This window comes from Aminobacterium sp. UBA4987, from assembly GCF_002396985.1.
Lineage (GTDB): Bacteria > Synergistota > Synergistia > Synergistales > Aminobacteriaceae > Aminobacterium > Aminobacterium colombiense.
This window is the reverse complement of sequence record NZ_DGZF01000006.1, coordinates 1-53,381: the sequence shown is the minus strand read 5'-3', so window position 1 is coordinate 53,381 and position 53,381 is coordinate 1. Positions and strand designations below refer to the sequence as shown.

General features: G+C 45.9%; 76 protein-coding genes (1 of these 76 running past the window's edge). 11 read left to right on the top strand and 65 right to left on the bottom strand.

The features are described 5' to 3' along the window. Together B2U56_RS02935 and rpsO are read right to left on the bottom strand one after the other, a co-directional pair. Positions 1-1,999: the 5' portion of a polyribonucleotide nucleotidyltransferase gene (locus B2U56_RS02935; RefSeq protein ID WP_286952188.1), read on the bottom strand. Its footprint begins 248 nt before the window's first position; only the first 1,999 of its 2,247 coding nucleotides appear in the window; the start codon lies at positions 1,997-1,999; its stop codon lies beyond the left edge, outside the window. 133 nt (positions 2,000-2,132) lie between these two features. Further along, positions 2,133-2,399, bottom strand: a complete 267-nt coding sequence (gene rpsO / locus B2U56_RS02930; RefSeq protein ID WP_013048101.1) for a 30S ribosomal protein S15 — start codon at positions 2,397-2,399, stop codon at positions 2,133-2,135. 258 nt (positions 2,400-2,657) lie between these two features. On the opposite strand from rpsO, the gene B2U56_RS02925 reads away from it, so the two are divergent. Continuing rightward, entirely contained in the window at positions 2,658-3,338 is a 681-nt protein-coding gene (locus tag B2U56_RS02925; protein ID WP_286952185.1) for a response regulator transcription factor, read from the top strand. Between the two features lie 219 nt (positions 3,339-3,557). Beyond that, a complete protein-coding gene (locus B2U56_RS02920) occupies positions 3,558-4,472 on the top strand; it encodes a sensor histidine kinase (RefSeq protein ID WP_286952183.1) in 915 nt (304 codons plus the stop codon). Positions 4,473-4,551: 79 nt separating this feature from the next. Here B2U56_RS02920 and B2U56_RS02915 read toward each other — a convergent pair whose 3' ends face one another. From B2U56_RS02915 to B2U56_RS02880, 8 genes are all read right to left on the bottom strand, one after another. Beyond that, positions 4,552-5,946, bottom strand: coding sequence for a Do family serine endopeptidase (locus tag B2U56_RS02915; RefSeq protein ID WP_286952181.1), 1,395 nt, complete (start codon positions 5,944-5,946; stop codon positions 4,552-4,554). Positions 5,947-6,024: 78 nt separating this feature from the next. Then, a complete protein-coding gene (locus B2U56_RS02910; RefSeq protein WP_286952179.1) occupies positions 6,025-6,801 on the bottom strand; it encodes a prolipoprotein diacylglyceryl transferase in 777 nt (258 codons plus the stop codon). Positions 6,802-6,807: 6 nt separating this feature from the next. Then, complete coding sequence (jag, locus tag B2U56_RS02905) at positions 6,808-7,440, bottom strand: RNA-binding cell elongation regulator Jag/EloR (RefSeq protein WP_286952177.1); 633 nt, start codon at positions 7,438-7,440, stop codon at positions 6,808-6,810. Positions 7,441-7,481: 41 nt separating this feature from the next. Continuing rightward, complete coding sequence (locus B2U56_RS02900) at positions 7,482-8,273, bottom strand: YidC/Oxa1 family membrane protein insertase (protein ID WP_013048095.1); 792 nt, start codon at positions 8,271-8,273, stop codon at positions 7,482-7,484. 14 nt (positions 8,274-8,287) lie between these two features. Continuing rightward, a complete protein-coding gene (gene yidD / locus B2U56_RS02895; RefSeq protein WP_013048094.1) occupies positions 8,288-8,548 on the bottom strand; it encodes a membrane protein insertion efficiency factor YidD in 261 nt (86 codons plus the stop codon). A 6-nt stretch (positions 8,549-8,554) separates the two neighbouring features. After that, a complete protein-coding gene (gene rnpA, locus B2U56_RS02890) occupies positions 8,555-8,926 on the bottom strand; it encodes a ribonuclease P protein component (RefSeq protein WP_013048093.1) in 372 nt (123 codons plus the stop codon). Positions 8,927-8,952: 26 nt separating this feature from the next. Continuing rightward, entirely contained in the window at positions 8,953-9,090 is a 138-nt protein-coding gene (rpmH, locus tag B2U56_RS02885; protein WP_041459327.1) for a 50S ribosomal protein L34, read from the bottom strand. 71 nt (positions 9,091-9,161) lie between these two features. Beyond that, positions 9,162-11,138 carry an ATP-dependent DNA helicase gene (locus B2U56_RS02880; RefSeq protein ID WP_286952174.1) on the bottom strand — a complete coding sequence of 659 codons (1,977 nt, stop codon included), beginning with the start codon at positions 11,136-11,138 and terminating at the stop codon, positions 9,162-9,164. Between the two features lie 98 nt (positions 11,139-11,236). On the opposite strand from B2U56_RS02880, the gene rpsT reads away from it, so the two are divergent. After that, positions 11,237-11,527 carry a 30S ribosomal protein S20 gene (gene rpsT, locus B2U56_RS02875; protein ID WP_013048091.1) on the top strand — a complete coding sequence of 97 codons (291 nt, stop codon included), beginning with the start codon at positions 11,237-11,239 and terminating at the stop codon, positions 11,525-11,527. 62 nt (positions 11,528-11,589) lie between these two features. Here rpsT and holA read toward each other — a convergent pair whose 3' ends face one another. The 5 genes from holA to radA all read right to left on the bottom strand — a co-directional run bounded on the left by holA (position 11,590) and on the right by radA (position 18,560). Further along, positions 11,590-12,528, bottom strand: a complete 939-nt coding sequence (gene holA, locus B2U56_RS02870; protein WP_286952171.1) for a DNA polymerase III subunit delta — start codon at positions 12,526-12,528, stop codon at positions 11,590-11,592. Continuing rightward, positions 12,528-15,014, bottom strand: coding sequence for a leucine--tRNA ligase (gene leuS / locus B2U56_RS02865; RefSeq protein ID WP_286952169.1), 2,487 nt, complete (start codon positions 15,012-15,014; stop codon positions 12,528-12,530). The genes holA and leuS overlap by 1 nt, the downstream gene beginning before the upstream one ends. A gap of 80 nt (positions 15,015-15,094) precedes the next feature. Next, entirely contained in the window at positions 15,095-15,886 is a 792-nt protein-coding gene (locus B2U56_RS02860; RefSeq protein ID WP_013048088.1) for a slipin family protein, read from the bottom strand. Positions 15,887-15,888: 2 nt separating this feature from the next. Continuing rightward, positions 15,889-17,223, bottom strand: coding sequence for an NfeD family protein (locus B2U56_RS02855; RefSeq protein ID WP_286952168.1), 1,335 nt, complete (start codon positions 17,221-17,223; stop codon positions 15,889-15,891). Further along, on the bottom strand, positions 17,220-18,560 hold the full coding sequence (radA, locus tag B2U56_RS02850) for a DNA repair protein RadA (RefSeq protein WP_286952167.1): 1,341 nt from the start codon (positions 18,558-18,560) through the stop codon (positions 17,220-17,222). Before radA ends, B2U56_RS02855 begins: the two co-directional genes overlap by 4 nt. 141 nt (positions 18,561-18,701) lie before the next feature. Here radA and hisD point away from each other — a divergent pair, with 141 nt between their 5' ends. Genes hisD through hisIE form a run of 8 tightly spaced genes read left to right on the top strand, consistent with a single transcriptional unit; the run spans position 18,702 to position 25,078 of the window. Further along, positions 18,702-19,961 (top strand): histidinol dehydrogenase, encoded by a 1,260-nt coding sequence (gene hisD, locus B2U56_RS02845; protein ID WP_286952165.1) that lies wholly within the window; start codon positions 18,702-18,704, stop codon positions 19,959-19,961. Further along, entirely contained in the window at positions 19,958-21,163 is a 1,206-nt protein-coding gene (locus B2U56_RS02840) for an ATP phosphoribosyltransferase regulatory subunit (protein ID WP_286952164.1), read from the top strand. The genes hisD and B2U56_RS02840 overlap by 4 nt, the downstream gene beginning before the upstream one ends. Further along, a complete protein-coding gene (gene hisG / locus B2U56_RS02835) occupies positions 21,157-21,807 on the top strand; it encodes an ATP phosphoribosyltransferase (protein WP_013048083.1) in 651 nt (216 codons plus the stop codon). Before B2U56_RS02840 ends, hisG begins: the two co-directional genes overlap by 7 nt. Next, positions 21,797-22,366: an imidazoleglycerol-phosphate dehydratase gene (locus B2U56_RS02830; protein ID WP_286952162.1), complete on the top strand. Its 570-nt coding sequence runs from the start codon at positions 21,797-21,799 to the stop codon at positions 22,364-22,366. The genes hisG and B2U56_RS02830 overlap by 11 nt, the downstream gene beginning before the upstream one ends. Further along, the gene (hisH, locus tag B2U56_RS02825; RefSeq protein ID WP_286952160.1) at positions 22,363-22,977 is read left to right on the top strand and encodes an imidazole glycerol phosphate synthase subunit HisH; all 615 of its coding nucleotides are present in this window, start codon (positions 22,363-22,365) and stop codon (positions 22,975-22,977) included. The genes B2U56_RS02830 and hisH overlap by 4 nt, the downstream gene beginning before the upstream one ends. Continuing rightward, positions 22,977-23,696: a 1-(5-phosphoribosyl)-5-[(5-phosphoribosylamino)methylideneamino] imidazole-4-carboxamide isomerase gene (locus B2U56_RS02820; RefSeq protein ID WP_286952158.1), complete on the top strand. Its 720-nt coding sequence runs from the start codon at positions 22,977-22,979 to the stop codon at positions 23,694-23,696. The genes hisH and B2U56_RS02820 overlap by 1 nt, the downstream gene beginning before the upstream one ends. After that, positions 23,690-24,454, top strand: coding sequence for an imidazole glycerol phosphate synthase subunit HisF (gene hisF / locus B2U56_RS02815; RefSeq protein WP_286952156.1), 765 nt, complete (start codon positions 23,690-23,692; stop codon positions 24,452-24,454). Before B2U56_RS02820 ends, hisF begins: the two co-directional genes overlap by 7 nt. 3 nt (positions 24,455-24,457) lie before the next feature. Further along, the gene (gene hisIE, locus B2U56_RS02810) at positions 24,458-25,078 is read left to right on the top strand and encodes a bifunctional phosphoribosyl-AMP cyclohydrolase/phosphoribosyl-ATP diphosphatase HisIE (RefSeq protein WP_286952154.1); all 621 of its coding nucleotides are present in this window, start codon (positions 24,458-24,460) and stop codon (positions 25,076-25,078) included. On the opposite strand, the gene B2U56_RS02805 is transcribed toward hisIE, so the two are convergent. From B2U56_RS02805 to rpsJ, 50 genes are all read right to left on the bottom strand, one after another. After that, a complete protein-coding gene (locus B2U56_RS02805) occupies positions 25,075-25,869 on the bottom strand; it encodes a PHP domain-containing protein (protein ID WP_286952152.1) in 795 nt (264 codons plus the stop codon). The genes hisIE and B2U56_RS02805 overlap by 4 nt on opposite strands. Continuing rightward, the gene (locus B2U56_RS02800) at positions 25,844-26,182 is read right to left on the bottom strand and encodes a serine kinase (RefSeq protein WP_286952150.1); all 339 of its coding nucleotides are present in this window, start codon (positions 26,180-26,182) and stop codon (positions 25,844-25,846) included. The genes B2U56_RS02805 and B2U56_RS02800 overlap by 26 nt, the downstream gene beginning before the upstream one ends. Positions 26,183-26,204: 22 nt before the next feature. Then, positions 26,205-27,503, bottom strand: coding sequence for a [Fe-Fe] hydrogenase large subunit C-terminal domain-containing protein (locus B2U56_RS02795; RefSeq protein WP_286952149.1), 1,299 nt, complete (start codon positions 27,501-27,503; stop codon positions 26,205-26,207). Between the two features lie 11 nt (positions 27,504-27,514). After that, positions 27,515-27,946 (bottom strand): ATP-binding protein, encoded by a 432-nt coding sequence (locus B2U56_RS02790; RefSeq protein WP_286952147.1) that lies wholly within the window; start codon positions 27,944-27,946, stop codon positions 27,515-27,517. Between the two features lie 3 nt (positions 27,947-27,949). Further along, positions 27,950-28,315 (bottom strand): DRTGG domain-containing protein, encoded by a 366-nt coding sequence (locus B2U56_RS02785; protein WP_286952145.1) that lies wholly within the window; start codon positions 28,313-28,315, stop codon positions 27,950-27,952. Between the two features lie 57 nt (positions 28,316-28,372). Further along, a complete protein-coding gene (locus B2U56_RS02780; protein WP_286952143.1) occupies positions 28,373-28,870 on the bottom strand; it encodes an adenosine-specific kinase in 498 nt (165 codons plus the stop codon). 48 nt (positions 28,871-28,918) lie between these two features. Beyond that, the gene (locus B2U56_RS02775) at positions 28,919-29,749 is read right to left on the bottom strand and encodes an HAD-IIB family hydrolase (RefSeq protein WP_286952141.1); all 831 of its coding nucleotides are present in this window, start codon (positions 29,747-29,749) and stop codon (positions 28,919-28,921) included. 95 nt (positions 29,750-29,844) lie between these two features. Then, positions 29,845-30,288, bottom strand: coding sequence for an OmpH family outer membrane protein (locus tag B2U56_RS02770; RefSeq protein ID WP_013048070.1), 444 nt, complete (start codon positions 30,286-30,288; stop codon positions 29,845-29,847). Positions 30,289-30,436: 148 nt separating this feature from the next. Further along, entirely contained in the window at positions 30,437-30,922 is a 486-nt protein-coding gene (locus B2U56_RS02765; RefSeq protein WP_286952139.1) for a ComF family protein, read from the bottom strand. A gap of 154 nt (positions 30,923-31,076) precedes the next feature. Continuing rightward, positions 31,077-31,502: a GNAT family N-acetyltransferase gene (locus tag B2U56_RS02760; protein ID WP_013048068.1), complete on the bottom strand. Its 426-nt coding sequence runs from the start codon at positions 31,500-31,502 to the stop codon at positions 31,077-31,079. Next, on the bottom strand, positions 31,486-31,707 hold the full coding sequence (locus B2U56_RS02755) for a hypothetical protein (protein ID WP_013048067.1): 222 nt from the start codon (positions 31,705-31,707) through the stop codon (positions 31,486-31,488). The genes B2U56_RS02760 and B2U56_RS02755 overlap by 17 nt, the downstream gene beginning before the upstream one ends. Positions 31,708-31,710: 3 nt before the next feature. Beyond that, the gene (locus B2U56_RS02750) at positions 31,711-32,886 is read right to left on the bottom strand and encodes a DUF3084 domain-containing protein (RefSeq protein WP_286952137.1); all 1,176 of its coding nucleotides are present in this window, start codon (positions 32,884-32,886) and stop codon (positions 31,711-31,713) included. Positions 32,887-33,025: 139 nt separating this feature from the next. Next, entirely contained in the window at positions 33,026-33,460 is a 435-nt protein-coding gene (locus B2U56_RS02745; RefSeq protein ID WP_286952135.1) for a YkgJ family cysteine cluster protein, read from the bottom strand. Between the two features lie 6 nt (positions 33,461-33,466). Beyond that, positions 33,467-34,516, bottom strand: coding sequence for a rod shape-determining protein (locus B2U56_RS02740; RefSeq protein WP_286952133.1), 1,050 nt, complete (start codon positions 34,514-34,516; stop codon positions 33,467-33,469). A gap of 59 nt (positions 34,517-34,575) precedes the next feature. Continuing rightward, positions 34,576-35,391, bottom strand: coding sequence for a tRNA pseudouridine(38-40) synthase TruA (gene truA, locus B2U56_RS02735; protein WP_286952131.1), 816 nt, complete (start codon positions 35,389-35,391; stop codon positions 34,576-34,578). Next, positions 35,391-36,203: an energy-coupling factor transporter transmembrane component T family protein gene (locus B2U56_RS02730; RefSeq protein WP_286952130.1), complete on the bottom strand. Its 813-nt coding sequence runs from the start codon at positions 36,201-36,203 to the stop codon at positions 35,391-35,393. The genes truA and B2U56_RS02730 overlap by 1 nt, the downstream gene beginning before the upstream one ends. Then, positions 36,200-37,045, bottom strand: a complete 846-nt coding sequence (locus B2U56_RS02725; protein ID WP_286952129.1) for an ATP-binding cassette domain-containing protein — start codon at positions 37,043-37,045, stop codon at positions 36,200-36,202. The genes B2U56_RS02730 and B2U56_RS02725 overlap by 4 nt, the downstream gene beginning before the upstream one ends. Further along, on the bottom strand, positions 37,030-37,863 hold the full coding sequence (locus B2U56_RS02720; RefSeq protein ID WP_286952127.1) for an energy-coupling factor transporter ATPase: 834 nt from the start codon (positions 37,861-37,863) through the stop codon (positions 37,030-37,032). Before B2U56_RS02720 ends, B2U56_RS02725 begins: the two co-directional genes overlap by 16 nt. A gap of 2 nt (positions 37,864-37,865) precedes the next feature. Further along, entirely contained in the window at positions 37,866-38,219 is a 354-nt protein-coding gene (rplQ, locus tag B2U56_RS02715; RefSeq protein ID WP_013048058.1) for a 50S ribosomal protein L17, read from the bottom strand. A gap of 4 nt (positions 38,220-38,223) precedes the next feature. Next, a complete protein-coding gene (locus B2U56_RS02710) occupies positions 38,224-39,222 on the bottom strand; it encodes a DNA-directed RNA polymerase subunit alpha (protein WP_286952285.1) in 999 nt (332 codons plus the stop codon). A 33-nt stretch (positions 39,223-39,255) separates the two neighbouring features. Beyond that, positions 39,256-39,885: a 30S ribosomal protein S4 gene (gene rpsD, locus B2U56_RS02705; protein ID WP_286952125.1), complete on the bottom strand. Its 630-nt coding sequence runs from the start codon at positions 39,883-39,885 to the stop codon at positions 39,256-39,258. 32 nt (positions 39,886-39,917) lie between these two features. Beyond that, positions 39,918-40,310, bottom strand: coding sequence for a 30S ribosomal protein S11 (gene rpsK, locus B2U56_RS02700; RefSeq protein WP_013048055.1), 393 nt, complete (start codon positions 40,308-40,310; stop codon positions 39,918-39,920). A gap of 35 nt (positions 40,311-40,345) precedes the next feature. Continuing rightward, the gene (gene rpsM / locus B2U56_RS02695) at positions 40,346-40,723 is read right to left on the bottom strand and encodes a 30S ribosomal protein S13 (RefSeq protein WP_013048054.1); all 378 of its coding nucleotides are present in this window, start codon (positions 40,721-40,723) and stop codon (positions 40,346-40,348) included. Positions 40,724-40,730: 7 nt separating this feature from the next. Then, the gene (rpmJ, locus tag B2U56_RS02690; RefSeq protein ID WP_013048053.1) at positions 40,731-40,856 is read right to left on the bottom strand and encodes a 50S ribosomal protein L36; all 126 of its coding nucleotides are present in this window, start codon (positions 40,854-40,856) and stop codon (positions 40,731-40,733) included. 119 nt (positions 40,857-40,975) lie between these two features. Beyond that, positions 40,976-41,197, bottom strand: coding sequence for a translation initiation factor IF-1 (infA, locus tag B2U56_RS02685; RefSeq protein WP_013048052.1), 222 nt, complete (start codon positions 41,195-41,197; stop codon positions 40,976-40,978). Between the two features lie 35 nt (positions 41,198-41,232). Further along, on the bottom strand, positions 41,233-41,499 hold the full coding sequence (locus B2U56_RS02680) for a KOW domain-containing RNA-binding protein (RefSeq protein ID WP_286952121.1): 267 nt from the start codon (positions 41,497-41,499) through the stop codon (positions 41,233-41,235). A gap of 11 nt (positions 41,500-41,510) precedes the next feature. Continuing rightward, positions 41,511-42,287, bottom strand: coding sequence for a type I methionyl aminopeptidase (gene map, locus B2U56_RS02675; RefSeq protein ID WP_286952119.1), 777 nt, complete (start codon positions 42,285-42,287; stop codon positions 41,511-41,513). Then, positions 42,284-42,940 carry an adenylate kinase gene (locus B2U56_RS02670; protein ID WP_286952117.1) on the bottom strand — a complete coding sequence of 219 codons (657 nt, stop codon included), beginning with the start codon at positions 42,938-42,940 and terminating at the stop codon, positions 42,284-42,286. The genes map and B2U56_RS02670 overlap by 4 nt, the downstream gene beginning before the upstream one ends. 16 nt (positions 42,941-42,956) lie before the next feature. After that, positions 42,957-44,255 carry a preprotein translocase subunit SecY gene (gene secY / locus B2U56_RS02665; RefSeq protein ID WP_286952115.1) on the bottom strand — a complete coding sequence of 433 codons (1,299 nt, stop codon included), beginning with the start codon at positions 44,253-44,255 and terminating at the stop codon, positions 42,957-42,959. Beyond that, a complete protein-coding gene (gene rplO / locus B2U56_RS02660; RefSeq protein WP_286952113.1) occupies positions 44,256-44,702 on the bottom strand; it encodes a 50S ribosomal protein L15 in 447 nt (148 codons plus the stop codon). Positions 44,703-44,714: 12 nt separating this feature from the next. Further along, on the bottom strand, positions 44,715-44,900 hold the full coding sequence (rpmD, locus tag B2U56_RS02655; RefSeq protein ID WP_013048046.1) for a 50S ribosomal protein L30: 186 nt from the start codon (positions 44,898-44,900) through the stop codon (positions 44,715-44,717). Positions 44,901-44,915: 15 nt separating this feature from the next. Beyond that, on the bottom strand, positions 44,916-45,428 hold the full coding sequence (gene rpsE, locus B2U56_RS02650; protein WP_286952111.1) for a 30S ribosomal protein S5: 513 nt from the start codon (positions 45,426-45,428) through the stop codon (positions 44,916-44,918). Positions 45,429-45,443: 15 nt separating this feature from the next. Next, positions 45,444-45,812, bottom strand: a complete 369-nt coding sequence (gene rplR / locus B2U56_RS02645) for a 50S ribosomal protein L18 (RefSeq protein ID WP_013048044.1) — start codon at positions 45,810-45,812, stop codon at positions 45,444-45,446. A 15-nt stretch (positions 45,813-45,827) separates the two neighbouring features. Beyond that, the gene (rplF, locus tag B2U56_RS02640; protein ID WP_286952110.1) at positions 45,828-46,367 is read right to left on the bottom strand and encodes a 50S ribosomal protein L6; all 540 of its coding nucleotides are present in this window, start codon (positions 46,365-46,367) and stop codon (positions 45,828-45,830) included. 18 nt (positions 46,368-46,385) lie between these two features. After that, positions 46,386-46,790 carry a 30S ribosomal protein S8 gene (rpsH, locus tag B2U56_RS02635; RefSeq protein WP_013048042.1) on the bottom strand — a complete coding sequence of 135 codons (405 nt, stop codon included), beginning with the start codon at positions 46,788-46,790 and terminating at the stop codon, positions 46,386-46,388. 29 nt (positions 46,791-46,819) lie between these two features. Beyond that, the gene (locus tag B2U56_RS02630; RefSeq protein ID WP_013048041.1) at positions 46,820-47,005 is read right to left on the bottom strand and encodes a type Z 30S ribosomal protein S14; all 186 of its coding nucleotides are present in this window, start codon (positions 47,003-47,005) and stop codon (positions 46,820-46,822) included. Positions 47,006-47,024: 19 nt separating this feature from the next. Next, the gene (rplE, locus tag B2U56_RS02625; protein WP_286952107.1) at positions 47,025-47,570 is read right to left on the bottom strand and encodes a 50S ribosomal protein L5; all 546 of its coding nucleotides are present in this window, start codon (positions 47,568-47,570) and stop codon (positions 47,025-47,027) included. A 12-nt stretch (positions 47,571-47,582) separates the two neighbouring features. Beyond that, the gene (gene rplX, locus B2U56_RS02620) at positions 47,583-47,909 is read right to left on the bottom strand and encodes a 50S ribosomal protein L24 (protein WP_286952105.1); all 327 of its coding nucleotides are present in this window, start codon (positions 47,907-47,909) and stop codon (positions 47,583-47,585) included. Between the two features lie 15 nt (positions 47,910-47,924). Next, positions 47,925-48,293 carry a 50S ribosomal protein L14 gene (rplN, locus tag B2U56_RS02615; RefSeq protein ID WP_013048038.1) on the bottom strand — a complete coding sequence of 123 codons (369 nt, stop codon included), beginning with the start codon at positions 48,291-48,293 and terminating at the stop codon, positions 47,925-47,927. Positions 48,294-48,296: 3 nt separating this feature from the next. Next, positions 48,297-48,596: a 30S ribosomal protein S17 gene (rpsQ, locus tag B2U56_RS02610; RefSeq protein WP_013048037.1), complete on the bottom strand. Its 300-nt coding sequence runs from the start codon at positions 48,594-48,596 to the stop codon at positions 48,297-48,299. A 6-nt stretch (positions 48,597-48,602) separates the two neighbouring features. Then, on the bottom strand, positions 48,603-48,815 hold the full coding sequence (gene rpmC, locus B2U56_RS02605) for a 50S ribosomal protein L29 (RefSeq protein ID WP_213700902.1): 213 nt from the start codon (positions 48,813-48,815) through the stop codon (positions 48,603-48,605). 2 nt (positions 48,816-48,817) lie between these two features. Beyond that, entirely contained in the window at positions 48,818-49,240 is a 423-nt protein-coding gene (rplP, locus tag B2U56_RS02600) for a 50S ribosomal protein L16 (protein ID WP_286952102.1), read from the bottom strand. 6 nt (positions 49,241-49,246) lie between these two features. Next, positions 49,247-49,912, bottom strand: a complete 666-nt coding sequence (gene rpsC / locus B2U56_RS02595) for a 30S ribosomal protein S3 (RefSeq protein ID WP_286952101.1) — start codon at positions 49,910-49,912, stop codon at positions 49,247-49,249. Between the two features lie 13 nt (positions 49,913-49,925). Continuing rightward, on the bottom strand, positions 49,926-50,258 hold the full coding sequence (gene rplV, locus B2U56_RS02590) for a 50S ribosomal protein L22 (RefSeq protein WP_013048033.1): 333 nt from the start codon (positions 50,256-50,258) through the stop codon (positions 49,926-49,928). 15 nt (positions 50,259-50,273) lie between these two features. After that, positions 50,274-50,555, bottom strand: coding sequence for a 30S ribosomal protein S19 (gene rpsS, locus B2U56_RS02585; RefSeq protein ID WP_286952100.1), 282 nt, complete (start codon positions 50,553-50,555; stop codon positions 50,274-50,276). A 17-nt stretch (positions 50,556-50,572) separates the two neighbouring features. Next, a complete protein-coding gene (gene rplB, locus B2U56_RS02580; protein WP_286952098.1) occupies positions 50,573-51,400 on the bottom strand; it encodes a 50S ribosomal protein L2 in 828 nt (275 codons plus the stop codon). 19 nt (positions 51,401-51,419) lie between these two features. After that, the gene (gene rplW / locus B2U56_RS02575; RefSeq protein WP_013048030.1) at positions 51,420-51,716 is read right to left on the bottom strand and encodes a 50S ribosomal protein L23; all 297 of its coding nucleotides are present in this window, start codon (positions 51,714-51,716) and stop codon (positions 51,420-51,422) included. Beyond that, positions 51,713-52,336 carry a 50S ribosomal protein L4 gene (gene rplD / locus B2U56_RS02570; protein ID WP_286952097.1) on the bottom strand — a complete coding sequence of 208 codons (624 nt, stop codon included), beginning with the start codon at positions 52,334-52,336 and terminating at the stop codon, positions 51,713-51,715. The genes rplW and rplD overlap by 4 nt, the downstream gene beginning before the upstream one ends. Before the next feature lie 29 nt (positions 52,337-52,365). Continuing rightward, complete coding sequence (gene rplC / locus B2U56_RS02565) at positions 52,366-52,992, bottom strand: 50S ribosomal protein L3 (protein WP_286952095.1); 627 nt, start codon at positions 52,990-52,992, stop codon at positions 52,366-52,368. Positions 52,993-53,022: 30 nt separating this feature from the next. Next, positions 53,023-53,331, bottom strand: a complete 309-nt coding sequence (gene rpsJ / locus B2U56_RS02560) for a 30S ribosomal protein S10 (RefSeq protein WP_286952283.1) — start codon at positions 53,329-53,331, stop codon at positions 53,023-53,025. Between the last annotated feature and the right edge of the window lie 50 nt (positions 53,332-53,381).

Here is a 53,381-nt window from a genome sequence, read left to right as displayed (position 1 = left end):
CAACACTAAAAACATCTTCCACTTTACCGACACGGTGAGGGCTGATTTCGCTTATGTGGAGAAGACCTTCTTTACCTGGCAAACACTCTATAAAAGCCCCGAAATTCATAATCCGAGTGACTTTGCCCAGATATATTTCCCCTGGCTCCAGTTCTTTTGTAAGCCCCTTTATTATTGCCAGTGCGCGTTCAACACCCTCACTTGATGTTCCGGCTATATATACTTCTCCATTATCTTCCACATTGATCTTCACTCCTGTTTCCTGGGTAATACCTCGGATGACCTTCCCGCCAGGGCCGATGATATCTCTGATTTTTTCAGGATCTATATGGGTCACATAAATCCTTGGCGCGTAAGGAGAAAGACCGGAAGGCTCTTCTATGGCAGATTCCATTTTCTCGAGTATAAACAATCTTCCTTCTTTTGCCTGATTGAGGGCTTTTTTAAGAATTTCCCTGGTAATGCCCCCTGCCTTGTTATCCATCTGAAGGGCCGTCACACCTTCGCGGGTTCCGGCCACTTTAAAGTCCATATCACCATAGTGGTCTTCGAGACCCTGAATATCACTCAAGATCTCTACTTTTTCCCCTTCCTTTATGAGCCCCATGGCAATGCCGGCGACATGTCTGTTAATGGGAACTCCGGAGTTCATAAGGGCAAGGCTTCCCCCGCAAATAGATGCCTGAGAACTGGATCCGTTCGACTCCAGGATATCTGAAACAAGACGGACCACATACGGGAACTCAACCTCATCGGGAATTATAGGGCGAAGAGCCCGTTCTGCCAAGGCGCCGTGGCCTATTTCACGACGTCCCGGACCACGCATGGGGCGAACTTCTCCAACTGAATAGGGGGGGAAGTTATAGTGAAGGATGAACCTCTTGTTTGGTTCGTCCTGTTTGAGGCCGTCAAGAATCTGGTCATCTACTCCCATCATCCCCAAAGTAGCCACAACGAGGGCCTGAGTTTCGCCCCGGGTAAAAAGAGCTGAACCATGCACACGAGGCAAAACTCCCACTTCACATGTAATCGGGCGAATCTCATCCATTGCCCGACCATCAGCCCGCTCACGCTCATTAAGAATGCGGGACCGCATTGTTTTCTTCACCATCTCGTCAACAGCTGCAGAAATATAAGCTTCCACATCAGGATAATTTTCTGCGAAATGCTCGATTGATGTGGTTTTAACGTAACGAATTTTTTCTGCCCTGAGTTTTTTCTCGTGAATACTGACTGCTTCTAATACATGCTTTTGCATTTCTGCTCCTAGCCATGAATCTATCTCTTCAAAAATTTCTGGTTCAGGGATATCTATCTTTTCCTTGCCAATTTGCTTCCGAATCTCTTCTTGCATGGCGACAATCTTTTTAATTTCAATGTGGGCAAGATCCAGAGCATCTACGAGCAACTCTTCTGATACCTCGTTAGCTCCCGCTTCAACCATTGTAATGCCGTCCTTATGGCCAGATACGAGCAAATCCAATTTGGATTCCAACATTTGCTCTTCAAGGGGGTTGACTACAAGCTGGTCATTAATATAGCCGATGCGCACAGCTCCTATGGGGCCTCCCCACGGAATTTCAGAGATCACAAGAGCTACAGATGCTGCGTTAATGGCGAGTACACTGGGGGGGTTAAGCTGATCTACTGATAGCACAGTAGCAACAACATGTATGTCGTAGCGAAGATTTTCATCGAAAAGTGAACGTATAGAACGGTCAATGACACGTGCACTCAATATGGCGTTTTCAGTTGGTCTTCCTTCCCGTTTGATAAACCCTCCGGGGATTTTACCTGCTGAGTAATATCTTTCTTCAAAGTCAACTAGCAAGGGGAAAAAGTCAATCCCCGTACGAGGTGTGTCAGAAATGCAGGTAGTGGTCAAAACCACTGTATCTCCGCTCCTAGCCACTATGGAACCATTTGCCTGTTTGGCCATACACCCCGTTTCGAAGGTCATTTCATGACCCCCGATCTCAATTGAAAATACTTTTTTCATCCATTGTTCCTCCTCTAATTTTCTACCTCTTCGTATTGTACTTGATAAGAATAACACATCCCACAAAAAAAGTGCGAGAGCGGATATCCGCTCTCGCACAGAAAAACCTTTGAATAAAAATTTATTCTGTTTTTTAGTGTCGAAGACCAAGGCGTTCGATTAAAGTCTGGTATCTGTTGAAGTCTTTCTCCCTCAGATAGCGAAGAAGTTTACGCCGTCTTCCGACCATCTTGAGAAGCCCCCTCCTGGAATGGAAGTCCTTTGTGTGGTTCTTCATATGCTCTGTCAGCTCACGAATCCTCACGGTCAACATGGCAATCTGAACTTCTGGAGATCCTGTGTCCACATTATGGGTGCGGTACTCTTCAATGATCCTCTGTTTCTGATCCTTCTCCAACATAATTGTTCACCTCAATTAATGAAATCCCGAAAACCAAGAAATACAGCTTTGTGTAGATCCTAGTAATGGGTTAAAAAATATTACCACGGATATTTCTATATGGCAATGTTTAGACCGCCTGTGCACATATTCAGAAAAACTACATAAATTTTCAAAAAATCTAATTCTGCACTCGACATGGGTTAAAGTATATGGTTAAATAATAGAGAGTTAACAAAAGCATTTAATCTAAATTGGTGCGGGGGGGAGGTAATAAGCATGTCTCTGCTTATTATTGAAGATAATAAGGATCTTGTTCAGGTTCTCGCCGAGGGTTTTGCAGAAAATGGGTTTTCTGTAGAGCGCGCTTATACAGGAGAAGAAGGGCTGGAAAAAGCGAATAACCCGGAGTGCGAGTGTATAGTTCTGGACCTCATGTTGCCTGGCATAAGCGGAATAGAGGTTCTTGAAAGACTTCGCTCAAACGGTGCCACTCTTCCTATCATCATTCTCACGGCGAAAGACAGTGTAGACGAAAAGGTAGAGGGCCTTAATAAGGGAGCCGATGATTTTCTGGTTAAACCATTTGATTTCAGAGAGCTTCTTGCAAGAGTACGTACCCTTTTAAGGAGAACTTCTGAGTCGCAGCATCATCTTCTTCATTGTGGATCTATGACAATAGATCCAGTAGCCAGGGAATGTAGAGTGGATAACGCTATATTACCACTGCGGAGACGGGAGTTTGATATTCTGGAATTGCTTCTTCGACATGAAAACCAGGTTTTTACCAGAGAAAAGATAATTTCTCAAGTCTGGCAAAAAGAGTATGACGGGACAAGCAATGTAGTTGACGTACATATAAAATATTTGAGAGACAAGCTGCGTGAGCAAGGATTAGATACAGTGGTTGTAACTGTACGAGGAGTTGGGTACAAGGTAACTTGCCCAGACTGTATCTAAACATTAAGTGGAAAGCCAGGGTATCAGGCATTGAACTTGCAGCTTCGCAAACTTCTTAGGTCTTTTAAAATACGTTTAACAAGGGCTTCAGCAAACCAAAGGGGCAATCTGAAACTCCTCAGGTTGTCCCTTTTTTCCATTTCTTTTTTTATAATTATGTCCCTTGCTGTGTTAGTGTCATCCTTCACTGTAACTTCCTTTTTTTCCTATATGGGAGGATTGTTTGCCGGTTGCGCACTATCTTTTTTTATATCCCTCTGGTTTCTTGAACTTCGCATTTACACCCCCTTACGAAAAACGTGTCAGTCCTTACAAAAGAAGAAGAGAAAAAACGACCGCGTAACAATACCCTTTCTTGGGGATCATCCCCAACTTATGGAGCTTCGCGAATCTCTTAATAAGCTGCTCCGCCAGTACGAGGAATCTCTTGCTCAACTTAAGCAATTGTCTGCAGATACAAGCCATGAGCTTAGAACTCCTATTGCTGTCATCAAGGGGAAAATTGAAATAATGCTCATGTCCACTAGAGAACCTAGTTATTACGTGGAACGGCTTCAGCAAATAATGATTCAGATCGAAAATATGCAACAAATTGTAGAGTCTATACTCGAGTTGTCCCGGTTTTCAAAGTTCTCAGGCCCAGAATGGATGGAACCGGTGGATTTACTTATGGCAGCTGATGAAGCCTGTGAAAACATGTTTCCCCTCATTGAAAAAACAAGACGTCAGCATCTGGTGCAAAAACTCTCTTTTGCCCCAGTTTTCGGGAGCATTGAGCTTCTTACAAGAGTTGTTACAAACCTCCTAGACAATGCCAGCAAATATACACCTGAAGGCGGAACTATCGGTGTGGAAACATGGAGTGATATAAAAAAGCAGAAAGCCTATTTGCGTATCTGGGACACCGGCCAGGGAATGGATGAATACGCTATTCAAAAGTGCAGAGACCTCTTTTGGCGTGCGGACACAGCTCGAAGCGGAGGCGGATATGGCCTGGGACTTCCCCTTGTGCAGAGAATATCTGAATTGCACAAAGCTGAAGTGGATATCCAATCTACTTTGGGAAAAGGAAGCTCTTTCACTTTGACTTTTTCCCTTGATACAAACACCCTTTCCGAATATGAGATATCGTGATAATAAAATATTTTTAATCGAAGCAAAGGGGCTGTCCTTTGAAGTACAGCCCCTTTGCTTATAAGCATAAATTTGCGTTTTAAAAACTCATGGAAACAAAGAACGTTCTCCCGCCACGGCCTAAAAGAAGCACTAAAGAATTGTCCTTATTCCCCACGGCTTTATTCAAGTCGCCCACATCAGACACTTTTGTGCCATTTACCTCCAGAACCAGGTCTCCTTCACGAATCCCTGCACGAGCAGCAAATGATCCCTGCTCAACAAAGGTTATAACCACTCCATCCTTTGATTCTAGCCCGTACTGGGAACGAAGTTGTGTGGTGACATTACTTGCTTCAACGCCAACTTTTTTAAAAAGCTCTGAGGTTTTAGGCGATCCTTTTTCCTGGCTTTCTTCTCCTGCAGGAGCAACTTCTGTTAGTTTAACAGAAATGTTTTTCTTTTCTGCTTTACGCACTATCTCAAGATTAACTGTATCTCCTGCCATAAATTGGCGTATTCTAAAAACAAGATCCTGATGATTGTCTATCTTGTTACCATTAACAGCAATAATCACATCGCCACGCTGCAATCCTGCCTTATCCGCTGGCGAATCTGACACCACATCGCTGATAACGGCTCCTTTTTCTTCTTTTAAGCCATAAGCTGTGATAAACTCTTTCGTCACTGGCTGCACATACACCCCAAGCCAACCTCTTTTGACCTTCCCATATTTTACAAGATCATCCATTATCTGCTTCGCCATGTTAACAGGAATAGCGAATCCTATTCCCTGAGCATAAGGGACAATAGCGCTGTTTATTCCCACAACTTCCCCCGAAAGGTTGATCAGGGGACCGCCACTATTCCCAGGATTAATAGCTGCATCAGTTTGCAAAAAACCGTCAAAATTTACATCTCCAGCGTGAATACTCCTGTTTTTTGCAGATATGACACCAACTGTCACAGTGTGCTCCAGGCCGAAAGGGTTACCTATGGCAACAACCCACTCTCCCACGTCTATACGGTCAGAGTCACCAAGTTTGAGCACTGGCAGATTGCGGGCGTCTATCCTGATCACGGCTAAATCAAAAGTAGGGTCAGTCCCTAGGACTTCAGCGGTAAAGGTCCGTCCATCAGAAAGAGTTACTGTAATCTTATCCGCTCCCTCCACAACATGACTATTGGTAAGAATCTGGCCGTTGTCTGTAACAATAAAGCCAGATCCACGCCCTTTCATTGGTATAGTTCTAGAAAAACGCTGAAACTCTTCTCCAAAGAAACGCTTGAATATGGGATCATCCGGGAAAGGAGAAACTGACCGTGTAACTGTAGCCTCTACATCTATGTTGACCACGGCTGGAGAAGCATCCTTCGCTATGACCGCTATAGGGTTCCCAGTAAAAACATCTTGAGCAAAAGAGGGAGTGCTTATCGCACCCAGAACAAAAGCTATTATGGAAAGAAGAGCAATTGTGTTGTACATCCTTTTCATATTATTTCACCTCCGTTTACTTTCCATATCTATTGTATCCGGCTTTTTGAAAAGAACATCGTTTCTTTTACTGATACTTTAATCATAAATTTTACGAATAAGTTTCCAGCAAGAATAAGAAAGCCAGATTCCGCCTACAATTACCATGGAAAAACTACCTCTATGAGATGCTTCTATTCCAGAAAGGTACCAATCAATACGAAGTGGATCCACAAAAATACGCAAGAAACCCCAAAGGATTAAAAATAGGGGCCAGAGAAATGCAGCTTTTACAAAGCGCTCGCCTTCCCCTAAACGAAACTCAATCCATTGCAACGCAAGGAGAATTGCAAGAGCTCCGAAAGAATAATAAAGCTGAGTCGGATGGCGGATTAAAGCTTCCGGATCAATAGCGAAGCGTACTCCCCAAAGGTGAGATGTTGGAATTCCCCCACAACAACCATTCAAAAAGCAGCCCCACCGGCCAATAGCCATTAACGCAGCGGAGGGGAGGGATGCCGATTCTGCAACACGCCATAGAGACAATTTTGTACGGAAGATATAAAAGAAGGCAAAGCAACAGCCGCCTATGAAACTGTAATAAGAAGACATTCCTCCTTTCCAAAAATGAAGTATGCTAAGGGGATCTTGAAATACAGCTTCTCGACCAAGATGAATACCCATGCCAGTACATATACCCGCAATAATTCCCAAAGCAACCATTCCCAACAAGTGCCCCATTTTAGAGGGAGGGATGCCGTAGTACTGAATTCCTCTTTTATACGTCCAGAGAAAAGCCGTCACTAACGCAACGATCCACAGCACGTAATAGCTGTGGATCGTAAAATTCCTTATAGAGAATAGTTCCGGATACATAGTGTGTTAACGGCGTTTGCTTCTTGTAGAATGGGCTGGGCAAACTACTACTTTGCGAGACGGCTCTTCTCCTACAGAGCGTGTCATTACGCTATCTGTATCTTTCAATGCCAAATGGATAATGCGTCGTTCCCAACTGGACATGGGTTCAAGATAGGCAGGTTTGCCCCTTTTTTCCACTTTTCTGGCAGCTGCTAGGGCCAGGCGTTTCAGACTTGCCTCCCGTCTGGCTCTATACCCGTCACTATCTAATTTGATACGGGTCTCTCTGGTCTCGTCACGCATCATAAGATTGAGGAGATACTCCATGGCCTTCAGAGTTTCGCCGTACTTTCCAATAATAATTCCAGCATCATCACCAGAAAGGTTCAAAAAACCATCTTCCTCGTTTACAGAGAGGGAAAGTCCCATACGCTCTATAAGATCCCCCGCCAGTTCTTGCCCCTTTAAGACTGATACTGGCAGCTCAGTCCATACTTCTACCCTTAATTTTCTCCCCAATAGACCAAAAAAACTTTTTTCTTCTTCGATTATCTTAACAAGGAAGTCCTCCGGATTTAATCCCAGCTTGGCCGCGGCCAACGTTTTAGCTTCGTCTATGGAGCTGACTTCCATAATAAACTTGTCTTGCTCGGTCATGTATAATCCCCCTTCGACACTCTACCATGCCCGGGATACCTTTAATTTTCCTCTTTACCTGCGGGTTTAGATTTATGTAAGACTGGTTTCTCCTGCATTTCCTGACTTGTTTTTTTGGTAATCCACCACTGCTGAGCTACTCCCAGGAAAGATGAAACTCCCCAATACAACAAAACTCCTCCAGGCAGGCTAAGGCATATAAAGGTGAGAAAGAGAGGCATAAACCAGCTCATCATCGCCATCTGCGGATTCCCCGTAGAACTCATCTGCTGCTGTGCCCACGTGAGAATACCAACAACAACAAGGAGCATGAGGTTCCCCAGATAAAGGCCTACTTGAGCCAACCCCGCAGGGTTGGCGAGAACACCAGATAGCACAGCCATAACACCTATTTTAGTTGTTTCTGGAAGAGCTACCGCCTGAGCCAGCGTTGAAAGGACAGATCCTTCAAGGCTAATGAAGCCAAGGAAAGGAACACTTCCAAAATTATAGTTCATCAACAAACGGAATAATAGAATAAGAATAGGCAATTGTACAAGAAGAGGCAAACATCCAGCTGCAGGGTTTACTTTGTTTTCTTTATACAAGCTCATAATTTCTCTATTCAGTGTTTCTTTGTCATCCTTATACTTTTCCTGCAACATTTTCATGCGGGGCTGAAGCTTCTGCATCCTTTGCATGCTAACCATTTGTTTATGGGTAAGGGGGTGAAGAAGAATTCTTACCGCCAGTGTCAGCAAAATAATTGCAATTCCCCATGAACCCGTTAAATTATGAAGGGTTTCAAGGATAAGAAGTATAAAATCCCCCGCTGCTTTCCAGAGAGTACCCACACCATTCACCATCCTCAGTCAGAATTGTAGATTTTAGGAGATATTTTTCTTTTAAGTGGAAAATCTGGCACTGGATCATATCCCCCAGGATGCCACGGACCACATTTCATTATACGGATTAATCCAAGCCAACTTCCGATCAAGATACCATGCATTTCTATAGCCTCAAGGGTGTACTGAGAACAGGTCGGATAAAATCGACAATTCTTTCCTAACATTGGAGAAATCCATTTCTGATAAAATCTAATAGCAGTCACGGCAATTTCTGTCAACATTTTAATCTATCCGTCATTTTTATTCTTTTTCTCCCACATATTCCCCGGCCACGACTCATCAAGTAACCCTACACGCCCTAAAAGAGCCACCATATCATCATACACGTCATAGGCATTTGCTTCCAGCCCTGCTGTTCGAAGAGAAAAAACACACCACCATGTTCCTTTTACCCATGGTAGAATACGACGTATGCTCTCTTTCAGAATGCGCCGGCCCCTATTGCGCACACAAGCCGATCCCTGGCGTTTCCCTACGGCCAGCCCTATCCTAGTTCTATCGTCGGGGGCCTCCACAAACAGCAACCGCACCAGCTCGCCTTTGAAGCGACTGCCGGTGCGGAAAACATAATCATATTCCCAACCCTTCTTGAGCCGCACAGAGCGTGAATATCCGAGCTTCAAAGCTACACAGCCAAACGCTTACGCCCCTTGCGTCTCCGGTTGCGAAGAATTCTCAATCCGCTGGGGGAACTGGAACGAGAGAGGTATCCCATTTTTCTCTTTCGCGGTCTATTATGGGGCTGAAAAGTACCTTTATTCACGACTACACCTCCCAGTTACAAAATAAAACATCAATGCAAAAGACCGGAAACCGATCAGCCTTGATACTATATCACACCGTTTTCTCATGAGCAACAGAATTACTCTTGACTGTAAATCGTTGTATTGGAACTAAGGGCAAATCTTTCCGTATCCGCCAATCCTGTCTATCAATAATTCTACCATCAAGAATAACAACTCTGCCCTGATCACTTTTTGATCGGATAAGGCGTCCAAGAGCTTGACGTAGAAACATTTTGGCCTGAGGGAGAATTACTGTTACAAAAGCTTTTCTTCCTTCCAATTCGTTTCTTGACTGTACAACTGGATCTTTCGGGTGAGGAAAGGGGATTCTGTCAATAATAACCTGGGTCAACCCTTCTCCCGGCACATCTACTCCTTCTCTGAAGGAAACACTCCCAATCAGCACGCTTGAAAGATCTGATCTGAAACGTTCAAGAAGTTCTGTTCGGGGTAATTCGTTCTGAACATACACTGTGTAAGGATGTTGGCTTCCCTTAAGCCAATTGCCCACCTTCTTAACAAGTCTCATGGAACTGAGGAGAATCAAAGAACTTCCCCCGTTGTCATTACAAAGACGTTCTACTACACGACAAACCCGCTCGTCATAGCCTTTTTCTATGACTTTCAGACCAAGATCCACCACGAGTATTTTCATTTGTTTTTCAAGATCAAAGGGAGACTCTAGGACATACGTATCTGTAGGGATAATTCCTGTTTCTCTCTTCCAAAAATCAAAAGATCCCTCTACTGTCATCGTAGCAGAGATTGCAAAGATCTTTTCTGCTTTTTGAGAAAGAATCCCCTCTGATACCTTATCCGAGCACAGGGTAGGTTCACTTACGAGGGCATCTCCTTCTCGCCAATACGCCCACTCAGGGAAATGGCCCACTGCTAAACACCACTGAAGAGAGTGGGAAAAAAGCCGAACCTCTTCTACCCATGCAAGGGCGAGAGCCAGAGGGCCGTCATCCACGTCATAAGGTTTCTCATTGCACAGCTCTTCAATAGAACGCAACATTTTTAAGGCCGTCTCTATATGTGAAGAAACCAGCAATCCGCAACGGTAAAGCTCTTCGTTACGAACAGGGATAAGCACTCCGTCGGCTATGGAAACCTCAAGAAGCTCAAAAAGTTTTCTTCCTTCTTCTTGGACTGAAGAAAGTTCGTCCCGCAACACACCTTGTTCTTCCTCTCGAGTTGAGAGGAACGATTCGGCAGTTGCGGCCCCTTTGCTTCTAAGAAGCCGAACCAGTTCTTCCCATGAAACCCTTACAGATGAAATCGACCGAGCTGCATCGACCATTCGGTGGGCCTCATCGCAGATCAACACATCAAAGTCCACAGGGAAGGTTCCCTTCCCGTTCATTACATAGGCAAAATACATATGATAATTTGAGACAATTACATCCCAATTCTGTGCTTTCTTTAAGGCCTTTTGAATAAAGCACCTATCACGATAAGGACAACGATGTCCAAGGCAGCCACGAACTTGCGCGGCAACTCTAGGAAATATTGGGAAATCGGAAGGAAGTTTTAACTCTGAAAGATCACCTGTTTGAGTTTTTTTCAGCCACTCAGAAAGGTATATGGAGGCGGCACCACTGTCTCCAAAAGAAAGAAAACCTTCATGTTCGAGTTCAAGGGCTCTTCTGACGCAAACATAGTTGCCCCTCCCCTTAAGAAGACCAAAGGAAACATCATATCCCAATAGCTCTTTAAGGCGGGGGAGGTCTTTTCGTATTAATTGTTCCTGAAGGGTAATTCCGGCTGTGAGAAAGAGGATCCTTTTCTCCTGAGGCAAGGCCCACTTCAAAGCAGGAGCCAACAGCGCAAAGGTTTTACCTATTCCAGTAGGAGCCTCAGCAACAAACACCGTATCTCTCTGTTCCATAAAGGAATCCCATACTTTTCGAGCTAAAAGAAGCTGGGGCTCTCTATATTCATAATCTTCAAAATTTTTTTCAAAAAGCCCTGAAGGGGCAAAAATTTTATCCATCGGATGCATCGGATGCATATTGCTGTTCATTTTACAACCTCTTCTCTATGGCGAAAGCATTGTTCTATTGCTAATATATCAGAGAGCATGTTAAAATGTGGTGCGTTTTATGGGAGGAGGTGAAGGAAATGCCCAATAAGAAATCCGCTGAAAAGAGAATGAGAACCAGTGAAAAGAATCGTCTCTACAATCGTTACTGGACAAGCCGATGCAAAACGGCTGCCAAGAGGGTTCTCGAAGCTGTTAATAATCAGGATGCCGAACTGGCTGGAAAACGGCTTCAAGTTGCCCAGAGCGTTATTGATAAAGCTGTTGTGAAGGGTGTTATGCACCGTAGCACTGGGGCTCGCCGTAAGTCGCTTCTTACCAACAAGGTAAAGGCCCTAGCGGGGGCAGCTCCTGAGAGCAGCCAGGAATAAAAGGCTTCCACCCATAAAAATTCTGAATTTTTTAGCTGAGCCAGGATAGGGATATCCACGACTCAGCTTTTTTCTTTTTTTATGCTGCCAAGCAAGCGAAGAACTATGGTTTCAAGGCCAGCCCAGCCTGCTCCGACGCCGGTTTTTTCCCCATAAGAAAGGCCAGCCAATTCCACTATGAAGGCAAAAAGGGTTTGTTTATCATAATTTTTTCTTGCTTCCGCAGCCATTTTACCTGCATAACTGCGAACCTTGAGCATCTCCAGTATATCTTTTTCTGAAAGAGATGGAAAAATATATTGATAAATAACTGGTTTTAAACGATTGTAAAGGGCCGTTACTAACATTAAAAACGGGACATCTTGATGAAGATGAGGGAAGAGGATCAAAATTTCTTTTTGATTTCCCTGACACACCCCATCAAGAAAACGAAGCATAGAGCTACGCCCCTCATCAAAAGAAAGTGCCCTAACCATTTCTGAAGTCACAGTCTGACCATCAGAAAAGGCTGCAATCTTTTCAATCTCGCTTCGCAGCTCTTCTCCATCTTCTATCCAGTCTATGAGCAAAGCAGCTGCCTCTTTTTCTAAATTTATGCGCCTGTCCCCACAAAAATTTAGGAGCCAACGCAGCCTGGCCGATGGCCAGAAAGGGATTTCTTCGGCCTTCAAAATTTCTGCTCGCTGGAGGGCCTCTTTAGGAATATATTTAGAGGGACTACCATCATAAACGAGAAGGACAAGGGAGGATTCTTCTACAGAATTGAAAAAGGTAATCATGGATTCCGGCAATACCCCTAGATTTTCTGCATTTTCAACAAGAAGCATTTGCTTCTCGCTAAAAAACACCCGGTTTTTTCCCAGTGATAGGATGTCTTGCCAGGAACCTCCTTCCTTGCGGCCACTAAGGCTATATCCCTGAATCGCATATTTTTGAAGGGTATCAGAAAGAAGACGCCTCTGAGAAACCTCAGAGGCGCTTATAATTACGATTTTGGGCACTACTCCTTCACCACCACATTCACCAGCTTATCAGGTACTACTATAACCTTAACAAGATCTTTCCCCTCTATGCGCTTCTGTATAGTGGGTTCGTTCAAGGTTTTTTGCTGCAACTCTTCTTTAGAGAGCCCCGCTGGCAAGTCTATCTTATGGCGAACTTTTCCATTTACCTGTATAACTACAGTCACAGAATCAAGGACAAGGGCTGATTCGTCTTTAATTGGCCATGCACTCAAAGCCAGCCGATTCTGATTTCCAAGCATCTGCCAAAGCTCTTCTGTTATATGAGGACAGAAAGGATTAAGGCACATAAGAAGAACTTCTACACCCTCACGAAGAAGACCCCAGTCTTTTTCATCCTTTGGTGAACATGAGTATATGCTATTTAACAACTCCATTAAACGAGCAACTGCCGTGTTAAACTGCCTTTCTTCCTGAATATCCCGGGTCACATCCTCAATTGTCTTATGTATCTTTCGTTTAAAATCTCGACGATCTTTATTGACAAGGGAGCCCATTTCAACCCTTTCCATTGAGGCGTTCTTGAGGCCCTCGAAATTTTCTTCAATATAGCGCCACACTCTATTTAAAAACCGATGTACCCCTTCTACTCCCTGTTCAGACCACTCAAGGTCATTTCCTGGAGGTGCGGCAAAAAGGATAAAGAGCCTTGCCGTATCAGCGCCAAACTTCTGAATAATCTCATCGGGATCCACTACATTGCCAAGGGATTTCGACATTTTGGCCCCATCTTTAATCACCATCCCTTGGGTAAGGAGATTAGAAAAGGGCTCCCTGGCATTACAAAGGCCCAGATCTGCAAAGACCTTGGTGAAGAAACGGGAATAGATTAGATGCATGCAAGCATGCTCTATTCCTCCAATATACTGATCTACAGGCATCCAGTAGTTTGCCAGGTCCGTTTCAAAGACTTTCTTGTCGTTACGGGGATCTACATATCTAAACTGGTACCATGATGAACAGATAAAGGTGTCCATGGTATCCACTTCTCGCCTGGCATGCCCTCCACAAACCGGACACGTGGTGTTAACCCAATCATCCGCCTCCGCGAGAGGAGAGCGTCCCCCCTCTTTAACGGTGAGATTTGTAGGCAACAAAACAGGAAGGTCCTTTTCCGGTACTGGAACCATACCGCAATGGGCACAATAAACGATAGGAATAGGAGCCCCCCAGTAACGCTGACGGGAAATAAGCCAGTCGCGAATACGGAAATTCACTTCTCGCGTACAAAAACCTTTTTCCTCACCCCAATCGAGCATTCGGCCAATAGCTTTCTGGGTGGGAAGTCCATTAAATTCTCCTGAATTGAAAGCTATGCCGTTATCCACAAAGGCCTCTGACATCGTATCCCCGTCGAGATGGTCCCCCTCGGCAGGTTGTATGACTGCAACCACAGGGATTTGGTATTTACGAGCAAAATCAAAGTCGCGTTCGTCATGGGCAGGCACACCCATAATTGCCCCGGTTCCATAGTCCATAAGAATATAGTTTGCAATCCATATAGGAACATCTTCGCCTGTAGCTGGGTTTGTGGCGTAAAACCCTGTGAAAACACCGTTCTTTTCCCCACCAACCGCTGTACGGTCTATTTCACTTTGGCTGATACATGTTTTTACAAAAGTTTCCAGTTCTTCTTTATTAGAAGCTTTTTCAAGAATCGTATCTACATGGGGATGCTCAGGAGCAAGGGCCAGGAAGGTCACGCCAAAGATCGTGTCGAAACGTGTGGTAAAGGTTTCAATTTCCTCTCCCAATTCCTTGGCGGTGAAGGTCAAACGAGCTCCTTCAGAACGGCCAATCCAATTTCTTTGCATAATACGCACTCGTTCCGGCCAGCCTGGAAGCTGATCGAGATCGTCAAGAAGTTCCTGAGCATAATCAGTAATACGGAAGAACCATTGCTCAAGTTTTTTCTTTACGACTGGAGAATTACACCGCCAGCATTTCCCTTCGCTATCAACTTGCTCATTAGCAAGAACCGTATTGCAACTTTCACACCAGTTAACAGGAGCTTTTTTACGATAGGCCAGCCCTTTCTTAAAAAACTGCAAAAAGATCCATTGGGTCCAGCGATAATAATCCGGGTTACATGTTTCAACCCGCCGATCCCAGTCGTAACTACAGCCCATTCTCTTGAGCTGGTCTGTCATTTGTTCAATATTTTTATGGGTCCACTCATGAGCTTGCACACCATACTTGAGAGCAGCGTTCTCTGCTGGGAGGCCAAAAGCATCAAACCCCATGGGATGAAGGACGTTGTACCCATTCATCCATAAGAACCGTGCCATCATGTCGCCGATGGAATAGTTCCGAAGATGTCCCATGTGAAGAGCCCCACTAGGATATGGGAACATCTCAAGGCAGTAAAACTTCTTCTTAGACGGATCTGCCTTTACTTTGAAAGTGTTCTCTTCCTCCCACACTTTCTGCCACTTTTGTTCGATAGAAAGAAAATCATAAGCCATACATCTGCCTCCTCGCACCAGATACCTCTGAAGTCATATCAGGGAATTATATCCCTCATATGTTATATGTGCAAAGTATCCTATTCTTTTTCCTCTTTTTCAAAGCGCTTAATAAAGGGCTTGATAATATCCATTGGCAGAGGGAAAAATGTGGTGGAATTCTTTTCACTCGCAATTTCTTTTAATGTTTGTAAATATCGAAGTTGTAATGTAACAGGAGAAACCTCCATTTGTTTTGCCGCATCGCTCAGTGTCTTGGCTGCCTGCAGTTCTCCCTCGGCATTAATTATTTTTGCCCGCCGTTCCCGTTCTGCCTCTGCCTGTTTAGCCATAGCCCGTTTCATCCCTTCAGGAAGTTCAAGCTCTTTAACTTCAACGGCACTGACCTTGATTCCCCATGAATCAGTTCTTTCATCAATAATTTTCTGAAGTTCGCTATTGATCTTTTCTCGTGAAGAGAGAACTTCATCTAATTCTGCTCCTCCGATGACAGAGCGCAGTGTCGTCTGGGAAAGCTGGCTCGTTGCCAACATATAATTTTCTACTTCAATTACTGAATTAGCAGGATCCATGACTCTAAAATAAACTACGGCATTCACTTTGATCGGCACATTATCCTTTGTTATGACCTCCTGGACGGGAACATCAAGGGTTACAATTCGAAGATCCACACGGATAACACGATCAACCACAGGAATAACTATCACAAGACCGGGCCCCTTTGCCCCTATAAGACGACCTAAACGAAATACCACAATTCTCTGATATTCAGGAACGATCTTGATAGCAGACATAAGGATCAAGATCAGAATGATAACAAACCCAAAGGAACTTCCCAAATTAAACAAGAAATACAAAAGCCCATCCAACATAATTATATACTCCCTCCTTCGTTAAGAACTTTTTCCCTATCTTCTTTCTCTACGAAAAGGACCAAACCTTCCACTCGCACAACCCGTACAGGTGTACCCTCAGGTAAGGTTTCTCCAGATTCTGTCCGGGCCTTCCACAGTTCACCATGACACTTGACGAGCCCTTCCGGTTGAAGGGCTTCTAGAACTTCTGCCTTATAGCCAATCAACCCTTCCTGTCCTGAGTAAACCTGTCGTTTCATAGACTTCCATATAAAAACGACGGCTATAATAAAGAAGAGAGAAAAAGCGACAGTCATTCCGATAATAACGCTTTTAGAGACACTCAAAAGCTCACCTCCCGGAGCGCGGAAAAGAATCAGCCCACCAGTGACAAGAGCTGCCATGCCAAAAAGGCTCAGTATACCTATACCACCTACAAGCAGATCGACAATAATAACAACAATGCCAGCTAAAAGCAGTATCAGGCCAGCCCAATTAAAAGGAAGCATTCTGAGTCCATAGGCCCCCATCAAAACCATTACAGCACCAGCTGTACCTAGAATAAATCCTCCAGGAGAAAGGACTTCCAGAACTATTGCAAAAATGCCGGCGGTCAACAAAAGATATGCCACATTAGGATCAGATAAAAGCTGCAGCATTCGTTCCCTTGGCGTCATTTCCACATTGATAATCTGATACGATTTGAGGGAGAGGACTCGTTTATCCCCACGCACATCCACTTTCCACCCCTCGAGATTCTCTAACAGTTCGTCAATATCTGCAGCCAAAAAATCAACGACTTTTTCTTTATGGGCCTCGTAAGCGGTAAGAGATAAACTTTCGGTAACCATTTTTTCAACAACTTCTGCGTTCCGGCCTCGAACCTGGGCAAGAGAACGCATATGGGCCGCTAGATCATTCGTAATCTTACGTTTCATCTCTTCATCGGGCACATCTTTTCCTGACGCGACAACTGGATGGGCAGCCCCAACGTTCGTCCCTGGCGCCATTACGGCCACATGGGCAGCCTGTAATAGAAAAGCCCCTGCTGATGCCGCCCTGGCCCCTTCTGGTGCAACCCACATGACCACTGGAAGAGGGGCATCGAGTAAAAACGATGTCATTGCCCGCATAGATGTAACAAGACCTCCCGGAGTGTCCATCGTAAACACAACAAGACCTGCCTTGTTTTGATAAGCTTCTTCAACAACACGCTTCATATATTCTTCCATGGTAATGCCCACACTCCCCAGCAAGGGGGTAACAATAACATTAGTAGCAGCAAAAGCCGCTTGTGAAAAAAGGGTAAAAACACTTAAACATATTATCAGAACAGATAGGTTTTTAACCTTCATGGCATCACCTCCTGTAGGGCATCTCGAATGTTCACTGCCCGACAGATACGTATCTCTTTCGGGAAATCCCCTTTCTGCTGATGACTTACAATAGCTTTTCTAAATCCCAGGCGCGCTGCTTCTCTAAGACGAGTCCCAATACGCCCTACCGGGCGAATCTCTCCAGCCAATCCAACTTCTCCTAAAAAACAACAGTCTGAAGGCAGAGAACACTCGTGAACAGAAGAAGCAAGCGCAACAGCAAGAGCCAAATCCGCACCAGGGTCTTTTACGACAAGGCCCCCCGCCACATTCAAATAGATATCAAACATGTTACACGTTGTCTTTGCTCTCTTTTCTAGCACAGCAGTGATAAGATGAACCTTATTAACATCAATACCACGAGACGTTCGCTTGGGATAGGGAAAAGTCGTAGCGCTGGCAAGGGCCTGAATTTCAGCCATGAGAGGAATAGATCCTTCCATTACGACTGTTACCGCTACCCCTGGCACACTTACATCCGCCTTATTCCAATAGAGACCACTTGGATCCTCCACAGCAATAAGCCCTTTTTCCGTCATTTCAAAGATACCAAGCTCATCAGTATTGCCATACCGATTCTTAGTTCCCCTGATCATTCTGTACGCTGACGTGTCTTCTCCAGAAAAAAGTAAAACTGCATCGACCATATGTTCTAAAAGCATGGGGCCTGCTATGCGTCCTTCCTTTGTAATATGGCCAACCACTACAAAGGGTATCCCAGTCTTTTTGGCGCTATCAATACATTGCTGAGCCACTGCTCGAACTTGAGACGGCGTGCCCGGCCAGCCATCTTCCAGGGATGACCTCATGGCCTGAACACTATCGAGAACAACAAATCCATGACCTTCCACATGACTTAGTGCCCCGTCGAGGTCTGTGTCACAAAAAAGATCAAGGTTATTATGAAGAGCTGAGAGACGTCTAGCTCTCAAGGCTACCTGAGAAGCCGATTCTTCCCCTGAGATATAAAGTACCCGTTCTCCTCGCGCTGCCATTGCTCCGCATACCTGCAAAAGAAGCGTTGACTTCCCAATACCAGGCTGGCCTCCGAGAAGCACTATCCCGCCAGATACCCAGCCGCCACCAAGAACACGGTCAAGCTCTGGAATCCCAGATGTAAAACGTTGCGGAGGCCTTACATCAATAATATTAACAGCCATCAAATCTGAAGAACGGGGCTTCTCACAGCCTGATTTAGCTATTTCCTCTTTCTCATAGGTTCCCCACATATCACAGGCAGAACAGCGCCCATTCCATGTTAGGCTTATGTTTCCGCAGTTTGAGCATACGTAGCGTACCATGTTCTTTTTAGCCATAGCTCATATTCCTTTCATAATGTGCCTAAATTGTATCCTTATTCTATTTTCATGTCGATACTTTACACTTCTAAAATATCATGATATCATGCCAACTAAATTTGATATCGCTCTAATAATTTATCATAGTAAAGGATGGCAATGATGCAATTCCTAAAAAAAGCATGCTCTTCTCAGAAAAGCATTTCTGATAATGTGAATACAACTGTTTCTCTCATTGTTAATCGTATCCGTGATGGAGGCTGGAAAGCAGTAGAAGAATACGCACTTGCCATCGACAGCTATAAGGGTGCATTTCGAGTCTCTCAGAATGAGATGGATGAGGCACTGCAACAACTTTCGCTAACCACAGTAAAGGCACTCAAAAGAGCTATTTGCAATGTGAGGACATTCCATCAGCGCCAGAAAAAAATGTTTGAACCTTTTTTCTGCTCTATTGAAGAGGGTGTAACCGCTGGACTTCGTTTTTTACCTGTAGAGCGAACTGCTGTTTACGTTCCTGCCGGACGCTACGCATTGCCAAGCACAGCTATTATGGGCGTAGTCCCGGCTCAGGAAGCTGGTGTCTCTGAAATAGTCCTTCTTTCCCCTCCTACTAAAGAAGGAAAGATTGCTTCTGTCATCGCTGCTACGGCTTCTCTTCTTGGGGTTTCAGAAGTATGGACCCTTGGAGGAGCTCATGGTATCGCTGCCATGGCCATGGGCGCCGGCCCCATTAGAAAGGTAGACATGATTGTGGGACCTGGAAATGCGTACGTCACAGAAGCCAAACGCATTCTTTCCGGGGAAGTTGGAATTGACGGGCTTGCTGGCCCAAGTGAAGTTCTTATTATTGCCGATGACAGTGCCAATCCTGCTTGGCTGGCTGCTGATATAGCGGCCCAATCAGAGCATGATCCCATGGCTGCAAGCACACTGCTTTGTACTGATAAAAAAATAGCAGCTCAGACCAGCAATGAGCTGAGTATCCTTTTGGAAACGCTGGAAACTGCTGAAACAATCAGGCAAGCATGGGAAAACAACGGTACTCTGGCAATATGCTCCCTTGAAGAAGCCATAAACGAAAGTAATGTACGCGCGCCAGAACATCTACAACTCTGCGTAAGAGCACCTGAAAAAGTTCTGGATAAATGTATGGCTTATGGCGCCGCATTTATTGGCGGTACAACTCCCGTACCCTTTGGAGACTATATAGGAGGAACAAATCACACCCTGCCTACTAATCGACGGGCACGCTTTGCCGGAGGACTATGGACCGGCACATTCCTTCGCCCCCTTACATCTCTTTGTATCGACAGCAAGGGAGCTGCTTCTCTAGCGGAAGACGGTATAAATCTTGCACAAATGGAAGGACTTAAGGCTCATAGTCTTGCCATGGCCCTTCGGAGGAATCTATCATGAACCGTCTACCCAGAGGATGTATGAATGTAGGGGGATCGTTGGCCACATCTATGGACCGTAGCAGAACACACTTCATGAAACTTTTTTCTTCCTTTGGCTACCATCCTTTCTGGCCATCAGCGTTACAACTCCTAGAGTCAGCATGGCCTCATCTTCCTGAAAATTATAGGCGACGCCTTATAGCGCTTACCACACCTTATGGGGAACCATCCTGCCTCAGAGCTGATATTACCCTGGCCGCAGTAGCTTTTCTTGCGTCTCACTATGCTCCTGAACAAAGACCCCTACGTTTATGTTACGCTGATAGAGTCTTTAAACGGGCTGAAAAGCATGAAAACCGAATAGAAAACTTTCAGGTAGGAGCTGAACTGCTAGGATGGGAAGGGGAGGGAGCAGACACAGAAATACTCTGGCTCTTGCTGCGCTGGCTTGATGAAATAGGCCTTGACAAAAGCATTCTTGTAATTGGAGATGTTACCTTTTTAAATTATGCCATGGCTCATGTTGGATCCGCAGCATCAAAGGGGCTTTCAAGCTGTTTGCTGGAAGGCAATTTATCTGGATACCGCTCCATTTTAGCAACTGCCGATATTCCAGAATATAGCCGCAACATATTAGAGCGCCTTCCCGATCTGAAAGGTGGAATAAAGGTTCTTGACGAAGCGGATATGCTCCTGGGATCTTCAGAACATCTTATGCCTCTTCATAATATTCTAAAGGCCCTTTCTGGCCTTGGCTATGAGAAACGCCTATGTGTAGATCTGAGCCTTGCCCGCGAACTCAATTATTATAGCGGACCAGTCTTTCGCCTTTATTCAAGTCCTCAAGGGCAGGAAATAGGGGGAGGAGGACGATATGATGGTCTGCTGAATAGTTATGGTCTAGAAGGACAAGCTATTGGATTTGCTGTGAATCTGGAAGAGACGTCTGCGCTCTCTATTCCCCCTGCAGAGCCCAGACGTGTTATGATCTGGAGTGCAAGCCTCTCCCCTGATGAAGCACTGAAACGTGCATGGACCATATTGTCTGTTGGCTTTGACGGAGAAATGAGCTGGAATAAGAACAGGGATCAATCCTATGAGTCAGCCCGGATGAGAGGATGCCAATGGTGGGTCGATTTGGAAAAAGAAACAGTAACACACCTGGAAACCGAAAAGATCATGGCTCTTTCCCAATGGATTAGGGAGGAGTATACGTGTTAACTCTTGCCCTCCCCACCGGTCGAGTTATGAAAGAAGCCATAGATCTGTGTGATAACATGGGATTACCTACGGCCGAGCTGCGAAAAGCGGGTCGCAGGCTCGTGGTGCAGGAAAATAATTACCGCTATATTCTTGCAAAGCCAACTGACGTACCCTTATATGTAAGTTATGGCGTTGCGGATCTGGCTCTTGTGGGAAATGACGTTCTTCAGGAAAGTGCCATCGATCTGGTGGAACTTGCAGACACAGAACGTGGGAAGTGCCGAATTGTGGTGGCTGGACCAGAGGAACTCCGCTCCATCTTTACAGGGCACCCATCTGAACTTATGTGGCTAAAAATAGCTACAAAATACCCACGTATCGCTGATATATATTTTTCTTCCCTTGGCGTTCAAGTAGAGATAATCCACCTCCACGGGTCTATAGAGCTGGCTCCTGCCCTAGGAATGGCCCATTGCATCCTCGATATTGTGCAGACAGGAACTACTCTTCAGGCAAACAAGCTTGTAGTACTACAGGAAGTTGCAAAGGTTTCTCTCCGTCTTGTAGCCAGTCGACAAAGCACTTCTCTGAGATGGCCCCAAATGTCAGAGCTTCTTCAAAGGATAGGACGACAGAAAGGTGTGGTAAAAGATGTCCACTGAACTTAGCAGGGAAAGTACTGAAACATCTATCAGTTTACAACTTTCTATTCCAGGGAAAGAACGCCACCTAGATATCCCTTGCGGCTTCCTTTGCCACATGCTTGATCTTTTTTTCTTTCATAGCGGCATTTCGGTGAAGATCACCGCTTCCGGCGATATTGAAGTAGATGCCCACCACCTTACTGAGGATCTTGGGATTCTTATAGGGCGGGCATTATTAAAAGAACTGGAAAGCCGACCCCTTGCCCGTTACGGCTGGTGTGCCATGCCCATGGACGGTTCCCTTGCTCTCGTAGCTGTAGATATAAGTGGTCGAGGACAGTTTGTCTGGGATGGCAGTTTTCTTTCTTCTTCATGCGGTACATTTGACCTGGAATTAATTCCTGAGTTCTGGCGGGCTTTTTGCAGAGAAAGCCATATAACGATTCATGGCCGCCTCCTTGCAGTGGATAACAGCCATCACGGAGCGGAAGCTCTTTTTAAAGGCATTGGGCGAGCCATGAAACAAGCTATTGCTTCAGAAGAAGAACTTCAGTCTACGAAGGGGGTTCTTACATGATCGGCATTATTGATTATGGAGCTGGAAATGTAGGAAATGTCCAACGAGCCCTATCTTTTCATAATGAGCGATCCACAATCCTTCGTTGTCCTGATCAGATCAATAACAGCATAGAACTTTTAATACTCCCGGGAGTAGGCGCCTTCGCTCCTGCCATGAGTGCTCTGGAGAAAGAAGGCTGGCCCTTCTTTCTTTCTCAATGGGTTGAAAAGGGGCATCCTCTGCTCGGAATATGCCTCGGGCTGCATCTCCTCTGTGAAGGAGGGGAAGAAGGTGGATATCTCAAGGGATTAGGCCTTTTAGAAGGGGTTGTCCGGCATCTTGGAACTCAAAAATGTCCCCACATGGGGTGGAACTCTCTAGAATGGATCCGTTCTGCCCAGGGCCTTGAAAAAAGTTGTCATAGTAATGACTACTTTTATTTCGTACATAGCTACGGCCTCCCTCAAACTAATGATACCGTAGCTATTGCAAGAGTAGAAGAACGGGAGGTTTCTGCCATATGTCTTCGTGATTCTGTCGCCGCCTTTCAGTTTCACCCAGAGAGAAGTGGCTCAGCGGGACTCTCCATACTTAAAGGCGCTATTGATCTTTTACGGAGGCATTCATAATGATCCTTTATCCGGCTATCGATCTCTATAAAGGGAAAATCGTCCGTTTAAAACAGGGAGACTTCAATCAGCGTACTGACTACGCTCTTGCTCCCATAACAGCAGCAAAGGCTTTCCTCAGAACTGGCAGTTCATGGGTCCACATTATTGATCTGGAAGGAGCGCAAGCAGGGCATCCGGCCCACCTTCAAGTGATCGAACCCTTAAAGAACCTTGGCCTTATGGTTCAATACGGAGGAGGCTTGCGGTCTCTTCAAAATGTGGAAGAAGGTTTTAGAGCGGGTGCGAATCGTCTATATGTAGGCAGCCTCCTCGCAGAAAATAGAGAAATTGCCCCCGAACTTTTCTCTTTATGGGGAGACAGGATCATTCCAGCTGTTGATATTAAAGATAGCAAAGTAGCTGTCAAAGGGTGGACTTGCACTTCTTCCTCCTCTCCCCTGGCCTATCTTTCTTTTTTATATTCAGCTGGGTACAGGACTGTCCTTGTTACATCTGTAAATAGAGACGGAACAGGGTTGGGACCGGATCTTTCCCTCTACTCCAAACTATCACTGGAATTCCCAGGTTTTTCTATTATTGCAGCGGGGGGCATATCTTCAATAAAAGAACTGGAAGACCTCCGGGCTTTAAACATTGCTGGAGCAGTGCTTGGAAAAGTGTTGTATGAAAAAGATTTTAATCTGTGCGAAGCATTGAAGAGGGTGATGTCATGTTAACAAAAAGAATTATTCCCTGTCTGGATGTAAAAAACGGACGGGTTGTAACTGGAATAAATTTTGTAAATCTTAAAGATACAGGCAACCCCGCAGAAATGGCATTGCGTTACATGGAGGAACAGGCCGACGAGCTTGTCTTTCTTGACATCTCCGCATCTGTAGAAAGACGTTGCACCATGAAAAGCTGGGTAAAAGAGGTGGCTGACCGTATCTTTATTCCTTTCACCGTAGGCGGAGGCATCTCTTCTGCAGAACAGGCTCGGGAAATTATTGCCCTTGGAGCAGACAAGATTGCCCTCAACACCGCCGCAGTTAAAAATCCCGAAATAATCGAAGAATGTGCCGCACTGCTGGGACGACAGGCTATTGTTCTTGCTATTGATGTAAAAGAGGTGAAACCGGGCCGCTGGGAAGTTTATATTGAGGGGGGACAAACACACACTGGGATTGATGCTCTTCAATGGATTCGTCAGGGTGTAGACCTGGGATGTGGGGAAATTCTGCTCACATCCATGGATCGTGACGGTACCAAAATAGGTTACGACATCCCTCTTCTCTCGCAGGTCGCAACTATGGTTCCTGTCCCCATAATAGCGTCGGGAGGAGCGGGTACGAAAGAACATATCCTCGAAGCTTTTAACGTTGGTTGCGATGGAGCTTTGGCCGCATCCATCTTCCATTTTGGAATTATAGCCATACCCGACCTTAAAAAGTGGCTGAAAGAGCAGCATATTGCCATACGTTACCTGGAGGCATAAGCCATGATTGATTACACTAACATCAACTTCGATGAAAAGGGACTCATTCCCGTAGTGGTGCAAGATGGAGAAAGTGGAGAGGTCCTTATGGTAGCCTATGCAAATCGTCAATCCCTTGAGGAAACAGAAAAAAGAAAAGAAATGGTCTTTTGGAGCCGTTCCCGACAGTTACTTTGGCACAAAGGAGAGACAAGTGGCAATACATTGAAAGTCATGGAATTACGTCTAGATTGTGATGGGGATGCTATCCTGGCCGTAGTCGAGCCAGCAGGTCCCGCATGCCATACAGGTGAGGTGTCATGTTTTTTCCGCACACTTACAGAGAAAATGCCCGGGAAGGCAACATTCCCTGGCCAACTTTGGAAATATCTGAAAGAACGTCAGCATCATAACCCCAAAGAAAGCTACACTGCCAGTTTAATTCAATCGGGCCCCAAAAGGGCAGCACAAAAAATAGGGGAAGAGGGAGTGGAAACTGCTCTAGCTATTGCTGTCGGTGAAAGAGATGAAGTGATCTATGAGGCAGCAGATCTAGTGTATCATTTGATGGTCGGCCTTCTCTCATCTGGCGTTTCTCTGCAGGAAATCTGGGCCGAATTAGAAAAACGCCATTCCAGTCATTAGAAATAATTGGGCCAGGGACCAATTACACATCGGCCATCTTCTTTTCTGATAGCTTTTGCAATTTCATCGAAAGTAGGTTCCACCAGAAGAAAGACAGAACAGTTTTCTACACAGAGACTTCTCAGCCAATGGGAGTCCGAGGAACGGATGAATGTCCATTCCGGATATTCCTCTCGCAAAACCTCGACTTCTTCTGAGGAACATCGCCAGGAGATCTCAAGGGCATCGGCAGGAAAGGAGGAAGGGATTGGCCCTAGTACTGCCGTATAGGAAAAAGATGGCCTGTCAATATGGGCGAGGATCACAAGGCCTCCCCTTCCCTTCGCTTCGAGGGCCACTTCATCAACAGAATATCCCACTCCCTGGACAAGTAATATTTCCTCTTCGTCAAGAATGTCGTCCTTCTCGGAAATCACCAATTGATCACCAAACACCTCCGGGCGGTTTCTAAGGCCTGGCATACGCTCCCACAGCCACCGTTGATAATCTGAGGCAACCTGGCAATCTCTGAAAAGGGTGACTATATGTATATCTTCTGCCGTTTGAACTTCAAGACCAGGGATCACTACTGGGCTCCCACCTGCAGCCTTTGTAATAGCAGGCACGTTCAGAGCAGAATTATGATCGGTAATGGCAATGATCTGAATTCCTTCCTGCCGCGCTTTTGATACAATATCATGGGCTCCCATTTCAAGTTCGCCACAAGGGGATAGCACCGTATGGATGTGAAGGTCTACATAATAAGGCCTTAACTTCAACTTCGTATCACAAAGCACGTAGGCCCATTTCATAAAGCCGTCCACAAATTTCATATACAGAAAGGGACGAACTGGCGAGGGTCAGATCTTCTTCCTTGCAGCGTTCTATAAGATCTTCTGCCGGCCTGCGGCCTCCCGCAAGAATAATAAAAGGAACATCCTTTAGCACGGCAACTGCAGCGATGTTCAAATGGGTCTGAATAGTGATCCATACCCATTTTTCCCTTGCTGAAGCCATAATAAAACTGAGCAAGTCACCCGCAAGAGCACCGCTGATCTCTATTTCTGGTCGCCCAAGGGACACAACTTCAAGCTCCAGGCTGTCAATAATGAACTGAATATTCACACTCCTTCCCCCCTTTTATGATCTATGATCCGTAGGCATGAGGCACTTTCCCCGAAAGTTCCGAGATCTCCTTGCTCAAATCATGGATCCGTTCTCTAAGTTTAAAAATGCAGTCTGTCATTTCTCCTTTGCCTCGCACAATATCCTCAGCCATAGCTCGACAGGAAGGTCGTCCGCAAGAACCACAATCAATGTGAGGCAACTCAGCGTAAATAGCATTCATTTCCTTAAGCTTCGCCATTGCTTCTCCCAAATCACTGGAAAGTGGGAGACGCTGTTTCGGTTGAATGGCCTGTTCTAGCTCCCATACGCCTTTCTTATGCCATTTTTCAATGTGAGTCTTTTCCTCATCTGTCACTTTCCAATCTACTTTCATTGCGTCAATACGAAGGCGGGATAAAAAACGGGATTCATGGGTCCCTACCCCTCCAATACATCCAAGGTCACAGGCCCTGCACTCTACATAATCCACTCCTCGCAACCTTCCTAATTCAAGCTCTGTCAGGAGGTCTATAGTATTCCTCAAACCGGAAACGGAAACCGTGCGAAGAGGACGGCGGGCAAAAGAAGAAATATGGCGAGATTCACCGCCAGTAATAGACCACTTAATCCATCGATCATTGATCTTATGGGATTCTTCACCAGACATTTTAGGGCTTCCCGCCAAAATATCATGAACTACCCGTCTTATTGAAACAGAGTAGGCTATAGAACTGAGTTCGCGCCCTACAGGATTTCGAACGAGGGTTGTTTTTGCTGGACATGGCGAAATGAGAGTCAGTTCATCTTTTCGGCCAGTCACTTGGCGCCAGATAATAACACTTGATTCCAGTGGGGATTCTACGGGGACAAGACGACCTATAAGCTCTGGAAAATTTATCTGTATCAGACGAATAACTGCTGGGCAATAGGTAGAGATAAAGGGGAGATGCTCTTGTCTTTCTGATTCCACAAGGCGCGCAATAGCATATGCCGCTACATCAAAAGCTAATGCTTCACAGTCGAGGATATCCTCCATTTCCGTTGCATGAAGAGCTTCTTTCATGAGAAAGGGCGATCCGTAGGACCCTATCTGGACATAAAAACAAGGATCAGCAATGAGAACAAGTTTTTTTTGGGATCTCAGAAGCTCCCATTCATCTTCATTGAGTATGATAGCCTTTTCTTTGCATTTACGAATGCATTCTCCGCAATCTATGCAAAGATCAGAGATAATGTGCACACATCCAGTCAACACTCGCATTGCCTCCGTGGGACATGTCTTTATACAATTGGCACAGCCGCGGCATCGAACTTCCTGTACTCTTACCCCTCCAGCCATGAGCTTACCTCCTACTCTTTTTGAAAGAAAATAGTCGCGCTCAAAACCGTCCCTTTCCCTACTGCAGAATCAATGGACATTTCATCAGAATGTCGTTTAATATTAGGCAATCCCATACCAGCACCAAAGCCTAGCTCTCGTATTTCATCTGTAGCAGTGGAGTATCCTTCCTGCATAGCAAGATCTATATCAGCTATTCCTGGCCCCCTGTCAATAGCCCACACCTCAAGTTTGTCTGTATAAACTACAAGGCGTATAACACCACCGCCACCGTGGAGAACCAGGTTCATTTCCGATTCGTAAGCCACAATAGATGCCCTGCGGGCCACTATAGAGGGAATACCTAACATTTTCATTGCTGCCTTGAATTGGGTAGATGCCTCACCTATAGTGCTAAAGTCACGGCCTGCCACTACATATTCTTCAATATATGGTTCATTCACAACTTACACCTCTCTCGCCGGGATATTGCACGGCAACACTCCTTCTCTGAAAAGAACACCGCAGGTCTCAAACATGCTAGAGTGACTTAGTATCACTGGCATGCCTAATTGGGATGCCAGCTTGATAGCAGGCTCCTGGGGGCGCTTCCCCCGAACAAAGACCACCGCTGGAATATCAAGCATTTGGGCCGTTCGAATTATTTGGACATTCGTAAGCCCAGTAAGCAAAAGAGAACCTGGTCGCGCAAAGGCTAAGACGTCACTCATCAAATCTGCACCATAAGCATACTCTATCTCGATAGAATCGAGCAGTTCTTCACCATATAGAACGTCTCCATTAATATGTTCTACCACTTCGCGGAGCTTCATCCTCAGACCCCCTAGTTAACCATTTCTTCTACTCTACAGCCGTCGCTTTATCCCGTCCTATCGCTTATATCCTATAATGTCGCGCAATAACCCTTTCCGCGCTGCTATATGATCGTCACCTTCTACCCCTTTTGGAAGAAAACCATCTATGACCCCCGCAACTCCACGCCCCTGGTGAGACTCACAGATAACAACCTGAATGGGGTTAGCGGTTGCAGCAAAAACATGACATACCTCCTGACAATTCTTAATACGATCCAGAACATTAATAGGATAACCATTTCTCAAAACTATTATAAAGGTATGCCCCGCACTCAATCTTTGAATGTTTTCTACGGCTATTTTCTTAAGGTCTTCTGCATTTCCGTCGTGCCGTATAAGACAGTCTCCAGAAGCTTCACAGAAAGCGATGCCAAACTGAAGGGAAGAAGAAGCTGTGATAAGGGCTTCGTATAGGTCTTCAATGGTTTTAATAAAATGGCTTTGCCCCAGAATAATATTACAATCCTCTGGAAATTCCATTTGTTCAAGAACCCATTTTTTAATCTCAGCCATGAGTATCCTCCTTATTAATTATGGTCGGAGAGTTAATTATTTGCTTTTTTATAATACTACACGTTTTGTTCTACTGCTATTGGTCCAATGGCCTGAAAGTAGAAAATCTATAAGGCGGACAAACCCCTGCGCATGGGCAGGGGGCATCACTACATGGGCGCGCTCCAGTATTTGCGGCACAGCATCACAGGGCGCCACCCTAAGATGGGCTCTATCGAAAAGAGCTAAATCATTACAGTGGTCTCCTGCAGCCACAAGAATCTCAGGGCCCGATTGAAGCTGATCCAAGTAATGAGAAAGTGCTGCCCCCTTAGAAACGCCAAGAGGAACAACATCAAGAAAATTCTTTCCAGAACGCATTACGTCAACATGGTCATTCAATGTCTCTCCAATACGCTCTTCCAGTTGCAGAATCTCATGTTCGCTGCCATAAAAAATAATACGAAAAACCCGTTCGTCTACATGGGGAGTCTGCAAATTATCGTATACTGGTACGTCTGCTTCTGTCAAAAAAAGGCGGGTTTTCTTGTCTTTTTTTCTGCATATAGCCGCCTCATCTGTAAAGATCTGAAGCTCAAGAGGGGCACTCCAGCCCTCTGCCAGCACCATATCGACAGCACGAGAAGACAAAGCAGCTTCCCACAGGGACTTTCCTGTAAGAGGATCCATGAGACGGGCTCCGTCATATACTATAGCAGGAAGCCATGCTCCAATGGCTTTAATATGGTTCTTAGAAGTGGCAAGGATCCGACCTGTCGCTACCATAATTTCCCAGCCATTCTCTCTGAGACGAGTACAGGCGGCCACCACATCTGGATGAACCTCTTCTCCATGAGAAAGGGTGCCGTCTATGTCCGTTACAAGTATCCTTTTTTTCATATAAAATCCCTCTCTGTATTTATTACCATATATAAAAACAGGGTTGCGCCGGCAAGGGGCACAACCCTGAACAGTTCCTAACTTATTAATTCAACCTACTTGGTTGCTGCGGTCTTCTTGAGCTCTTGAATTACATCATCAGTAATATCTATGCCCCCAAAGTAGACTGCGCTTTTCTCAATAACAACAGTAATCCCCTTGACCTTTGCCACAGTTCTTACTGCTATTTGAGATTCTTTGAAGAGAGGCTCCATTAAACGTTGCTCTTCCGTGGCAAGCTCTCTGCGTTTCGTCTGGTAAATTTCCATTTTTTTGTTCTGATCTGTTTCTTTGTCTACGGCGGCCTTCATTTCGTTCTCTTTTGTCTGGCTGATCACCTTCAGCTGCTGGGTGACACTTTCAAATTTTGGGTGCTGGAAAACGATCTTCTGTGAGTCGATCACACCAATTTTTTCTTCAGCCATGGAACACCCTGCAACCATGACCACTGCCAAAACAGCAAGAGAAACTATAAAGACCAGTTTTTTCGAAACTATCATTCAATGACCTCCTCCAAGACGGGAAAAGTTACTCACCTTGGCAAATTGTAACGTTGAAAAAGCAAGAAGTCCAGGTGAAAATACTGATTCTGGAATCTATTTAATCAAACTAACCAGTTAAGCTGCCAAAACATGCTAGCTATATATATTAGCGATAATAACGAAGGGATGTCGACCACGTTATAGCTTTTTTTACAGAGATGGAGTGTTCCCTCAGTGTACAGGCTGCCCGCCGCAAAGTTGTGCCAGTAGTACTCACATCGTCTATCAAAACTACAGATCGTACCTGCTGGCGACCTCTTCTGCCTCCCTTAAAAACAAGTGCATCCGCCGCCATTAACCGCCGTTCTATAGAACTATAAGAAGTCTGGAAGCCAGCCTTCGGATTCCAGACAAGCAACTCCACCACTGGCACTCGCCATTCCATGGCTATCCCTTTTGCTATGAGTTTCGCCTGATTCCACGGACGCCGGCTCTGTTTATGAAGAGGTATGGGCACAAGGGCATCACAGTCAACAGGTGGCAGGACCTTTGCCAGTGCTTGACCCATTACAACACCCAACTGACCCCATCCCCTATACTTCAAACGGAGAACAAGATCCCTGCATGTATCGTGATGGGTGGATCCAGACATGAGAGTTAGATCTCCGTCTAGCTCACGTATTATGGGATTATGAATAAGATTTTCAAGACAGGAGAGACAACCTGTTGAAGCGATCCTTCCACAAACAGGACATTCTACAGGCCATAAAAAATGCTCTACCCACCTCTTGAGGTTTCTCCCCAGGCTAAGAATATTCAATGGGGCGCCGTAAAAGCATAAGGGCTCCTTCTTTCCGCTCAAAACCATACTGAGTGAGGAAAGGTTCAAGTTCACTCGTGTAGGTAATAATAAGGGGGATGGCACGAATCGCAGGATGGGTAAGAGCATAATTGATGAGTGCAGAACCGATGCCTTTCCCCTGAAAATCAGGATGAACCATTATATCCCACAAGGAGCCGCGAAAAATAAAATCTGTCAATATACGGCAAAAGGCTATCAGTTTCTCTTCATGCCGTACTGAAAAACACATGGTGGTTCCCTCAAGCATCCGCTCTATGTCCTCAAGAGAACGGCTTTTACCCCACAAGGTAAAGCGATAGAGTTCCCTGAGCTCTGATGAAGTCACCGCCTTCTTGCTATCATAAAAAGCGTAATCAAGCTTTGTTTTCATGAGATTCTGTCACCTTTGGAAAGGACATTCCGTGAACTATTTTTCTTAGATCACTCTTTCTTGCGTCAGCTGAAACCTGGAGCTGCACAACCTGACCAGTCCCGCATCTAGGGCAAATCCACATGGCACGGGCAATGCCATCTACGTCTGGGGTTCCCGCTAGAACTTTTGTTTCTCCACATATCTGACATGCCACAATAAGCATAAATTATTCCCCCTGTAACCTGTCTCCCAAGGGCACTACTTCAAATTTTATTTTCACTGGCCCTTCAGTGTAAATATCTTCTGCCACAACCACAACAACTTCCACTTCCTGCCGAGTTTCCTGAAGTATTTCTACAGTCTCAAAGAAGTGTGTGGCATCCATAGCGCCAATTTTCCCACTTGCAGGATCAGGCATTATCCCTTCGGTCACAGCCCGTTGGTTTAACTCTGCAAGAAGGTCGTGTAAAAAAGACTCTGCATCAGCTGCATCGGGCTGCCATATTCGGGAAGCGACCACTTTTCCTTTCTGGTAGACAAGCTTGCTGTCATGGACCTCATATCTGACCCGGACGTCTTCACCAAGCAAAGCATTTGAACCGGCCAGAATTCTTATAAATTTACGCTCTAAAGCATTGACACACTCTTGTATTTTAGTTCTTTCCACTTCCAAATCAACATCGAGAATAATAGTATCTGCAGATATGCCTGTTCGAAGGGACACCATAAGCTCGGCCTTCCGTCGCAGGCTCTCAAAAATGGCCTCCACCTCTTTTTGAGAACTTCCAGGTGGAACCACCTGCTGTCCAAGAAGCTCTCCGGCAAAAACGGCTATCCTGCCACTTCGCACCTGAACCAGACCTTCCCGAAGATGGTCGGCTTCCTGACGGAGACGGGATACTTCCTGGTCAAGCTTGGCCTTCTCTTTTTCTAAGGAGTCTTTTTCTCCTTTCAAGCCAGCCAGCTCTTTTTGAGCCTTTTCGAGTTCTGGTTGAACCTTGGCAAGCTGACTCTGTATTTCGCGGAGCTTCTTTTCCTGTTCTTCCAGTTTACTTTGACTTTCCATCAGGCGAATTGACGCAAGCTGTGCTTCATCTCGACTTTCCTGTAGTTCTGCCGTAAGATTCATAATTTGACTCTGTAGAAACTTCATAGAGAAAAGAGCTGTCCGTACATTTTCTGATACAACTGACATGGTGAGCAATATCCCCACTGAAATAACCACTCCTGTGAAAGCAGTAATTATCTGACTTGTGTGGCGGGGACGCAAACCAAATAGGGAAATGCGCTTTTTCCCTATACGCATCCCCATGCGGTCTCCTAAATAAGCTAAAATGGCGCTCACCATGAGAAGAGTAATGATGAGTTTCCAGTTCATATCAGACCATATCTGGGCCTGCACACTTCTTCCTCCATTTCAATAATGATGATAATCTAGTTGAGTATTTCAACTTCATCTCTTACAGATGAAGTTGGGAGCTAGTCTTTTTATAACATGAAATGAAGATCGCTACATAGGACAATCCTCATTTTCAGCAAAACTACAGAGATGGGATTGAAGCGGGAAATTGTCTGAGCAGGCTTTCAATCTCTGAAGCAGTAAATAAATGCCCCTCGTTCATTCCTGGACAAAGAGTCGCTGCGCGATCCCAGCTTTCCTTTGTTGCCAAAATAGAAGGCCAAAAAGGGAAAAGGGAACACTGTGAAGGTCTTACGGGATAAATTAAGCATCTTGCCCCTTCACGGTTATAAAAAATACAATCTCCGCCACACTTCTCTTTTAGGCTTACAGGCCCCCATCGTCTTGTTTCATAACTATTCCTAAAAACTTCAACAGATAAATTCAGCCACGTTGCTATAATCTTTTCTTCTTCTTCGGAAACCCAGATTGCGCCCGGTTCTCCTCTACAGCATCGACCACACCCCAAACAGGCAAAATGAAGGCCATCACTCCACCAAATCTGTGGATTATCCATCTTCCCCTAACGCGCTTTCTTTCGCCCTTTGCGGGAGGATGTCATGAGAATGCCACTTCGCCCAGTGGCCTTAAGCTTGTCTATTTCAGCCAGTGCCTTCCCTGTTCCAAGGGCGACACTCTCCATGGGATCATCCGCGCAAAAACAGTTAATACCTGTCTGTTCCGTAATAAGCTCAGGAAGACCACGGAGAAGGGATCCACCGCCGGTAAGGACTATTCCACCATCTATAATATCAGCTGAAAGTTCTGGAGGCGTTATTTCAAGCACATTTCTGACGCCGTCAACAAGTGTCTGGATCATTTCCTCAATAGCCTGGCTTACCGCAGTACTGCTTATTTCTATCTGTCGAGGCAGCCCCTGAACGAGATCTCTGCCCTTAAGAACCATGGTCATTTCCTCTTCCTGCTGGCCACATGTCCCAATCATAATTTTCAGATTTTCTGCTGTCTGTTCCCCTATGGCAAGGCTATAGTGTTTTCTAAGATAACGCATAATGGCTTCATCAAATTTATCTCCGCCAATGCGCAGGGATTTTGAAACTACGATGCCTCCCAAAGAAATAACAGCAATGTCGCTTGTCCCCCCCCCGATGTCAACGATCATTTTGCCTCTGGGTTCTTCCACGTTGAGGTTAGCGCCAATTGCGGCAGCCATAGGTTCTTCAATCAAGAAGGCAGAGCTCGCTCCAACTTCTACTGCTGCTTCCAGCACCGCCCGTCTTTCAACATCTGTCGCCCCTGAAGGGACACAGATCATCACCCTATTTCTAAAGAAACGTCGAAAACCTTTGTTGATCCTCTTCATAAAATACTGAAGCATGGCTTCTGTCATGGAATAATCCGCAATAACTCCATCTCGAAGAGGCCGCACTGAAATAACATTCCCTGGTGTTCGTCCCACCATATTTTTGGCCTCGTTCCCAACTGCAAGAATTTTACCGTTTTCAAGGTCAATCGCTACAACAGACGGTTCTCGCAGCACTATACCCTTGCTTTTAACGTAAATAATGACTGTAGCTGTTCCCAGATCTATGCCTATATCGCTTCCAAACACGAACGTAGCCTCCTTATCAGAAAAACATTCCCACTCTCAAGAAAATATTATATGTGTTTCTACGCAAAATCAGAAGGGATTAATACGTCTGTTATCTCCCTTTCTCGTATTTCCGGAATAGTAAGAAAGCAATGGGCATTATAGCAGACCTTCCAAAAATAAAGCCCATGGGCTGGAGCCGTCATTCCTGCGTAAGTGCGATCCTTTTTTTCGTCATCGAGAAGTTCCTTTATCCACTCCGGATCATTTTTCCCTTTACCAACAAGATCAAGACTTCCAACTATTGATCGTACCATATTCATAAGAAAAGAATTGCCTCTCACTGTAATTACAGAAATATGTCCGCTCCTTAGATATTTTATGCGTAAAATAGTGCGAACTGTATCTCCAGGACACTCCTTGATCGGACAGAATGCTTTAAAATCATGGGTTCCCTCTAAGTATTCGCACGCCTTCTCTACTGCAGTTTTGTCCCATTTCCAACGATTCCACCACGCTCTTTGTGCCAGGTAGGGGGGGAAAGCTGGACCATGCCAAATATAATAGCGGTATTCCCGCCACAAGGCACAGAACCTCGCGCTAAAGCTCTCTTCTACTGGGAAAACCCCCATTATACGCACTGTTTCAGGCAAATAGAAATTAATGGCGAGGACGAGTCTTCTTGGTTCCCAAAAGGAAGGCAGGGAGAAAGAAACAACTTGCCCTCTTGAATGGACTCCCGCATCAGTTCTGCCAGCTGCAACAATGGGGATAGAAGTTGCGCAAAGTTTGGACAAGGCTTCTTCCAGGCTTTGTTGGACACTGGCTACTCCTAGTTGCCTCTGCCACCCGCAAAAAGCTGTCCCATCGTAGGATACAACTGCTGCATAACGCATTAAAGAATTACCACACGATCAACATAGATAAGAAGGGATAAAGACAAAACGAGAAGAAACAAAGCTACAGTATCGCGCCTTTTCCAGAGAAGCGGATTTAGACGGGTACGCCCATTACCACCTCTGTAGCACCTGGCCTCCATGGCCGTGGCAAGATCCTCCGCCCTTTGAAAAACTATAACAAAAAGAGGAACAAGAACGGGGAGCATAGCGCGTAAACGCTGCCAGAGATTTCCTTTATCAAGGTTTGCTCCACGGGCTAACTGCGCCTTCATTATGCGGTCAGTTTCATCAAGAAGAGTGGGAATAAAACGAAGGGCTATGGTCATCATCATTGCCAGTTCGTGGGCTGGAAAACCCATAGGGGCCAAAGGTGAAAATAGTTTTTCTAACCCATCGGCCAACTCCATGGGGCTTGTTGTTAGAGTTAGAAAACTAGCAAAGAGGACAAGAAACAACAGTCGGAGACCCATATAGACACCCATTCGAAAACCCTCTTTTGTAACAGTAATAATGCCCCATTGAAAAATGGGTGTCCCCTTGGTAAAAAAAAGATGAATCACTGCTGTAAAAACGACAAGTATCACCACAGGCCGTGCAGAACGAAGAACAAGAGAAAAAGGCAACCTGGATAAACAATTGATGAGCAGAAGCAAAAGCCCCCAAACACCGAAGGCTAGAGGGTGTTTTACAAGGAAAATCCCTGTCAAAAGAAATATAGTTCCTATAATTTTGCATCGAGGGTCAATAGCATGGACAATAGATTGAGCTGGAACGTATTGTCCAAAGGTGAGGTGATTCATAAACTTCATAACAATCTCACCTGCTTTTTCAAAGACTCAAAAAGGTCGTAATGACTCCATGTCAAGGGAACTGCCCAGCCCTTTTGCTCAAGACACATAGCTAGTTCAAGGACTTCTGGCATGCGAAGGCCCCTTATTGCCCCACGGCTCAATTCCTCTATTATTTTGCCTGGAGCACCTTGCACTACTTCCCGCCCTCCTTCAAGCACCAAAATGGAGTCGCTGGACATAAGCGCTGTTTCAAGATCGTGAGTTACAAAGATAATGCCTCTCCCCTTCTTCTTCTGTTTTGACAGTAATTTAATAAGGTCTTTACGGCCAGTCGCATCAAGACCGGCTGTCGGCTCATCAAGAACCAGGTAAGCAGGTTCAGCGGCAAGAACAGAAGCCAGCGCAATTCGTCGTTTTTCTCCTCCTGATAGTTGAAATGGATTCCTGTCAAGAAAATCTAATGGGATACCTACCTCTAATAAGGTTTCATTAACTACTTTTTCCAAATCTTCTTCTGGGACACCCCAATTTCGTGGAGCAAAAGCTACTTCGTCAAAAACAGTTTCAGCAAATAGCTGCTGTTCCGGGTATTGAAAGACAAGGCCCACAAGTCGTCTGATCTTCCGCAAATCCTGGCTTTTGGGGCGAGAAACGAAACCTTCCACGATAACCTCGCCTTTTTCAGGAACGATCAAAGCGTTAAGGTGTTGTGCCAAAGTAGATTTTCCACTACCGGTATGGCCAACGATAGAGAGCCATTGCCCCTTTTCTGTTGTTAGGTTAATCCCTTCTAAGGCCACTGTTTCAAGCGGCGTAGAAGGGTGATATGTATGGGTGAGATTTTTTATAATAATTGACATAAAGCCTTTTGTACTCCATCCACTGTTGCAGGCGTTTTTTCAGAGATCAGTCGCTCTGCAACCAGCATTTGCCATAATTCAATAAAAGGCGGACATTCCAAACCCCATTCATTGAGTTTTTCTGTGTGGCGAAAAAGTTCTGAAATGGTGCCATCCCATTGAACTTCTCCACTTTTTAAAACAAGCGCTCTATCACAATGAACTGTTTCTTCAAGGCGATGAGTAATGTAAATTATCGTTCTACCCTGAGCATGAAGTGTTTTTAACACGTCAAGCAGGTCTCGACGCCCTTGTGGATCAAGCATGGCTGTAGGTTCATCAAGCACAAGGCACGGAGGGTCTAAGGCTAATGCCCCCGCCACAGCCAATCGCTGTTTCTCACCGCCAGAAAGAGAATACGTTGGATTTTGCATCTTATGGGACAGCCCTGTCACAGAAAGAGCCCAGTCCACACGCTGTCGAATTTCGAGAGGAGAAAGTCCTATGTTTTCTGGTCCAAAGGCAGTATCGTCCTCCACGATAGTCCCTACTATCTGATTGTCGGGATTTTGAAAAACCATGGCCACGTGACTTCGAATCGCCCATAGATTTTTCTCTTCACGAGTATCCATGCCATAAACAAAGCAAGCGCCCTGCGAAGGAAGCAGCAGGGCGTTCAAATGTTTGGCAAGCGTTGATTTACCTGAACCATTGCTGCCCAATAGTGCCAGCCATTCCCCTTCCCTGACCTGAAAGCTTACCTGGTCAAGTGCAGGACTGTCCGCTTCAGGGTAGGAAAAACCTACACCCTGAAGCGTACAGACTATCTTTGGGGTCATTGCTATTCAACCAGCTCTATAATTGCCATAGGCGAGCCATCGCCGAGGCGGGGCCCGGTCTTAATTATTCTCGTGTAACCACCTGGGCGATTGGCATATCGTTTTGCCAAATCTTCAAATAGTTTTATAGAAGCTTCCTTATGCCCAAGACGAGCACGTATAATACGACGGTCGTGAACTGAGCCGCCCTTGGCCCTTGTAATAAATTTTTCGGCTACACGGCGAAGTTCCTTCGCCCGGGTCACCGTTGTGGTAAGGCTTCCTTCTATAAAAAGACTCGCTGCCAGATTTGAGAGCATCGCTCTGCGATGACTTCCATAACGGCCAAGCCTTCTATGATCCATACGGTGTCTCATGGAACTAGTCCTCCTTTACTGCTTTCTCTTCGCTTTTCTCTGTGCTGAGGCGAAGTCCCTGCTTCTCAAGTCTTTCCTCTATCTCACGGAGAGATATCTTTCCGAGGTTACGGATTTTAAGCAGGTCGTCCCGTGTACGCGTTAGAAGATCACCGATAGTGTGTATACCTCCGCGAAGAAGACAGTTCTCACTCCGTATGGAAAGCTCAAGCTCCCTCACTGGCCGGGAAAGAAGGTCATCTTCTTCTTTGGCAGCTTCTGCAGCCTCTGCCGCAGCCTCATCCGCTGAAAGAGCTGCCTCTTCTTCATCGATCCCCTCAAGAGGGTGTAACTTATCGACATCCTCTACGATAAACCCGAAGTATGAGCGAATAATCTTCGCCGCTTCTCCTACAGCAACATCCGGCGCAATAACGCCATTTGTAGTTACATCTAAAACGAGTCGTTCATAGTCAGTACGCTGTCCTACTCTGGCAGCTTCTACGTCGTAATGCACTTTCAGCACTGGAGAGTAAATCGCATCGATCAAAAGGGCATCTGCGGGAAGGTAAGCAGGTCGCGGTCGATCAATAGTGGCATACCCAACTCCCTGTTCTATATAAAGGTCCATCGATAATTGTGCTCCATCTTCCAGTACGCATACTGGCGCGTCAGGATCAATAAACTCAATTTCGCTATCGGGCTGAATATCTGCTGCGACAACCTGTTTGGGTCCTTCCGCTTCCAAGTGCAACACTTTAACATCCTTGCTGTATGAATGCACTGGGATGTGTTTAAGATTCAGCATCAGTTCGATTACGTCCTCACGCACACCGGGAATAGTACTGAACTCATGTAGAACGCCATCAACACGGACTGAAGTAATGGCTGCCCCCTTCACAGAGGAAAGCAACACGCGACGGAGAGAGTTACCCAGCGTTACACCATATCCTCTTTCAAGGGGCTCTACAATAACTTTCCCAAAGGTCGAGCTACACTCCTCAATTCGGATCTCAGGCCGCATTAGTTCCACTTTGTCCAACACCTTTCACGCCTACTATCTGGCATAGAACTCAACAACGAGCTGCTCGTTGACGGGAACATCTATCTGTTCGCGCACTGGTATGGAAAGCACTTTCGCTTCCATCCGCTCGCTATTAACCTCCAGCCATTCCGGAATCATTCTCGATGCCGCTACTTCTGCATTTTCGCGAATTATGGCAACTTCCTTGCTATTTTCAGCAACAGCTACAACTGCACCGGCACGAATTAAGTAGCTTGGCACGTCCACTTTACGCCCGTCTACTGTGAAATGGCCATGAAGCACCAACTGCCTAGCCTGACTTCTGCTTGTAGCCAACCCCATACGGTAAACAATATTGTCAAGGCGACGCTCAAGCAACTGAAGAAAATTATGTCCTGTTACTCCAGACATTCTGGAAGCTTCGCCAAACATGCGTCGGAACTGGCCTTCATTCATACCATAAAAACGGCGCAATTTTTGTTTTTCACGAAGTCGAAGGCCATACTCGCTCATTTTAGCGCGAGGTCTGCCTCTCCTCTGTTTATTCTTAGTTTCTCCCCGTGTTATTGCGCATTTTTCTGTAAAGCAACGATCTCCTTTTAAAAAGAGTTTTACTCCTTCAGCCTTACAGAGACGGCATACGGGTCCTGTATATCTGCTCATTAGGTGTTTTTCGCCTCCTTATAGGGGTGAAATTAAACTCTGCGACGCTTCGGCGGCCTGCAGCCGTTGTGCGGAATAGGCGTCGCATCTTTGATCATGTTTACCTGGAGTCCCGCTGCCTGCAGTGAACGAATAGCAGATTCGCGGCCAGGTCCGGGCCCTTTAACAATTACGTCGATCTCCTTCACCCCGTGGTCCTGTGCAGTCTTGGCTGCCTGCTGAGCCGCAATTTGCGCTGCGAAGGGTGTAGATTTTCTAGTGCCTTTAAAACCTACATTACCGCCAGAAGCCCAGGATAGAATGTTTCCGCCTTTATCTGTGATGCTCACAATAGTGTTGTTAAAGGTAGAAAAAATGTGAGCGACCCCATAGTTTACATTCTTTTTTTCTCTTTTTTTTCCTCTACGCTGTGTACGTTTGGCCACGTCCGTCAGCCTCCTTGATGTTCAATCTTTGCTTCTTACTTCCCGGCCTGTTTCTTCCCAGCTACGGTACGGCGTGGCCCTTTCCGTGTACGAGCGTTCGTTTTGGTCTTTTGACCACGAACAGGAAGCCCCAGCCTATGACGAAGTCCTCTGTAGCAACCAATATCCATTAACCGCTTAATATTCATGGTTACTTCGCGGCGCAGGTCTCCCTCTACCTTGTAATGCTCCTGTATTTCTTTACGTATTCTCTGAGCTTCTTCTTCTGTGAGATCCTTTACTCGCGTATCAGGATTAATACCCGTAGCAGCCAGAATCAAATGAGATGTAGGAAGTCCAATTCCATAAATATATGTAAGCGCTATTTCAACCCGCTTTTCGCGCGGTAGATCTACACCAGCAATTCGGGCCATGTGCTCGTTACCTCCTTGCACCCTGTCTCTGTTTGTGGCGCGGATTTTTGCTGCAAATGATCCGGACCACTCCTTTTCGCCGTATTACACGGCAATGCTCGCATATCGGTTTAACCGATGGTTTGACTTTCATTTCTTCCACGCTCCTCCGAGAAAACCTTTACCCGATCTTTATCGACATTCCGGGTATCTCTCGACCTATCTATTTAATGCTTTTACCAGCCGCGGTTAAGCATAAGGGCAGTACACAAGTTATTTATATCTATACACTATTCGTCCTCGTGTCAAGTCATAAGGTGAAATTTCTACGAGAACTTTGTCTCCTGGCAGAATTCGAATAAAGTGCATCCTCATTTTTCCTGAAACATGAGCTAAAATCTTGTGCCCATTTTCCAATTCCACCCTAAACATGGCATTCGGAAGCGGTTCTATGACTGTTCCCCTAACTTCAATGACATCGTCCTTATTCGCCATACGGTTTTGTCAACCTCCCTGCTTCTGACTACTGTTCATTTTTCCCTTACATGGGATAAAAGATACTGTAAGCGTCCTTTGTCCAATTCTTCTCCTCGGGCGATCCTCTGTGCAACTTCTTCAATAACCCATCGTGTTCCTTGAAGGTGTAAAGGATTCTTGGCTTTCGGTTTGGACACCGGAAATTTATCGCCATCTGAAACAAATATTCTGTTATCTTCAGGTTGGATCTTTACGACCACATACCATTTCCCAGCATCTTTCCCTTTCCTTGATAGCACTACCTGACCTATTTGAAACATACTTCCTCCGATCAGGCCCATTTCCAAGGAGTAAGTACCTCAGCCCCATCTTTTGTAATGAGAACGGATCTTTCAAAATGAGCAGCGTCAGAACCATCGGCAGTAAGAACTACCCATCGATCTGAACCTACAATTGTATCTTCTGCTCCCGACATTACCATAGGCTCTATTGCTATAGTCATACCAGCCTTAAGTGTCACTCCTCTGCCTGGATGTCCAAAGTTTGGCACTTGTGGCGGTTCGTGCAAGTGCATTCCTAAACCATGTCCAGTATAATCCCGCACCAGACCAAACCCATTCCCGATAACATAAGACTCTACAGCATGTCCTATATCACCAATGGTATTACCATCTCTTGCTTCTGCTATAGCTCTATTCAGGCTTTCAAGGGTCACATCGATGAGCCTCTGTCTCTCGCGGCTTATTCTACCTACCGGGTAGGTGCAGGCTGCATCGCCATAATATCCGCCATAACAGGTTCCTACATCGATACTGATAATATCTCCTTCTTCAAGATAACGGTCTTGAGAAGGAATGCCATGAACTATCTCATTATTTATAGATGCGCACACAGCTCCAGGGAAAGCAATAGGTATTCCTGGAACGCGATATCCCTTGAAAGCCGAAGTGGCACCCTCCCTTGAAATAAGATCTTCAGCGGCTTTATCTATATAAGCCGTCGTAATGCCGGGCCTAACAATCTCTGCGATAAGGTCAAGTACATCTGCTACGATCTGTCCAGCCTTTCGCATATATTGAAGATCCTTTTCCTTCTTCAAGGTAATCATTCAGCTACCTTCTCTTGAACCAATGCTTCTATTTCTGCCATTACACTTGAGCTGGACGTTCCGGCATTCACCTTTCTCAGAAGCCCCTTCTCGTCGTAATAAGAGATAAGCGGAGCTGTCTGGTCATGATAAACTTTGAGACGACTTCTAATAACAGTTTCTTTATCGTCATCCCGCTGGAAAAGTTCCCCTCCGCATTTCTCACAGCGCATCCCCTGTGAAGACGGTTTAAATGTAACATGGTAAATCTCTCCACATTGGCGGCACATACGACGTCCACAGAGCCTTTTTACAACCACTTCGTCATCCACGTCAAGCAATATAACAGCATCAAGAGAGAGATTCATTGTTGCAAGCAATTGATCTAGAGCTTCTGCCTGGGGGACGGTTCGCGGAAATCCATCAAGGAGAAAACCCTTTTCACAGTCTTTCTCTTTCAAGCGCTCTCCCATCATTCCAACGATAATCTCATCTGGCACAAGTTTTCCTCCATTCATGAACTCTTGTGCCTGGCAACCAAGCTCTGTCTTTTCCTTGACATTATGACGAAGTATATCCCCAGTGGAGATATGAGCAACATTGTATTTTGTTTTGATTTCTGCCGCCTGAGTTCCTTTGCCCGCCCCAGGTGGCCCTAACAATATAACTCGCATTTTCTCTTCCCCCTCCTTAGAATCGGAGGAAGCCTCCGCCTTTGGAATCACGGCGTTTCAAAATACCTTCATAGTGCCGCATCAGAAGCTGACCTTCGATCTGATGTACTGTGTCTAATGCTACACCTACAACGATAAGAACAGCAGTCCCTCCAAAGTAAAAGCTCGTAATCCCCATGAGATTTGTCATTAATGTGGGAAGAAGAGCGATAACGGCGAGAAATACTGCTCCGCCCAGCGTAATTCTTGACATAACCTTTTCAATAAATTCTGACGTAGGACGTCCGGGACGTATCCCCAAAATGAATCCGCCGTACTTCTTCATATTATTGGCGATATCAGCAGGATTAAAAACTACTGCCGTGTAAAAGTATGCAAAGAAAATTATAAGCGAAATGTAAAGAACTATGTATACGACACTGCCTGGTTCAAACATTTTTTGTACCATTGTCGCAATATTACCAGTAAAGAAACGGGCAATGGAATAAGGGAAAAGAAGAACTGACGATGCGAAAATAATTGGCATAACGCCAGCCTGATTCACCTTTAAAGGAATAAAAGTGCTCTGCCCCCCGTAGACCTTGTTCCCGACAACACGCTTTGCATACTGCACTGGCAGTCGTCGCTGACCTTCCTGAAGCAAAATACATCCTGCAATAACAACAAACATGAGTCCTATAGCAAGGATGAGTACAAGAATATTCATTTCGCCAAGACGCAGCATCTGCCAGCTTCTGAGAATAGCCTCTGGAATACGAGCAACTATACCTGCAAAAATAAGCAAAGAAATGCCGTTGCCTATTCCATGATCCGTAATTTCTTCACCCAACCACATAACAGTAACAGCACCAGCAGTTACTGTTAAAACAACGATCAATCCGGCAAAAAGCCCGCCACTGAAAATACCAAGTCGTCCTAGCCAGAAAGTCATGCCAACCGCCTGAATGCCGGCAAAAAGAATTGTACCCCAACGAGTAAACTGTATTATCTTCTTTCGTCCGTCTTCGCTTTCTTTCTGCATCTTTTCAAGTGCAGGGAAAACAACTACAAGAAGCTGAAAAACGATGCTCGAGTTAATGTAGGGGGTAACGCCGAGGGCGAAAATGCCAAATCGCCTCAGCGCTCCACCTGCAAAAATATCAAGGAACCCGAGCACACCAGCGCCCTGCTCAAATAATCGCGCCATTGCAGCAGTATCAATACCCGGCGTGGGAATATGGGCGCCGAGACGGAAAATAAAAAGAACTCCAAGCGTAAATAGTATCCGTCTTTTTAGATCTGGCAGCTTAAAGGCATCCCTGAAAGAATCAAGCACTTATATCACCTCGGCCTTCCCCCCCGCAGCTACAATTTTTTCAGCTGCTTGGGCACTGAAGGCCTGGGCTTTAATCGTCAGGCCCTGGGAAATTTCTCCTCTCGCGAGAATTTTTACAGGAGTCGCCAAATTTTGAATAAGACCCGCCTTGTAGAACTCCTCAACTCCCACAACTGAGCCATTCTCAAAACGACCAGCTATCTCCTCAAGATTGATTATCTGATAGTTTTTAGCAAACCGTGCATTATTAAATCCACGCTTAGGAACTCGACGTGTAATGGGCATCTGACCGCCTTCGAAACCAGGGCGTACTCCGCCTCCGGCTCTTGACTTCTGGCCTTTGTTTCCTTTTCCAGCTGTTTTGCCAGTGCCGCTGCCATGCCCCTGTCCCAAGCGCTTTGCTTTACGCCGTGAACCACTTGCAGGTCGAAGATCGTGTAAATTCATGGTGTGCCCCTCCTAGTCTTCAACAACAGTCCACTCTACAAGGTGGTGGACTTGGTTAATCATACCGCGAATTTGGGGGACATCCTCGTACTCTACTGTCTGGTGCAGTTTTCTGAGTCCGAGAGCTTTAATAGTCTTCTTATGACGAGCCTGCTGTCCAATCGCACTCCTAACCCATGTTATGCGAAGTTTAGCCATAGAACCGACCCCTCCTTATTCTGCCTCTGTCTGAGCGGCTTCTAGCCCTCTCAGACGCATAATTTCGTCGGGCGTCCTCATCTCGCGCAAAGCTTCAAGCGTTGCCCACGCAATATTGACAGGATTGGCAGTTCTCCCAATAACTTTGGTCAGCACATCTTTCACGCCGCCGAGCTCCATAATTGCCCGGACAACTCCGCCTGCGATAACTCCCGTACCGGGAGCAGCCGGCTTTAAAAGAACATGAGCCGCACCAAAGTGCCCATCAATCGGATGAGGGATCGTTGTTCCAACTTTTTTTAATTCCTGAAGATTTTTTGTCGCTTTATCTATGCCTTTTCTAACGGCTTCAGAAATTTCCTTCGCTTTGCCCATCCCAACGCCAACATACTGTTCGCCGTCACCTACAACAACAAGTACACTGAATTTAAAGCGTTTTCCGCCCTTTACGACCTTGCTTACTCTGTTGATGGCAACTACGCGTTCGCTGAGCTCTAAGCCTTTAGCGTCAACACGTTTCATGGTCATCCTCGGTCCTCCCTTTTAAAACTTCAGGCCTGCTTCACGGGCCGCATCTGCAAGGGCTTTGACCTTTCCGTGGTACATATGTCCCCCACGGTCAAATACCACTGTCGAAATCCCTTTTTCAAGGGCGCGTTCCGCAACAAGCTTGCCTACGGCTACAGCCGCTCCGATATTGCAGGTTCCTGCCGAAAGGGTGTCCCTGAGGCTTTTATCGAGAGTAGAAGCCGAGACAAGGGTATGCCCTGCCATATCATCAACAATCTGAACGTAAATATGGCTTAGACTGTGATAAACGGCCATTCTTGGACGCTCCGGTGTTCCGGAAACATTTTTCCTGAGTCTCCGGTGCCGGATGATACGCATATCATTTCTGCTTTTCGTTTTCATCAACGTCACCTCAGGTTACTTGGCACTGGCTTTGCCGGCCTTACGGATAATATATTCACCAGCATAGCGGATACCTTTCCCTTTATAGGGCTCTGGGCTTCTGAACTCACGAATGATCGCCGCTACCTGACCTACAAGCTGTCGATCGATACCCCTAACTGAAATCTTTATCGGACTTTCAGTCGCAATTTCTACACCTTTCGGTGGCTCATATTCGATAGGGTTTGAATACCCGACATTAAGAATTAGCTTGCTCCCCTGCATTTGAGCACGGTAACCAACTCCGACGATTTCAAGGTTTTTCACAAAGCCCTCGGTAACACCTGTTACCATATTGGCAATAAGGGCTCGCACCATTCCATGAAAGGCCCTCGTCTGTTTCTCGTCATTTTCTCGTTCAACTACGATACCACTATCTTCAACAGAGACAGTGATACCTGGCACAAGATCCGAACACAGCTCGCCTTTTGGCCCCTTCACAATAACCTTGTCGTCTTTTATTGTGACCGTAGCTCCCTTGGCGAGGGGAATTGGTTTACGTCCTATGCGTGACATAAAATCTCCCTCCCTCGCTTACCAAACGTAGCAAACAACCTCGCCGCCAAGACCTAGCTGAGAAGCCTCAGTGTCGGTCTTTAAGCCCTGGGAAGTGGAAATAACTGCTATTCCAAGTCCACCCATGACTTTCGGGAGATTATCTTTGCCAACATAGATCCTTCGCCCCGGTTTGCTGATTCTGCGAAGTCCCTGAATAACCCGCTCCTTATTGGGACCGTAGTTCAAGAAAACACGCACTACAGCGTAAGGCTTTTTAGGATCGTTGATTACCTTATAATTTCGGATATATCCCTCTTCTTTAAGAATTTTGGCAATGCTAAGCTTTACATTGCTGTGAGGGACATCTACGCTTTCGTGGTAAACCACGTTGGCGTTCCGTATCCTTGTCAGCATATCAGCTATTGGATCGGTTACGTACATTCCTGTGACCCCCTTATGTTCACTCTCGCCTACCAGCTAGACTTAACGACACCGGGGATCTTCCCCTCCCGTGCCAGTTTGCGGAAGCAGCAGCGGCACATATCGAACGCACGCATATAAGAGTGAACACGTCCGCAAAGCGGGCATCTGTTATACTTCCGCACCTTAAACTTTGGGGGCTGTTTAGCTTTATATTCCATTGCTTTACGAGCCATTTCTCTTTCCCCCTTATCTCTAACGGCTGCTGAAAGGCATGCCGAGCTCTTTCAGCAGGGCAAACGCCTCTTCGTCCGTTTTCGCGGTTGTTACGATAGACACATTCATTCCGCGAGTTCGAATAACATCGTCGTAGTCAACTTCCGGGAAGATAAGCTGTTCCCTCAACCCAAGGTTGTAATTGCCACGTCCATCAAAACCTTTACGAGAAACACCCTGAAAGTCCTTAATGGTCGGCAATGCCAATGAGATAAGGCGATCTATAAACTCCCACATCCGGGCTCCCCGAAGTGTTACCTTACATCCTACTGGCATACCCTGTCGAAGTTTAAATCCAGCAATGGACTTCTTCGCCCTTTTCATAAGAGGCTGCTGGCCAGTTATTGCACGAAGTTCGGCTATTGCGGAGTCCATATACTTCGTGTCGGTCTTAGCTTCGCCAACACCCACATTGACTACAACTTTGACTATACGTGGAACCTCCATCACATTGGAGTAACTAAACTCCTCCTTCAGATGAGGCACCACTTCGTTCTTATATTTATCAATAAAACGAGGATTCATCGTCGTGCCTCCTTATACCTTATCCACTATTTCGCCGCATTCTTTACAAACTCTTACCTTCTGCCCGCTTTCCAGGTAGGCACGGCCAACACGCGTAGCTTTACCACAGGCTGGGCAAACAAGCATAACCTTTGCAGCGTAAAGAGGAGCTTCCTGTTTCACAATTCCAGCCTGGGGACTCTTTTGAGAAGGTTTTACATGGCGCGTAACCATATTAACTCCTTCTACAACAACTTTCCCTTCTTTAGGAATATTACGAAGGACCTTCCCTTCCTTCCCCTTGTCTTTGCCAGAAATGACTTTTACAAAGTCTCCTTTTTTCACTCTTATCTTGCTCATTATGGCACTGCCCCCTTAGACAACTTCAGGAGCCAGAGACAGTATTCTCATATACTTCTTGGCTCGGAGCTCTCTTCCAACAGGGCCAAAGATACGCGTCCCTTTAGGATCTCCATTGTTGTCAATTATTACAGCTGCGTTATCGTCAAAACGGACATATGAACCGTCAGAACGGCGCAACTCCTTCTTAGTACGGACAATGACAGCTTTCACAACAGAACCCTTGGCGATATTGCTATTTGGGATAGCTTCTTTGACGGAAGCAACAATAACGTCTCCGATGGTTCCATAGCGCCGTCCGCTTCCACCTAGAACCTGAATACACATCAGGCTTTTCGCCCCAGAGTTATCTGCTACATTAAGAACTGTTCTAAGCTGAATCATGACCTATTCCTCCTCGGCCAATTCGTCAGCGGCTCTATCAAATACTGGAGCTCTTTGAATTACCTTCTCAAGAATCCAGCACTTTCTGCGACTCACAGGTCGAGTTTCAGCGATACTCACTAAATCCCCAATACGACATGTGTTTTCTGGGTCATGAGCCATATATTTTGTAGCCTTGACTATTCTTTTCCCATAAAGAGGATGAATGTCATGGCGAATTACACGGACAACAATAGTCTTGTCCATCTTTTCGCTGACAACGGTGCCGACCCGTCTTTTACGATGGGGAGTACGTGCCTCCATCAGTCGTTACCTCCTTCCAGCAGCGCTTTCTGCCTGCTGTTTCTCTCGCACTACCGTCAGTACTCTAGCAATGGTTTTCTTAACAGCCTGAATCCGGCTAGTATTCTGAAGCTGCCCTATTGCATTCTGAAAACGAAGATTGAATAGCTCTTCTTTGTACTGACGATGTTTCTCTTGAAGCTCTTCTAGGGTTAAATCTCGCAAACTCTTCGCATCCATATCTATTCACCACCCAGACCTTCGCGGGCAACAATTTTGACTTTGACAGGGAGCTTATGAGATGCCGTTCTGAATGCTTCTTCCACGACTTCCCGCGACACTCCCGCCACTTCAAAGAGAATCCGCCCGCGTTTGACAGGGGCTACCCAGAACTCAGGAGTTCCCTTTCCTTTACCCATACGGGTTTCAAGAGGTTTTTTGGTAAAAGGATGATCTGGGAAAATGCGAATCCAGATTTTTCCACCCTTTTTCATCTTTCTCGAAATTGCAACTCGAGTAGCCTCTATCTGGCGAGCTGTGATCCAAGCGCAATCCTGTGCCTGAAGTCCATAGTCTCCAAAGGCTACAGTTGCCCCGCCTTTGGCCGTCCCACGAAGAGGTCTTCGAAAGGGTTTCCGGTATTTAACTCGTTTTGGCATAAGCATTTCGGATTACCCCCTCTTCCTGGATGATCTAGGCTGCGCAGGTCTTTCATTTTCTTTGTCTCTGAAAATCCAGACCTTCACACCAATTATGCCGTACATGGTCTTGGCTTCATAGAAACCATAATCAATATCAGCTCGAATGGTGGAAAGGGGAAGCTGCCCTTCGTTATACCATTCTGTCCGAGCAATCTCCGCACCGCCAAGCCGACCAGCACACTGAACCTTAATACCTTTTGCTCCGGCTTTCATGGCACGGAAAATGGCCTGCTTCATTGCCCTTCTAAAGCTGACTCTACGCTCCAGCGCCGAGCTAACGCTCTCTGAAACAAGCTGAGCCACCAAGTCAGGATTCTTTATTTCCTGAACATTGATCATTATCTTCGATCCAGTCTGCTTCTGAAGCTCGTCTTTTACTACCTGTATCTCAGATCCGCCTCGACCGATTACTACACCAGGCCGGGAGGTCCAAATTGAAAAGCGAATAACATTACCAACGCGCTCAATGTCAACCCTGGATATACCGGCATGAGCCCATCTATCCATGATCCATTTTCTAAGCTTGAGATCCTCATGAAGTTTCTTGGCATAATCCTTGCCATTGGCATACCACTTGGATTCCCACTCTGTTACTACACCTAATCTATAACCTACTGGGTGAACTTTCTGTCCCACGAGTTCCCCCTCCTTAACGTTCCGCAACGATGATCGTTACGTGGCTGGTACGGTGCTGATAGGGATGGGCCCTCCCCATTGATACGGGGCGGAAACGCTTCATTCTTGGTCCCTGATCTGCCGTAGCTTTAACCACCCGCAGCTTGTCAGTATCCATGCCGTAATTGTGCTCGGCGTTAGCTACTGCACTCTGCAGAACCTTGCTGACAATCCCTGCAGCCTTCTGAGGGCTGTACTTGAGGATCATCATCGCCTCGTCTACCTTTTTACCTCTAATAAGAGGAAGAATGCGTCTCACTTTATAAGGTGAAATCCGCACCTGTTTGGCAAGGGCTCTTGCTTCCATAACCGACACTCCCCCTTACCTTATCCTCGAAGAGCGTTCCTGACCCGCATGTCGCACTGACTTGCGAGTGGGAGCAAACTCTCCAAGCTTATGTCCTACCATGTTCTCACTTACATAAATGGGAACATGAATTCTACCATTATGTACCGCTATAGTGTGACCAATCATCGCCGGAACGATCGTTGAACGTCGAGACCAAGTTTTCAATACCTTCTTATTCCCTGAAACGTTCATTTCCTCTATCCTGCGAAGAAGTTTAAGGTCAACATAGGGCCCTTTCTTTGTTGAACGAGCCATATCAGTCCCTCCTAACGCTACTTCGCATACCGGCGGCGAACAATGAGCCTATCAGAAGGCTTGTTCTTCCGGGTACGATAACCTTTTGCCAGTGTTCCCCACGGAGAAACAGGATGCTTGTGAGATTTACTCCGTCCTTCTCCACCGCCGAGGGGGTGATCAACTGGGTTCATAACTACACCGCGAACTTTAGGCCTTCTGCCTAACAAGCGAGTTTTGCCCGCTTTACCGAGAGAGATATTCTCATGTTCCACATTGCCAACCTGTCCTACTGTTGCCATACATTCATTCAACACAAGACGAAGTTCTCCGCTCGGCATTCTAATATAGGCATACTTGCCCTCTTTCGCCATAAGCTGCGCTGAAGTTCCGGCAGAGCGTACGGCTTTTCCACCGCAACCTGGCTCTAGCTCAATATTATGAACAACTGTACCAACCGGCATATCTTTGAGTTTCAATGCGTTGCCTGGTTTAATGTCAGACTCTGGTCCTGCAACAACCATATCTCCAACACTGAGGTCAGCAGGAGCCAGTATATAGCGTTTCTCACCATCTAAATAGTGAATAAGCGCAATACGGGCAGAGCGGTTAGGGTCATATTCAATGGCCGCAACTTTTCCAGAAACTCCAATCTTGTCGCGCTTAAAGTCGATAATTCGATAGAGCCGCTTCATTCCGCCGCCACGATGGCGCATGGTTATACGACCTAGGTTGTTCCGTCCGCCAGCTTTTTTTAATGCTGTAGTCAGGGCGCGCTCAGGCTCGCTTTTTGTAACTTCATCAAAAGACTGGCTTGACATGGCGCGGCGGCCTGGCGTATAGGGTTTGAACTCTTTTATAGACATTCTTCTCGTCTCCCCCCCACTAAATGCTCGCGCCCTCAAAGAACTCGATACGTTCGCCTTCAGCAAGGCTTACGATCGCTTTCTTCCAAGAACGAGTTTTTCCAAGAAATACTCCCATTCTCTTGGGCTTAGCGTTTACCTTCATAACATGTACGTTCGTAACTTTAACCTTAAAGATTTCTTCTATGGCTTCTCTTACCTGGATCTTGTTGGCACCCTGATGTACTTCAAAAGTATATTTATTATGCTCCATCATCCGGCTGCTCTTCTCAGTAATAATTGGTCTTATTATGATGTCATGAGCAAGGAGTTTCATATGGAGTACACCTCCTCGATCCGGGCTACAGCTTCCTGCGTCAAAATTAGGTTCTGATAGTTCAAAAGATCATATACGTTGATATTGCCCACATTGATAGCTCTTGCGTCTGGAATGTTTCTCACAGACTTTGAAACTGCGTCATTAGGCTCGTGAAGAACGATCAATGGCTTTTTTACACCCATCTTGTCGATAAAACCAAGCATCACTTTTGTAGATGGGGTATCAAGATCAATGTGATCAACCACGGTCAAAAGATTGTCTCTGACTTTAAGAGACAGGGCACTTCTCAACGCAAGACGGCGAACCTTTTTATTAACCTTCTGGCTATAGTCTCGAGGGCTAGGCCCGTGAGCTACTCCTCCACCAACCCAGATCGGTGATCTCGTACTGCCGTGACGAGCACGACCAGTATGTTTCTGACGCCAAGGCTTTCTTCCACCGCCTCTTACCTCTCCTCTTCCTTTGCAGCTATGGGTTCCCTGGCGAAGATTCGCCAGCTGAGCTACAACAACCTGGTGCATGGCCGGTACGTGGATCGGCGCAGCAAACACAGAGTCGGAAAGCTGGAGGTCACTTACCTGTTCACCCTGAAAACTAACAAGCTTTACGGTAGGCATAATCGTTCTGCCCTCCTTCTGTTCCCGACCTAATCCTGCTTAAAGACCGTAACGATGTCATTTTTAGCACCGGGAACGGCCCCTTTTACAAGCAGGAGATTGTTTTCCGTATCGACTGCCACAACAGTAAGGTTTTTAACAGTGACACGCTCGCCGCCCATTCTACCAGGCATAGCTTTCCCTTTAAAAATCTTTCCGGGATAGCTGCTGGCTCCACTTGAACCACCGTGACGGTGAGTCTTAGAAACTCCATGGGTCGCAAAAGTACCACCAAAGTTAAACCGTTTCATAACACCGGCAAAACCCTTACCCTTACTCATACCTACCACATTGATTTTCTCGCCTTCTTCAAAAAGAGAAACAGTGATAGCCTGGCCTACTTCATAGCCCTTCACGTTATCTAAGCGAAATTCCCTTAAGTAACGCTGAGGTTCTACGCTGGCCTTGTCAAATTGCCCTTTTATGGGCTTCGTGAGCTTGTGGGGCTTTATTTCGCCGAAACCAAGCTGTACGGCCGAATAGCCATTCTTTTCGGGAGTCTTCAGAGAGACCACAGGGCAAGGACCCGCTTGTATCACCGTTACTGGCACAGCTTGTCCAGCCTCGTTATATATCTGAGTCATCCCTAATTTACGCCCCAGTATTCCAATGCTCATCCACTTCCACTCCTTTCAGCTCAGAGCTTCCTACAGTTTGATCTGGATGTCCACCCCAGAAGGAAGGTTCAGCTGCATAAGCGCATCCATTGTCTTTTGTGTCGGATTGACGATGTCTATAAGGCGCTTATGAGTTCTCATTTCAAACTGCTCCCTCGCATCTTTGTCTTTGTGCGGGGATTTCAAGATTGTATATTTATTGATTTCAGTCGGCAAGGGGATAGGACCAGAAACTTTAGCCCCACTCCGCTCTGCTGTCTCAGCAATCTGAGAGGCCGAACTGTCCAACACCCTATGATCAAAGGCCTTCAGACAAATACGTATCTTTTTAGCCAAAATTCAACAACCCCCTTTTTTGGGGTTATGCAAGAATCTCGGTGACAACGCCA

Coding starts and splice junctions, on each gene's coding strand:
- rpsO (WP_013048101.1), bottom strand. CDS start 2,399: ATGTTGGAGAAGGATCAGAAACAGAGGATCATTGAAGAGTACCGCACC.
- B2U56_RS02925 (WP_286952185.1), top strand. CDS start 2,658: ATGTCTCTGCTTATTATTGAAGATAATAAGGATCTTGTTCAGGTTCTC.
- B2U56_RS02915 (WP_286952181.1), bottom strand. CDS start 5,946: ATGAAAAGGATGTACAACACAATTGCTCTTCTTTCCATAATAGCTTTT.
- B2U56_RS02910 (WP_286952179.1), bottom strand. CDS start 6,801: ATGTATCCGGAACTATTCTCTATAAGGAATTTTACGATCCACAGCTAT.
- jag (WP_286952177.1), bottom strand. CDS start 7,440: ATGACCGAGCAAGACAAGTTTATTATGGAAGTCAGCTCCATAGACGAA.
- yidD (WP_013048094.1), bottom strand. CDS start 8,548: ATGTTGACAGAAATTGCCGTGACTGCTATTAGATTTTATCAGAAATGG.
- B2U56_RS02880 (WP_286952174.1), bottom strand. CDS start 11,138: ATGAACAGCAATATGCATCCGATGCATCCGATGGATAAAATTTTTGCC.
- rpsT (WP_013048091.1), top strand. CDS start 11,237: ATGCCCAATAAGAAATCCGCTGAAAAGAGAATGAGAACCAGTGAAAAG.
- leuS (WP_286952169.1), bottom strand. CDS start 15,014: ATGGCTTATGATTTTCTTTCTATCGAACAAAAGTGGCAGAAAGTGTGG.
- B2U56_RS02860 (WP_013048088.1), bottom strand. CDS start 15,886: ATGTTGGATGGGCTTTTGTATTTCTTGTTTAATTTGGGAAGTTCCTTT.
- B2U56_RS02855 (WP_286952168.1), bottom strand. CDS start 17,223: ATGAAGGTTAAAAACCTATCTGTTCTGATAATATGTTTAAGTGTTTTT.
- radA (WP_286952167.1), bottom strand. CDS start 18,560: ATGGCTAAAAAGAACATGGTACGCTACGTATGCTCAAACTGCGGAAAC.
- hisD (WP_286952165.1), top strand. CDS start 18,702: ATGATGCAATTCCTAAAAAAAGCATGCTCTTCTCAGAAAAGCATTTCT.
- B2U56_RS02840 (WP_286952164.1), top strand. CDS start 19,958: ATGAACCGTCTACCCAGAGGATGTATGAATGTAGGGGGATCGTTGGCC.
- B2U56_RS02830 (WP_286952162.1), top strand. CDS start 21,797: ATGTCCACTGAACTTAGCAGGGAAAGTACTGAAACATCTATCAGTTTA.
- hisH (WP_286952160.1), top strand. CDS start 22,363: ATGATCGGCATTATTGATTATGGAGCTGGAAATGTAGGAAATGTCCAA.
- B2U56_RS02820 (WP_286952158.1), top strand. CDS start 22,977: ATGATCCTTTATCCGGCTATCGATCTCTATAAAGGGAAAATCGTCCGT.
- hisF (WP_286952156.1), top strand. CDS start 23,690: ATGTTAACAAAAAGAATTATTCCCTGTCTGGATGTAAAAAACGGACGG.
- hisIE (WP_286952154.1), top strand. CDS start 24,458: ATGATTGATTACACTAACATCAACTTCGATGAAAAGGGACTCATTCCC.
- B2U56_RS02805 (WP_286952152.1), bottom strand. CDS start 25,869: ATGAAATGGGCCTACGTGCTTTGTGATACGAAGTTGAAGTTAAGGCCT.
- B2U56_RS02795 (WP_286952149.1), bottom strand. CDS start 27,503: ATGGCTGGAGGGGTAAGAGTACAGGAAGTTCGATGCCGCGGCTGTGCC.
- B2U56_RS02785 (WP_286952145.1), bottom strand. CDS start 28,315: ATGAAGCTCCGCGAAGTGGTAGAACATATTAATGGAGACGTTCTATAT.
- B2U56_RS02780 (WP_286952143.1), bottom strand. CDS start 28,870: ATGGCTGAGATTAAAAAATGGGTTCTTGAACAAATGGAATTTCCAGAG.
- B2U56_RS02775 (WP_286952141.1), bottom strand. CDS start 29,749: ATGAAAAAAAGGATACTTGTAACGGACATAGACGGCACCCTTTCTCAT.
- B2U56_RS02770 (WP_013048070.1), bottom strand. CDS start 30,288: ATGATAGTTTCGAAAAAACTGGTCTTTATAGTTTCTCTTGCTGTTTTG.
- B2U56_RS02765 (WP_286952139.1), bottom strand. CDS start 30,922: ATGTCTGGATCCACCCATCACGATACATGCAGGGATCTTGTTCTCCGT.
- B2U56_RS02760 (WP_013048068.1), bottom strand. CDS start 31,502: ATGAAAACAAAGCTTGATTACGCTTTTTATGATAGCAAGAAGGCGGTG.
- B2U56_RS02755 (WP_013048067.1), bottom strand. CDS start 31,707: ATGCTTATTGTGGCATGTCAGATATGTGGAGAAACAAAAGTTCTAGCG.
- B2U56_RS02745 (WP_286952135.1), bottom strand. CDS start 33,460: ATGGATAATCCACAGATTTGGTGGAGTGATGGCCTTCATTTTGCCTGT.
- truA (WP_286952131.1), bottom strand. CDS start 35,391: ATGCGTTATGCAGCAGTTGTATCCTACGATGGGACAGCTTTTTGCGGG.
- B2U56_RS02730 (WP_286952130.1), bottom strand. CDS start 36,203: ATGAAGTTTATGAATCACCTCACCTTTGGACAATACGTTCCAGCTCAA.
- B2U56_RS02725 (WP_286952129.1), bottom strand. CDS start 37,045: ATGTCAATTATTATAAAAAATCTCACCCATACATATCACCCTTCTACG.
- B2U56_RS02720 (WP_286952127.1), bottom strand. CDS start 37,863: ATGACCCCAAAGATAGTCTGTACGCTTCAGGGTGTAGGTTTTTCCTAC.
- rplQ (WP_013048058.1), bottom strand. CDS start 38,219: ATGAGACACCGTATGGATCATAGAAGGCTTGGCCGTTATGGAAGTCAT.
- B2U56_RS02710 (WP_286952285.1), bottom strand. CDS start 39,222: ATGCGGCCTGAGATCCGAATTGAGGAGTGTAGCTCGACCTTTGGGAAA.
- rpsD (WP_286952125.1), bottom strand. CDS start 39,885: ATGAGCAGATATACAGGACCCGTATGCCGTCTCTGTAAGGCTGAAGGA.
- rpsM (WP_013048054.1), bottom strand. CDS start 40,723: ATGGCCCGAATTGCTGGTGTAGATCTACCGCGCGAAAAGCGGGTTGAA.
- rpmJ (WP_013048053.1), bottom strand. CDS start 40,856: ATGAAAGTCAAACCATCGGTTAAACCGATATGCGAGCATTGCCGTGTA.
- infA (WP_013048052.1), bottom strand. CDS start 41,197: ATGGCGAATAAGGACGATGTCATTGAAGTTAGGGGAACAGTCATAGAA.
- B2U56_RS02680 (WP_286952121.1), bottom strand. CDS start 41,499: ATGTTTCAAATAGGTCAGGTAGTGCTATCAAGGAAAGGGAAAGATGCT.
- map (WP_286952119.1), bottom strand. CDS start 42,287: ATGATTACCTTGAAGAAGGAAAAGGATCTTCAATATATGCGAAAGGCT.
- B2U56_RS02670 (WP_286952117.1), bottom strand. CDS start 42,940: ATGCGAGTTATATTGTTAGGGCCACCTGGGGCGGGCAAAGGAACTCAG.
- rplO (WP_286952113.1), bottom strand. CDS start 44,702: ATGAATTTACACGATCTTCGACCTGCAAGTGGTTCACGGCGTAAAGCA.
- rpmD (WP_013048046.1), bottom strand. CDS start 44,900: ATGGCTAAACTTCGCATAACATGGGTTAGGAGTGCGATTGGACAGCAG.
- rpsE (WP_286952111.1), bottom strand. CDS start 45,428: ATGACCATGAAACGTGTTGACGCTAAAGGCTTAGAGCTCAGCGAACGC.
- rplR (WP_013048044.1), bottom strand. CDS start 45,812: ATGAAAACGAAAAGCAGAAATGATATGCGTATCATCCGGCACCGGAGA.
- rplF (WP_286952110.1), bottom strand. CDS start 46,367: ATGTCACGCATAGGACGTAAACCAATTCCCCTCGCCAAGGGAGCTACG.
- rpsH (WP_013048042.1), bottom strand. CDS start 46,790: ATGTACGTAACCGATCCAATAGCTGATATGCTGACAAGGATACGGAAC.
- B2U56_RS02630 (WP_013048041.1), bottom strand. CDS start 47,005: ATGGCTCGTAAAGCAATGGAATATAAAGCTAAACAGCCCCCAAAGTTT.
- rplE (WP_286952107.1), bottom strand. CDS start 47,570: ATGAATCCTCGTTTTATTGATAAATATAAGAACGAAGTGGTGCCTCAT.
- rplX (WP_286952105.1), bottom strand. CDS start 47,909: ATGAGCAAGATAAGAGTGAAAAAAGGAGACTTTGTAAAAGTCATTTCT.
- rplN (WP_013048038.1), bottom strand. CDS start 48,293: ATGATTCAGCTTAGAACAGTTCTTAATGTAGCAGATAACTCTGGGGCG.
- rpsQ (WP_013048037.1), bottom strand. CDS start 48,596: ATGGAGGCACGTACTCCCCATCGTAAAAGACGGGTCGGCACCGTTGTC.
- rpmC (WP_213700902.1), bottom strand. CDS start 48,815: ATGGATGCGAAGAGTTTGCGAGATTTAACCCTAGAAGAGCTTCAAGAG.
- rplP (WP_286952102.1), bottom strand. CDS start 49,240: ATGCTTATGCCAAAACGAGTTAAATACCGGAAACCCTTTCGAAGACCT.
- rplV (WP_013048033.1), bottom strand. CDS start 50,258: ATGGAAGCAAGAGCCCTTGCCAAACAGGTGCGGATTTCACCTTATAAA.
- rpsS (WP_286952100.1), bottom strand. CDS start 50,555: ATGGCTCGTTCAACAAAGAAAGGGCCCTATGTTGACCTTAAACTTCTT.
- rplB (WP_286952098.1), bottom strand. CDS start 51,400: ATGTCTATAAAAGAGTTCAAACCCTATACGCCAGGCCGCCGCGCCATG.
- rplW (WP_013048030.1), bottom strand. CDS start 51,716: ATGAAACTCCTTGCTCATGACATCATAATAAGACCAATTATTACTGAG.
- rplD (WP_286952097.1), bottom strand. CDS start 52,336: ATGCCTACCGTAAAGCTTGTTAGTTTTCAGGGTGAACAGGTAAGTGAC.
- rplC (WP_286952095.1), bottom strand. CDS start 52,992: ATGAGCATTGGAATACTGGGGCGTAAATTAGGGATGACTCAGATATAT.